Source organism: Streptomyces sp. NPDC052109, from assembly GCF_040680195.1.
Classification (GTDB): Bacteria; Actinomycetota; Actinomycetes; order Streptomycetales; family Streptomycetaceae; genus Streptomyces.
The window spans coordinates 1-54616 of sequence record NZ_JBFAWF010000034.1 but is presented as its reverse complement, the minus strand read 5'-3'; the positions used below and the strand labels follow the sequence as shown (position 1 = coordinate 54616).

Annotated in this window: 54 protein-coding genes and 2 tRNA genes (1 of these 56 cut by a window edge); 23 read left to right on the top strand and 33 right to left on the bottom strand. The window is 71.4% G+C overall.

Annotated features, from left to right (window positions below; genetic code table 11):
- Positions 1 to 381 carry the start of a 2,3-diaminopropionate biosynthesis protein SbnA gene (gene sbnA, locus AB0L59_RS39355; protein ID WP_365592165.1) on the bottom strand. The gene continues 603 nt to the left of window position 1, outside the view, so only the first 381 of its 984 coding nucleotides appear in the window; its start codon is at positions 379 to 381; its stop codon lies off the left edge, out of view.
- Between the two features lie 271 nt (positions 382 to 652).
- Between sbnA and AB0L59_RS39350 the strand changes: the two genes are divergently transcribed.
- Positions 653 to 2128, top strand: coding sequence for an amino acid adenylation domain-containing protein (locus AB0L59_RS39350; protein WP_365592162.1), 1476 nt, complete (start codon positions 653 to 655; stop codon positions 2126 to 2128).
- 239 nt (positions 2129 to 2367) lie between these two features.
- Here the strand turns inward: AB0L59_RS39350 and AB0L59_RS39345 are convergent, their stop codons facing one another.
- Positions 2368 to 4278 carry an ABC transporter ATP-binding protein gene (locus AB0L59_RS39345; RefSeq protein WP_365592160.1) on the bottom strand — a complete coding sequence of 637 codons (1911 nt, stop codon included), beginning with the start codon at positions 4276 to 4278 and terminating at the stop codon, positions 2368 to 2370.
- A 32-nt stretch (positions 4279 to 4310) separates the two neighbouring features.
- Positions 4311 to 5108: an alpha/beta fold hydrolase gene (locus AB0L59_RS39340; protein WP_365592157.1), complete on the bottom strand. Its 798-nt coding sequence runs from the start codon at positions 5106 to 5108 to the stop codon at positions 4311 to 4313.
- A 465-nt stretch (positions 5109 to 5573) separates the two neighbouring features.
- On the opposite strand from AB0L59_RS39340, the gene AB0L59_RS39335 reads away from it, so the two are divergent.
- Together AB0L59_RS39335 and AB0L59_RS39330 are read left to right on the top strand one after the other, a co-directional pair.
- Entirely contained in the window at positions 5574 to 5789 is a 216-nt protein-coding gene (locus AB0L59_RS39335; protein WP_107449246.1) for an MbtH family protein, read from the top strand.
- A 535-nt stretch (positions 5790 to 6324) separates the two neighbouring features.
- Positions 6325 to 7320, top strand: a complete 996-nt coding sequence (locus AB0L59_RS39330) for a helix-turn-helix domain-containing protein (protein ID WP_365592154.1) — start codon at positions 6325 to 6327, stop codon at positions 7318 to 7320.
- A 490-nt stretch (positions 7321 to 7810) separates the two neighbouring features.
- Here AB0L59_RS39330 and AB0L59_RS39325 read toward each other — a convergent pair whose 3' ends face one another.
- On the bottom strand, positions 7811 to 8836 hold the full coding sequence (locus AB0L59_RS39325) for an MASE1 domain-containing protein (protein WP_365592151.1): 1026 nt from the start codon (positions 8834 to 8836) through the stop codon (positions 7811 to 7813).
- A 111-nt stretch (positions 8837 to 8947) separates the two neighbouring features.
- Complete coding sequence (locus AB0L59_RS39320; RefSeq protein WP_365592196.1) at positions 8948 to 10225, bottom strand: GAF domain-containing SpoIIE family protein phosphatase; 1278 nt, start codon at positions 10223 to 10225, stop codon at positions 8948 to 8950.
- A gap of 278 nt (positions 10226 to 10503) precedes the next feature.
- Between AB0L59_RS39320 and AB0L59_RS39315 the strand changes: the two genes are divergently transcribed.
- A complete protein-coding gene (locus AB0L59_RS39315; protein ID WP_365592148.1) occupies positions 10504 to 11439 on the top strand; it encodes a sigma-70 family RNA polymerase sigma factor in 936 nt (311 codons plus the stop codon).
- 160 nt (positions 11440 to 11599) lie between these two features.
- Here the strand turns inward: AB0L59_RS39315 and AB0L59_RS39310 are convergent, their stop codons facing one another.
- The 7 genes from AB0L59_RS39310 to AB0L59_RS39280 form a co-directional block, all read right to left on the bottom strand.
- Positions 11600 to 12346, bottom strand: coding sequence for an SDR family oxidoreductase (locus AB0L59_RS39310; RefSeq protein ID WP_365592146.1), 747 nt, complete (start codon positions 12344 to 12346; stop codon positions 11600 to 11602).
- 151 nt (positions 12347 to 12497) lie between these two features.
- Positions 12498 to 13412 carry an RNA polymerase sigma-70 factor gene (locus AB0L59_RS39305; protein WP_365592144.1) on the bottom strand — a complete coding sequence of 305 codons (915 nt, stop codon included), beginning with the start codon at positions 13410 to 13412 and terminating at the stop codon, positions 12498 to 12500.
- Positions 13413 to 13634: 222 nt separating this feature from the next.
- The gene (locus AB0L59_RS39300; protein WP_365592142.1) at positions 13635 to 14432 is read right to left on the bottom strand and encodes a hypothetical protein; all 798 of its coding nucleotides are present in this window, start codon (positions 14430 to 14432) and stop codon (positions 13635 to 13637) included.
- 182 nt (positions 14433 to 14614) lie between these two features.
- Positions 14615 to 15142, bottom strand: coding sequence for an NUDIX hydrolase family protein (locus AB0L59_RS39295; RefSeq protein ID WP_365592193.1), 528 nt, complete (start codon positions 15140 to 15142; stop codon positions 14615 to 14617).
- Positions 15143 to 15158: 16 nt separating this feature from the next.
- Positions 15159 to 16334 carry an amidohydrolase family protein gene (locus AB0L59_RS39290; RefSeq protein WP_365592139.1) on the bottom strand — a complete coding sequence of 392 codons (1176 nt, stop codon included), beginning with the start codon at positions 16332 to 16334 and terminating at the stop codon, positions 15159 to 15161.
- Between the two features lie 2 nt (positions 16335 to 16336).
- Positions 16337 to 17740 carry a glutamine synthetase family protein gene (locus tag AB0L59_RS39285; RefSeq protein WP_365592136.1) on the bottom strand — a complete coding sequence of 468 codons (1404 nt, stop codon included), beginning with the start codon at positions 17738 to 17740 and terminating at the stop codon, positions 16337 to 16339.
- 75 nt (positions 17741 to 17815) lie between these two features.
- Positions 17816 to 18625, bottom strand: a complete 810-nt coding sequence (locus tag AB0L59_RS39280) for an SAM-dependent methyltransferase (RefSeq protein ID WP_365592190.1) — start codon at positions 18623 to 18625, stop codon at positions 17816 to 17818.
- 163 nt (positions 18626 to 18788) lie between these two features.
- Between AB0L59_RS39280 and AB0L59_RS39275 the strand changes: the two genes are divergently transcribed.
- Positions 18789 to 19643 carry a Cof-type HAD-IIB family hydrolase gene (locus AB0L59_RS39275; RefSeq protein WP_365592134.1) on the top strand — a complete coding sequence of 285 codons (855 nt, stop codon included), beginning with the start codon at positions 18789 to 18791 and terminating at the stop codon, positions 19641 to 19643.
- 109 nt (positions 19644 to 19752) lie between these two features.
- On the opposite strand, the gene AB0L59_RS39270 is transcribed toward AB0L59_RS39275, so the two are convergent.
- From AB0L59_RS39270 to AB0L59_RS39250, 5 genes are all read right to left on the bottom strand, one after another.
- Positions 19753 to 20550, bottom strand: coding sequence for an SAM-dependent methyltransferase (locus tag AB0L59_RS39270; protein WP_365592132.1), 798 nt, complete (start codon positions 20548 to 20550; stop codon positions 19753 to 19755).
- Between the two features lie 47 nt (positions 20551 to 20597).
- A complete protein-coding gene (locus AB0L59_RS39265) occupies positions 20598 to 21245 on the bottom strand; it encodes an endonuclease (RefSeq protein ID WP_365592129.1) in 648 nt (215 codons plus the stop codon).
- A 2-nt stretch (positions 21246 to 21247) separates the two neighbouring features.
- Positions 21248 to 21592: a DUF3140 domain-containing protein gene (locus AB0L59_RS39260; protein ID WP_365592127.1), complete on the bottom strand. Its 345-nt coding sequence runs from the start codon at positions 21590 to 21592 to the stop codon at positions 21248 to 21250.
- Between the two features lie 29 nt (positions 21593 to 21621).
- On the bottom strand, positions 21622 to 22113 hold the full coding sequence (locus AB0L59_RS39255; protein WP_365592124.1) for a DNA starvation/stationary phase protection protein: 492 nt from the start codon (positions 22111 to 22113) through the stop codon (positions 21622 to 21624).
- Positions 22114 to 22196: 83 nt separating this feature from the next.
- Positions 22197 to 23006: a lysophospholipase gene (locus AB0L59_RS39250; RefSeq protein ID WP_365592122.1), complete on the bottom strand. Its 810-nt coding sequence runs from the start codon at positions 23004 to 23006 to the stop codon at positions 22197 to 22199.
- A gap of 155 nt (positions 23007 to 23161) precedes the next feature.
- Here AB0L59_RS39250 and AB0L59_RS39245 point away from each other — a divergent pair, with 155 nt between their 5' ends.
- The 3 genes from AB0L59_RS39245 (at position 23162) to AB0L59_RS39235 (ending at position 26789) form a co-directional block, all read left to right on the top strand.
- Positions 23162 to 24349: a thiolase family protein gene (locus AB0L59_RS39245; protein ID WP_365592120.1), complete on the top strand. Its 1188-nt coding sequence runs from the start codon at positions 23162 to 23164 to the stop codon at positions 24347 to 24349.
- Between the two features lie 72 nt (positions 24350 to 24421).
- The gene (locus AB0L59_RS39240) at positions 24422 to 25936 is read left to right on the top strand and encodes a long-chain fatty acid--CoA ligase (RefSeq protein WP_365592117.1); all 1515 of its coding nucleotides are present in this window, start codon (positions 24422 to 24424) and stop codon (positions 25934 to 25936) included.
- Between the two features lie 70 nt (positions 25937 to 26006).
- On the top strand, positions 26007 to 26789 hold the full coding sequence (locus AB0L59_RS39235) for a sulfite exporter TauE/SafE family protein (protein WP_365592115.1): 783 nt from the start codon (positions 26007 to 26009) through the stop codon (positions 26787 to 26789).
- Here AB0L59_RS39235 and AB0L59_RS39230 read toward each other — a convergent pair.
- Positions 26778 to 27557: an HAD-IIA family hydrolase gene (locus AB0L59_RS39230; protein ID WP_365592187.1), complete on the bottom strand. Its 780-nt coding sequence runs from the start codon at positions 27555 to 27557 to the stop codon at positions 26778 to 26780. The genes AB0L59_RS39235 and AB0L59_RS39230 overlap by 12 nt on opposite strands.
- Positions 27558 to 27628: 71 nt before the next feature.
- On the opposite strand from AB0L59_RS39230, the gene AB0L59_RS39225 reads away from it, so the two are divergent.
- Positions 27629 to 28375: a cobalt-precorrin-6A reductase gene (locus tag AB0L59_RS39225; RefSeq protein WP_365592112.1), complete on the top strand. Its 747-nt coding sequence runs from the start codon at positions 27629 to 27631 to the stop codon at positions 28373 to 28375.
- Here the strand turns inward: AB0L59_RS39225 and AB0L59_RS39220 are convergent.
- The 3 genes from AB0L59_RS39220 to AB0L59_RS39210 form a co-directional block, all read right to left on the bottom strand.
- Positions 28362 to 28502 carry a hypothetical protein gene (locus tag AB0L59_RS39220; RefSeq protein WP_365592109.1) on the bottom strand — a complete coding sequence of 47 codons (141 nt, stop codon included), beginning with the start codon at positions 28500 to 28502 and terminating at the stop codon, positions 28362 to 28364. The two genes, AB0L59_RS39225 and AB0L59_RS39220, sit on opposite strands and share 14 nt — an antisense overlap.
- 28 nt (positions 28503 to 28530) lie before the next feature.
- Positions 28531 to 29304 carry a precorrin-6A synthase (deacetylating) gene (gene cobF / locus AB0L59_RS39215; RefSeq protein ID WP_365592106.1) on the bottom strand — a complete coding sequence of 258 codons (774 nt, stop codon included), beginning with the start codon at positions 29302 to 29304 and terminating at the stop codon, positions 28531 to 28533.
- Between the two features lie 69 nt (positions 29305 to 29373).
- Positions 29374 to 29880: a DUF309 domain-containing protein gene (locus AB0L59_RS39210; protein ID WP_365592103.1), complete on the bottom strand. Its 507-nt coding sequence runs from the start codon at positions 29878 to 29880 to the stop codon at positions 29374 to 29376.
- A gap of 106 nt (positions 29881 to 29986) precedes the next feature.
- Here AB0L59_RS39210 and AB0L59_RS39205 point away from each other — a divergent pair.
- Positions 29987 to 30060 (top strand) — tRNA-Pro (locus AB0L59_RS39205).
- Positions 30061 to 30292: 232 nt separating this feature from the next.
- Here the strand turns inward: AB0L59_RS39205 and AB0L59_RS39200 are convergent.
- The 5 genes from AB0L59_RS39200 to AB0L59_RS39180 form a co-directional block, all read right to left on the bottom strand.
- The gene (locus AB0L59_RS39200; protein ID WP_365592100.1) at positions 30293 to 32311 is read right to left on the bottom strand and encodes a beta-galactosidase; all 2019 of its coding nucleotides are present in this window, start codon (positions 32309 to 32311) and stop codon (positions 30293 to 30295) included.
- Positions 32312 to 32337: 26 nt separating this feature from the next.
- Positions 32338 to 33225 carry a carbohydrate ABC transporter permease gene (locus tag AB0L59_RS39195; RefSeq protein WP_365592097.1) on the bottom strand — a complete coding sequence of 296 codons (888 nt, stop codon included), beginning with the start codon at positions 33223 to 33225 and terminating at the stop codon, positions 32338 to 32340.
- A complete protein-coding gene (locus AB0L59_RS39190; protein ID WP_365592094.1) occupies positions 33222 to 34202 on the bottom strand; it encodes a sugar ABC transporter permease in 981 nt (326 codons plus the stop codon). The genes AB0L59_RS39195 and AB0L59_RS39190 overlap by 4 nt, the downstream gene beginning before the upstream one ends.
- Positions 34203 to 34210: 8 nt before the next feature.
- On the bottom strand, positions 34211 to 35524 hold the full coding sequence (locus AB0L59_RS39185) for an ABC transporter substrate-binding protein (protein ID WP_365592091.1): 1314 nt from the start codon (positions 35522 to 35524) through the stop codon (positions 34211 to 34213).
- Between the two features lie 289 nt (positions 35525 to 35813).
- Entirely contained in the window at positions 35814 to 36605 is a 792-nt protein-coding gene (locus tag AB0L59_RS39180; protein WP_365592088.1) for a GntR family transcriptional regulator, read from the bottom strand.
- A gap of 179 nt (positions 36606 to 36784) precedes the next feature.
- Between AB0L59_RS39180 and AB0L59_RS39175 the strand changes: the two genes are divergently transcribed.
- From AB0L59_RS39175 to AB0L59_RS39155, 5 genes are all read left to right on the top strand, one after another.
- Positions 36785 to 37804, top strand: coding sequence for a sugar ABC transporter substrate-binding protein (locus tag AB0L59_RS39175; protein ID WP_365592085.1), 1020 nt, complete (start codon positions 36785 to 36787; stop codon positions 37802 to 37804).
- Positions 37804 to 38880 (top strand): ABC transporter permease, encoded by a 1077-nt coding sequence (locus AB0L59_RS39170; RefSeq protein ID WP_365592082.1) that lies wholly within the window; start codon positions 37804 to 37806, stop codon positions 38878 to 38880. The genes AB0L59_RS39175 and AB0L59_RS39170 overlap by 1 nt, the downstream gene beginning before the upstream one ends.
- A gap of 3 nt (positions 38881 to 38883) precedes the next feature.
- Entirely contained in the window at positions 38884 to 39789 is a 906-nt protein-coding gene (locus AB0L59_RS39165) for an ATP-binding cassette domain-containing protein (RefSeq protein WP_365592080.1), read from the top strand.
- Positions 39790 to 39791: 2 nt separating this feature from the next.
- Positions 39792 to 40700, top strand: coding sequence for a sugar phosphate isomerase/epimerase (locus tag AB0L59_RS39160; RefSeq protein WP_365592078.1), 909 nt, complete (start codon positions 39792 to 39794; stop codon positions 40698 to 40700).
- A 149-nt stretch (positions 40701 to 40849) separates the two neighbouring features.
- Entirely contained in the window at positions 40850 to 41044 is a 195-nt protein-coding gene (locus AB0L59_RS39155) for a hypothetical protein (protein WP_365592075.1), read from the top strand.
- A gap of 147 nt (positions 41045 to 41191) precedes the next feature.
- On the opposite strand, the gene AB0L59_RS39150 is transcribed toward AB0L59_RS39155, so the two are convergent.
- From AB0L59_RS39150 to AB0L59_RS39140, 3 genes are read right to left on the bottom strand one after another with little or no spacing between them, the layout of a single operon-like run.
- Entirely contained in the window at positions 41192 to 42196 is a 1005-nt protein-coding gene (locus AB0L59_RS39150; RefSeq protein ID WP_365592072.1) for a Gfo/Idh/MocA family oxidoreductase, read from the bottom strand.
- Between the two features lie 43 nt (positions 42197 to 42239).
- Positions 42240 to 43016 (bottom strand): SDR family oxidoreductase, encoded by a 777-nt coding sequence (locus tag AB0L59_RS39145; protein ID WP_365592069.1) that lies wholly within the window; start codon positions 43014 to 43016, stop codon positions 42240 to 42242.
- 18 nt (positions 43017 to 43034) lie between these two features.
- Complete coding sequence (locus AB0L59_RS39140) at positions 43035 to 44201, bottom strand: phytanoyl-CoA dioxygenase family protein (protein ID WP_365592066.1); 1167 nt, start codon at positions 44199 to 44201, stop codon at positions 43035 to 43037.
- A gap of 123 nt (positions 44202 to 44324) precedes the next feature.
- Here AB0L59_RS39140 and AB0L59_RS39135 point away from each other — a divergent pair, with 123 nt between their 5' ends.
- On the top strand, positions 44325 to 45356 hold the full coding sequence (locus AB0L59_RS39135; RefSeq protein ID WP_365592063.1) for a LacI family DNA-binding transcriptional regulator: 1032 nt from the start codon (positions 44325 to 44327) through the stop codon (positions 45354 to 45356).
- Between the two features lie 9 nt (positions 45357 to 45365).
- On the top strand, positions 45366 to 45989 hold the full coding sequence (locus AB0L59_RS39130; RefSeq protein ID WP_365592060.1) for a poly-gamma-glutamate hydrolase family protein: 624 nt from the start codon (positions 45366 to 45368) through the stop codon (positions 45987 to 45989).
- Positions 45990 to 46033: 44 nt separating this feature from the next.
- Here AB0L59_RS39130 and AB0L59_RS39125 read toward each other — a convergent pair whose 3' ends face one another.
- Positions 46034 to 47194: a Gfo/Idh/MocA family oxidoreductase gene (locus AB0L59_RS39125; RefSeq protein WP_365592057.1), complete on the bottom strand. Its 1161-nt coding sequence runs from the start codon at positions 47192 to 47194 to the stop codon at positions 46034 to 46036.
- A gap of 129 nt (positions 47195 to 47323) precedes the next feature.
- Between AB0L59_RS39125 and AB0L59_RS39120 the strand changes: the two genes are divergently transcribed.
- Entirely contained in the window at positions 47324 to 48367 is a 1044-nt protein-coding gene (locus AB0L59_RS39120) for a LacI family DNA-binding transcriptional regulator (protein WP_365592054.1), read from the top strand.
- On the opposite strand, the gene AB0L59_RS39115 is transcribed toward AB0L59_RS39120, so the two are convergent.
- Positions 48357 to 48701, bottom strand: a complete 345-nt coding sequence (locus tag AB0L59_RS39115; protein WP_365592051.1) for a cupin domain-containing protein — start codon at positions 48699 to 48701, stop codon at positions 48357 to 48359. The genes AB0L59_RS39120 and AB0L59_RS39115 overlap by 11 nt on opposite strands.
- 130 nt (positions 48702 to 48831) lie before the next feature.
- On the opposite strand from AB0L59_RS39115, the gene AB0L59_RS39110 reads away from it, so the two are divergent.
- Complete coding sequence (locus tag AB0L59_RS39110) at positions 48832 to 49347, top strand: hypothetical protein (protein WP_365592048.1); 516 nt, start codon at positions 48832 to 48834, stop codon at positions 49345 to 49347.
- A 16-nt stretch (positions 49348 to 49363) separates the two neighbouring features.
- Here the strand turns inward: AB0L59_RS39110 and AB0L59_RS39105 are convergent, their stop codons facing one another.
- Positions 49364 to 49942, bottom strand: coding sequence for a helix-turn-helix domain-containing protein (locus tag AB0L59_RS39105; protein ID WP_365592045.1), 579 nt, complete (start codon positions 49940 to 49942; stop codon positions 49364 to 49366).
- Between the two features lie 238 nt (positions 49943 to 50180).
- On the opposite strand from AB0L59_RS39105, the gene AB0L59_RS39100 reads away from it, so the two are divergent.
- Positions 50181 to 51608, top strand: a complete 1428-nt coding sequence (locus AB0L59_RS39100) for an MFS transporter (protein ID WP_365592042.1) — start codon at positions 50181 to 50183, stop codon at positions 51606 to 51608.
- A 45-nt stretch (positions 51609 to 51653) separates the two neighbouring features.
- Positions 51654 to 51730 (top strand) — tRNA-Pro (locus AB0L59_RS39095).
- A gap of 98 nt (positions 51731 to 51828) precedes the next feature.
- Here AB0L59_RS39095 and AB0L59_RS39090 read toward each other — a convergent pair.
- The gene (locus AB0L59_RS39090; RefSeq protein ID WP_365592038.1) at positions 51829 to 52740 is read right to left on the bottom strand and encodes an MBL fold metallo-hydrolase; all 912 of its coding nucleotides are present in this window, start codon (positions 52738 to 52740) and stop codon (positions 51829 to 51831) included.
- Between the two features lie 292 nt (positions 52741 to 53032).
- Here AB0L59_RS39090 and AB0L59_RS39085 point away from each other — a divergent pair, with 292 nt between their 5' ends.
- Together AB0L59_RS39085 and AB0L59_RS39080 are read left to right on the top strand one after the other, a co-directional pair.
- On the top strand, positions 53033 to 53824 hold the full coding sequence (locus AB0L59_RS39085; protein WP_365592035.1) for an AfsR/SARP family transcriptional regulator: 792 nt from the start codon (positions 53033 to 53035) through the stop codon (positions 53822 to 53824).
- A gap of 153 nt (positions 53825 to 53977) precedes the next feature.
- Entirely contained in the window at positions 53978 to 54559 is a 582-nt protein-coding gene (locus AB0L59_RS39080) for an NAD(P)H-dependent oxidoreductase (protein ID WP_365592032.1), read from the top strand.
- Positions 54560 to 54616 lie beyond the last annotated feature (57 nt).

Here is a 54616-nt window from a genome sequence, read left to right as displayed (position 1 = left end):
GATCCGGCTGTGCAGATAGCCGAGGTTGGCGTCCTGAGTGGTGATCACCCGGACGTCCGCGCCCAGGGAGCGCATCAGCCGCTGGGTCGTGGCGTTGCAGCGGGGATCGGTCACACAGATGAAGCGGTAGCCCCGGTCGGCCGCGATGATGGCCAGCGCGATGCCGAGGTTGCCCGAGGACGACTCGACCAGGACCGAGGAAGGTGTGAGCAGGCCGTCGCGTTCCGCGGCATCGACCATCGCGGTGGCCGCCTTCAGCTTGATGGACCCGGCGAAATTGAATCCCTCGCATTTCAGGTACAACGGCGTGCCGTTCACCCGGCGCAGATCCAGGTAGAGATTCTCGACATTGAATTCGTGCGGGGAACTGATAATGGGCATGGTGCCGGACACCTCGGCAGGACGGTAATGGATGTGGGAAGCGGTCGACGTGGCGGAAAGCCCCTGTCAAGAAAGGGGAGTTGACCAGTGGGACGCCCAGCTTCCCTGGCCTGAGCGTGGAATTTCCATCGCCTCCGGCGGGCCAGTGAATTCGGTATCCGATCACCCCCGGCATCGATTACGGTACTTCACGGGAAGTGGCCCGGCAAGATCCGGAACTTCCCTGGACAGCTGATAGCGGATAATGCCGCCGATCAAAAGGAGCGGATTCGTGACGATCGAGGACGGCCTGCTCGGCCCCGCCGGACTCCCGGAACTGGCCATCGCCCCGCAGGAGTTGCAACGGGCCCGCGAGCTGGCGCTCACCCGCGACCACCCGGCCGACCTCGCGGACGCCGTGATCACCCGGGTGGAGCGCTTCGCCCAGGAGCGCGACCGGCCGGCCGTGCGTGACGCCCGAGGCCGCCTCGGCTACGCGGAACTGGCCCAGGAGGCCCGGCGGCTGGCCGCCCTGATGGAGCGTTCGGGGGTGGGCCCGGGCGCGGTCGTCGCGGTCGGTGGCGAGCGCGGCGCCACCGTCGTCGCCGCCTTCCTGGCCACCGAGTTGCTCGGGGCGCTCTACCTGCCGGCCGACGGCAACTGGCCGTCCCGCCGGGTCGCGGACGTCCTCGGCCAGGCCGGTGCCGTCCTGCTCCTCGACACCGACCCGGACGCCGTCTCGCCCTCGCTCGCCGAGGGTGCCGCTGAGGCCGGCGTCCCGGTCGTCCGAGCCGCCGAGGCCGGCGGCTGTGAGCCCTGGCAGGGACCGGCCCGGCTGGAGGTCCAGAGCCAGCCCAGGTACGTGCTGTTCACCTCCGGCTCCACCGGCCGACCCAAGGGCGCCGTGGTGGAGCACCAGGGCATGCTCAACCATCTCTTCGCCAAGATCGTCGACCTCGGGCTGACCGGGGACGACGTGGTCGCGCAGACGGCCCCGCTCGGCTTCGACATCTCGATCTGGCAGATGCTCTGCCCGCTCCTCGTCGGCGGCGAGGTCAGCGTGGTCGCCGACGCGACCGCCCACGACTCGGTGGCCTTCGCCCGTCTCGTCGACGAACACCGTGTCACCGTCGTGGAGCTGGTGCCGACCATGGTCCGTCTGCTGCTGGACGACCTGGCCGCCGCCCCCGCGGCCGGGCGGCTCGCCGGCCTGCGCTGGATGCTCGCCACCGGCGAGGAGCTGCCCACCGAAGTGGCCCGCCGCTGGCTCCGGGAGATGCCCCAGGCCGGACTGGTGAATGCCTACGGCCCGACCGAGTGCTCGGACGACGTCACCCACCACACGGTGCTTCCCGCCGACCTCGACCTGCTCCGCCTGCCCATCGGCACGCCGGTGATCAACACACAGCTCTACGTGCTGCGCCGCGAGGAGGACGGCTGGCAGGCCTGTGAGCCGGGCGAGACCGGCGAGTTGTTCGTCGGCGGGGTCGGTGTGGGACGCGGCTATGTCTTCGACCACGACAGGACCCGGGACGCGTTCTTCCGCGACCCGTTCCGCAAGACGCCCACCGGGCGGCTCTACCGGACCGGCGACGCGGTGAAGGTCCTTCCACAGGGGGCCCTGCAGTACCTCGGCCGGGTGGACCGCCAGGTGAAGCTCGCGGGTGTCCGGATGGAGCTCGGCGAGATCGAGGCGGTCCTGCAGCGCCACCCCGCGGTCGGCGCGGCCGCGGTCGTCGTGCACGACTTCGCCGCCGGTCGTCGCTAGGACCTCTCTTCCGGATCCTGCCGGGCCACGGGGCCCGGCGGGAAGGCGCCGTCGGCCGGCCGGCCTGATCCGGAGGAAGGGCCCTGGCCGACGCCTGTTCAACCAGCGCCGCGCCTCAGTTGACCGGTTCCGCGGAGCCGGCCGACCGGGGCGTCGTGGTCGTCGTGGGGCATGCCGAAGGCGCCGCCCGCCGGTCGTGGACCGAGGGGCGGCGCCTTCGACGCGCCGTGACGTGCGGCTCAGCGCGAGTCCGTGCCGAGGACCGCCTCCTCCAGCGGCTCGGCCTGGGTGAACTGGGTGTGGTAGAGCTCGGCGTACAGGCCGCCGGCGGCCAGGAGTTCCTCGTGCGTGCCGCGCTCGGCGACCCTTCCGGCCGCCACCACCAGGATCTGGTCGGCCTCACGGATCGTGGAGAGCCGATGAGCGATCACCAGCGAAGTCCGCCCGCTGAGCGCGGCCTTGAGGGCCTGCTGGATCGCCGCCTCCGACTCCGAGTCGAGGTGCGCGGTGGCCTCGTCCAGGATCACCACCCGGGGGGCCTTGAGCAGCAGCCGGGCCAGCGCGATCCGCTGCTTCTCACCGCCCGAGAGCCGGTAGCCGCGGTCCCCGACGACCGTGTCCAGGCCCTGCGGGAGGGCGCGGACGGTGTCCCAGATCAGCGCCGCCTCCAAGGCCTCGACCAGCTCCTGCTCACCGGCCCCCGGCCGGGCGTACTCCAGGTTGGCCCGCAGGGTGTCGTGGAAGAGGTGGGCGTCCTGGGTGACCACGCCGATCGTGTCCCGCAGTGACTGCAGCGTCAGCTCCCGGACGTCGTGGCCGTCCACTCGGACGGTGCCGACGGTGGGGTCGTAGAGCCGGGGCACCAGCTGGGTGATGGTGGTCTTCCCCGCACCCGAGGGACCGACCAGGGCGGTGAGCTGCCCGGCCGGGACGTCGAAGCTCAGATCCCGCAGCGTCCACGACTCCTCCGCAGGCTCGGCGCCCCGGGCGGCCGGGTGCCCGAGCGAGGCCAGCGAGTCCTCCTCGGCGCTCGGGTAGCGGAAGGAGACCTTCTCGAAGCTGATCCCGGGAGCGCCTTCGGAGCGCACGGCGGCGAGGTCCCGGGCGCCCGGCGCCTCGTCGATGTGGGGCTTGAGGTCCAGGATCTCGAAGACCCGGTCGAAGCTGACCAGGGCCACCATGGCGCTCGCCTGCAGGCCGGACAGCTGGTTGATCGGGCCGTACAGCCGCAGCAGCAGGGCGACCATGGCCACGAGGGTGCCGAGCTGCAGCGAACCGTGAATGGCGAGCACGCCGCCCAACCCGTAGACCAGGGCGGTGGTCAGCGCGGTCAGCACGATGGTGAGGACGCCGAGGATCCGGCCGTACAGGATCACCGAGACGGCCAGGTCCCGCACCCGGCCGGCCTTGCCGGCGAACAGGCCCGACTCGTCCTCCGCGCGTCCGTACAGCTTGGCGAGCACCGCCCCCGAGACGTTGAACCGCTCGCTCATCAGCGTGCTCAGCTCGGCGTCCAGCTCCATGCGCCGCCGGGTGAGCCGCTGCAGCCGCCGGGCGACCAGGCGCGCCGGCAGGAAGAAGAACGGGACCGTCACCAGGGCCGCGAGGGTGACCTGCCAGGACAGGTAGAACATCGAGGCCAGCACCAGCCCCAGCGACAGCACCGTGGACAGCGAGTCCGACAGCAGGCTGGTCACCGCCTGACGGGCCCCGACCACATCGGTGTTCAGACGGCTGACCAGCGCTCCGGTCTGGGTGCGGGTGAAGAAGGACAGCGACTGCGCCTGGACGTGTGCGAACACCTTGTTGCGCAGGTCGTAGACGACGCCCTCGCCGATCCGCCCGGAGAACCAGGCCACCAGGAAGACCGACCCTGCCTCGATGAGCGACAGAGCGGCGACCGCCAGGCACAGCCACACCACGACGCCGGTCCGGCCGGGCAGGATGCCCTTGTCGATGATCTCCTTCAGTACCAGCGGGCTGGCGGCGGTGGCCACCGCGTCGACCACCGTACTGGCCAGGAGCAGTACCACACTCCACCGGTAGGCCATGGCGTACGGGGCGATCCGCCGGACCGTCCCCTTGGTGATGCGTCCGCCCTTCGGTTCGTCGTTGTCCGCAGCGCCCCGTGAGTCCTTGATCCTTGCCATGCCGGCATCAGCTCCGTGTTCGTCAGGGGCCGTCAGTGCTTCTCAAGGAACTCGATGACCGCGGTGTTGACCGCGTCGGGGTCCTCCAGGTTCCCGAGATGGCCGCACCGGGGAATCTCCACGTAGTCGCACTCCGGAATGGCGTCCGCGACCTCGCTGACCAGATGGGGCGGACAGATGAGGTCGTCGGAGAAGGCGATCGCACGGCACGGCACGGCGATCCGGCGCAGGGCCTCGCGGCGGTCGCCGGTGGCGTCCACCCCCTGCTGTCCCGTGGCGCTCTGACCGGCCGTCAGCTCGAATATCTCCAGCCAGCCCGCGGCGACCTCGTCGTCGTTGAGCGTCGCCGGGGAGAGCATCTCCAGCACCGTGCGCACCGCCTCGTACGTGGGCGGCAGCGTGACACCGGATGCGGTCAGCGCGCGCTCCGCGTCCAGCATCATCCGGCGGGTGGCGTCCGAGCGGGCCCGGGTGGCCATCAGGACGGCACAGCGCACCAGGTCCGGCCGGGCGAGCGCGATCTCCTGGGCGATCATGGAGCCCATCGAGGTGCCGACGATGTGGCACGGCCCGATCTCCAGTGCCTCGATCAGGCCGAGGGTGTCGGCGGTCATCTCGGCGAGCGTGTAATCGCCGTGCGGTGCGTCGGAGGGGGCGATGCCCCGGTTGTCGAAGACGATCGTCTCGTAGCCGGCCTTGTTCAGGGCCGGGGTCTGGTGCATGGTCCAGACCCGGCCGGCGGCTCCGGAGCCCATGATGAGGAGCACCGGCTCCCCCTGGCCGGACCGTTCGTAGGAGAGCCGGATTCCGTTGGAGTTCACGAAAGGCATGACGGTGCCCCTTCGTCGGCGACGGGTGCGGGCATGACGGCCTCCTGGATGTCGAACGGGCGGTGTTTTCGGGGCCGACTGTCCGCGGCCGAAGAAGAGCTGGAACACCGGGCACTGGAGCGTTCCGGAGCGACCGATGCGGACGGGGCCGGGCCCTTCGCCGCGGCGTGGCAGCATGTCACGATGACACCGGGCGGATGTGTCGATCAAGGTCGGGCCGGTTCCGCGGAGTTCACCGCCCGCGTGCACTGTTCAACCGGGGCGAGGGACCGGTTGAACAGTCGTCAGGGCGTGGCGCGGGCCGCCGGTTGACGCGTCGGCGCAGCTTGGGGACATAGTGGGCTCGCACGGGGCCCGGCACCGCGCCGGACGGCCACCGACGGTGGGGCGAATCCCGGTGAACCATCGGGGCGAGAGCGGCCCATCGATGCGATCCACCTCATGTATCCAAGAAAGGACGGCGTGGTGACGAATCCGTTCGACGATCCCGATGCCGAGTACCTGGTTTTGGTCAACGACGAGGGCCAGCACTCGCTGTGGCCCGTCTTCGTCGACGTGCCCGAGGGCTGGAACACTGTGTTCGGTAAGGCGGGGCGCCAGGAGTGCCTCGACTACATCGAGAAGTCGTGGACCGACATGCGGCCCAAGAGCCTGATCGAGGCCATGGCGGCGCAGAACTAGTCCGGCATGCCGATGCCGCCGACCACCTCTGGTGTCGGCGGCATCGGCATGCCTGGGCCGGTGCGCCAGGTCCTCGCGCGGTGTTCAACCGACGCTGCGCCGCAGCTGAACGCCTCACTCCGCACGGGCAGTTGCCGACCCTCCGCCAGATCGACCGGATCTCGCCACTGGCTCGACACAGCTGTGCTTGAAGAGCGAATATGAGCATCGGTGATCGGAAGTTGCACAAGTGACTCGTGGGAAAGGGAAGCCTTGGCCTACCTGAATCGCTGTCGGGCACGACAGCGGTCGTCGAGTGCTGTCCGGCTTCGGGGGGACCAGCTCCTGAACCGAGAGGTGCTGCCCGCGAAGAACGGTTCTTCCGGCCTGCGGCCAGACATGGACGGTGTCTGGCGGCTTGATTCGTCCACACAATGGGGGAAACAGAATGAGTCGTGCCGACAGTGATGTCGTCGATTCGGTTGGGCCCGATCCGGTAAGCGGTTCACAGCACGATGCCAGAGACGAGGCAATCCGGGGACGCAGCGTCGTCTCGGTGCCGATCGCCTCACTCATCCCCGGGGACTCGCCCCGGCTGGACGGGCAGGACACGGAACACGTGGCCCGGCTCGCCGAACTCGACGAGCAGTTCCCCCCCATTCTCGTGGACCGCCGCACCATGCGGGTGATCGACGGAATGCACCGCCTCCTGGCAGCCTGCCTCAGGGGGCAGGACACCATCGAGGCGGAATTCTTCGACGGCACCCCTGAGGAGGCCTTCCTCCGCGCCGTCGAGGCGAACGTGACGCATGGTCTTCCGCTCTCCCAGGAGGACCGCCGCGCCGCGGCCGCGCGGATCGTCGAGGCCCACCCGCAGATGTCCGACCGGGCCATCGCCAAGGCGTCGGGCCTCGGGACGAAGTCGGTGGCCTCCATCCGGCGCAGCATGGCCCCGTTGCAGGACCAGCCGACGGCCAGAATCGGGCGGGACGGCAAGGTACGGCCCCTGAACAGCGCCGAAGGCCGCCGACGAGCCGCCGAGCTCATCGCCGAGAACCCGGGGGCCTCGCTGCGCGAGGTCGCGCGGCGCGCCGGGATCTCGCCCGCCACGGTGAGCGATGTGCGCAAGCGGCTGCTGTCCGGCGAACTTCCGATCACCGAGCGCCGGCGGGCCGCCGTGGCCGCGTCGTCCACGGACGGGGGCCTGCCGGCGGCAGCCGCGCGCATACCCGCGCAGCGGACCGTCCGGAAGGTGCGCCTGGTGGAGCCGGACCCGGTCGAACTGCTGGACAAGCTGATCAGGGACCCCTCCCTGCGGCACAAGGAGGACGGGCGCCATCTGCTGCGCCTGCTCCAGCAGAACGCGCTGGGCAACCAGATGTGGCACAAGCTTGCCGCCGTCGTGCCGACGCACTGCCGTGACCTCGTCGTGGACCTCGCACGTCAGTACGCGGAGACCTGGAACGAGTTCGCGCAGGAGCTGGACGAGAACCTTCTCGCCTCGAGGCGGGAAGCCCGGGTGCCGCCGCAGGGCGTCGGCATGGGTGCCTAGGCACACCCTCGAAGGACCGGCGTGACGGTGGGGCCCGCGCGGCGGGCCCCCGTGCCTGCTGTGCCCGGCTGACTGCCGTGGACCCTGAGGGTTCGAGGACCCGCGGTCGAACGGTGCCGGGTCCGGGCCCGCGGCTCGGTGGCCGCCGACCGCGCAGAGGGGGAGCCGAGGGCGGGACGGGCGGGTCGGTGGAAAACGGACCGCGCAGCCCAGCCGACCGGCTGCCTGTCCCGCCGCGACACCCAGGAACGCCCCGAAGCCGCTGATCGCCCCGTCCGGGACGGGGCCACCGGCCGAGGCCCCACTCCAGGCCGCCGGGCCGGCCGGTACGGCCCTCCGGTCGGCGTGGGAGGCGCCGAGGGGGCGGGTGATGACGTGGGCCGTCCGGAACGTGAGTGCACGGTGGCCACCTCCGCGACCTGCGGCCTCCGTGGAGCCGGGCCGGAGGGGCGCCGGTCACGGAAGCCGCGAGCAATTCCCCCGGCTCTCCTCATGGATGAGGAGACGGCCTTTGTCGTGTCTTCGGGCCCCCGCCCTCCTCGCCTTCCGCTTCGGGGAGCGTCGGGCGGTGGTCGCCGGCGGCGATCCTGGCCGCCATCGCGGCGAGCTGCCCGCAGGCCCGCGCGATCTCCCGCTGGGTCTGGTTGCGCTCGCTGACGACTGTCGCGAGCAGCAGTGCGGTCAGCGCGGCAGAACCGTTGAAGGCCTGCAGGGTGATCATCTCGGTGAGCATGCCGTGACCGGCGAACGGGCCCGTTCTCTCGCCACCGGCGATGACCGCGAAGATCGACACGGCCAGCGCGCAGGGAGCGGCCCCGGCCAGCTGGAAGCGGAAGGCCGCCCAGATCAGGAGCGGGAACCCGAGGAACAGCAGCGGCGTGTGACCGGTCACGAGTACCCCCACGGCGACCGTGGCCGCCAGCAGCAGCACCGCCTCCGCCCACCGGAACGGCCGCACGTGCTTCGGCGGGCGCGCCGAGCGGAGGACGAGCAGGACCGGTGTGACCACCAGGACGCCCATCGCGTCGCCGGTCCACCACACCGACCACGTCGGCCAGAAGCCGTCGGTGTGCAGCACCCCGGCGAGCACCAGGGCCCCGCTGCCCGCCGTGGCGCTGACCAGCATCCCGGTGAACGCACCGAGGAAGATCAGGGCGAGTGCGTCCCGCAGACGGTCCAGTTCCGCACGGAAGCCGGTACGGCTGAGCAGCAGATAGGAGCAGACGGGGGCGAGGGTGTTCCCCGCCGCGATGGCGAGCACGGCCGGGAGCGACGGCCCCAGCGAGATGTTGACCAGGAACGCGCCGAGAGCGACACCGGGCCAGACCCGCGGGCCGCGAAGGAGGAGGCTAGCCAGCGCGATACCGCTCGGCGGCCACAGTGGGGTGACCTGGCCCCGCACCAGCTGCTGGAGCAGCCCCAGCCGGGCCGAGCCGTAGTACAGCGCGGCGATGACACAGATCTCCAGGGCGGCCGGCCCACTGTGCCGGAGCCGTTGACGCCGCGCGAGAGCCATCCGGCGACCTCCGGGGTGACATCGCCCCGAACTCATCATCCGTCGGATCCCACGGATCCTCCACGGCAGGCCGGCCGGCCCGGGAGCGGCACCGAGCGTGGCGGTGCGGGGTCAGGCGGGCGGGACGCGCACGGCGAGGATGGCCATGTCGTCGTGGCCGTCGCTGGGATGGTGATCGGCCAGTGCCCGGACGAACTCCGGCAGGGGGAGAGCGGCATGGGCCGCGGCGAGACCGGCGAGTTCGCTCAGGCTCTCGTCGATGGGGTGGGCGGGATGCTCGATCAGTCCGTCGGTGAAGAAGACGACGGTGGCCTCCGGGGGCAGCAGGCGGGAGTGGTCCGGGCGGGGCTGCTCGGTGTCGACACCGAGCGGCAGTCCGGGCTCGGCGAGCAGAAGGACCACATGGCGCTCACGGGTGACCAGCAGGGGCGGGACATGGCCCGCGGTGCTCCAGCGCAGGCGCCAGCGCGATCCCTCCGGTTCGATGCGGGCCAGGGCCGTGGTCGTGACGCGATTGTCCGTGACCGTCTCAAGGGTCCGGTCGAGCTGGGTGAGGACCGCGCCGGGCGGACTGCTCCGGTCGAAGACGAGAGCGCGCAGCATGTTGCGGGTGGCGGCCATGGCGGCCGCGGCGTGCAGATCATGGCCGCTCACGTCGCCGATGACGACCGCCACGACGTTGTCGGGCAGGGGGATGGCGTCGTACCAGTCCCCGCCGAGCTGACTGGGTTCGGCGGCGGGCCGGTAGATGGCGGCGGCGGTGAACGGCCGCAGGTCGGGCAGCGCGGGCAGCAGAAGCCGCTGGAACTGCTCGGCTCCGACGCGAACGCGCTCGAACAGGCGGACGTTTTCGATCGCGATGCCGGCGGCGCCGGCCAGGGCGACGACGACGTTCTCGTCGTGCTCGTCGAAGGACTGTCCGTCGTGCCGCTCGGAGAGGTACAGGTCGCCGTAGATCTCGCCGCGGACGCTGATGGCGACGCCGAGCAGGGTGCGCAGGCGCGGATGGCCGGCCGGGTATCCGGCGGAGGAGGGATGGCCCTGGATGTCGTCGATCCGCAGCGGGTCCGGGTAGCGGATCAGGTGGCCGAGGACGCCCAGACCACGAGGCAGCCCGGCCTCGGCCAGCGCCTCGCGTTCCCCCTCGGACAGACCGGCCGCGATGAACTGCTCCAGGCACTCTCCGGACTCGTCGAGCACGCCCAGGGCGCCGTAGCGGGCGCCGACCAGGTCCATGGCGGTCGTCACGATACGGTGCAGCACCGCGGGAAGTTCCACCTCACGGCTGATGGCCACCACCGCGTCCAGCAGACCCTGCAGCCGGTCCATGGAGGACAGCAGGGTGCGCAACTGCTCGTCGATCCGGCCCAGCTCCGAACGCAGACGCATGTGCAGGTCGGGGAGGTACGGCTGGCCGGCCTGTCTCCTCGCCTTGTCTCCTGCCATCACCGGCGCCGATGAGTCGAGCGCTGCATTGCGGCCTCCTTCCACGACCCCGATCAGCACCAGGGCCGACGGCCAACGCCGCGTCGTCTTCGATTGTGGACCTGTGTGTTGTGTCACACACTCGGGAAGGCGCACCGGAGAAAACGTCGCTGGTGCTGTCACAGGCACGACCCGGCCTCGGTCTATGGAACAAGAGGGAGTGGAACGACGGAGGCCCCCGCGTGACGCATCACGAGACATCCCCCACCGCGAGTGATCTCGACACGGCTGTTTCTGAGTTCGTACGGCACCGCGGGCGTCTCTTCGGGATCGCCTACCGCATGCTCGGCAGCGTGGTCGAGGCCGAGGACGTGGTCCAGGAGGTGTGGCTGCGCTGGCAGAAGGCCGACCGCTCGGCGGTGGTGAGCCCCGTGGCGTTCCTCTCGAGCACGACGACACGCCTGGCCATCAACGTCGCACAGTCGGCCCGCGTGCGCCGTGAGACCTACATCGGCCCGTGGCTGCCCGAGCCCGTCGACACGAGCTCGGACCTGGAGGTGGGCGCGCAGCGCGCCGAGGCCCTGGAGCTGGCACTGCTGCTGGTGCTGGAGAAGCTGACCCCCACCGAGCGGGCCGCGTACGTCCTGCGCGAGGCGTTTGACTACGGCTACGGGGAGATCGCGGAGATCCTCGACCTCAGCATCGTCAACGTCCGGAAGATCGTGAGCCGGGCCCGTCGGCGTCTGTCGCGGGAGCGGCGGGAGAGCGTGGACGCCGGTGAGCACCGGCGCCTGCTGCACGCCTTCGTCTCAGCGGCCCGCACGGGGGATGTGGCATCCCTGGAAGCGCTCCTGACCCCCGATGCCGTCAGCCTGTCCGACGGCGACGGCATGCGGGCCTGCGCGCGGGTACCCGTGCTGGGGCGGGGCCGGGTGGCTCACCTGTCGGCCTATCGGCCGCTGTGGCGGGAAGCGGAAACCGGAACGGTCGAGGCCAACGGCCGTACGGGCGTGATGATCCACCAGGACGGCACACCCACCGCGTTCATGACGATGGCAGCCTCGAAGGAGGGCATCCACCAGCTCCTGTGGGTGTTCAGCCCCAGCAAGATCGCCGCCTTCCTGGACTCGCGCGCCCGCCGGACCACGGCCCCCGGCCCCGTGCCGGACGGTGTCTGACCGTGCGCGCGTGAAGGCGTCCGTGCCGCTACGGGCACCGGCGCGGGCCGGGGCCACCGCGCGGACCGGGCCGGTCCACGGCGGCCGGCAGGGTCGGCGGCGCCGATCCCGTACCGAGACGGGTGGCCCTCTCCGCTCGGGAAGGGCCACCCATGTGTGCCTACTTCTGCCGGGCCAGCCAGTCGCCGAACCTGGTCTCGGCGATGTGGGCGTCCGGGCCCGGCAGGAGCGTGGTCTCCCGCAGCTCGGCACCCCAGTACCGTGCCCGCGGGTCCGTGACGACCTTGCGGGGGTCGTTCTCGGCGGCGAGCCCCCGACGGATGAATTCCTCGAGCGGGAAGGCCTCGGGGCCCGCGACCTCCACCACACCGTTGACCGGTGCGCCGACCGAGGTGCGCGCGACGGCCGCGGCAACGTCGCCGGAGTGGACGGGCTGGATCCTGCCGGCGGGCAGACGCACGGTGTCGCCCTCGGTGAGCCCGTCGGCAAGCCCCTTCGCGAACTCGAAGAACTGGGTGGCGTGCACGATGGAGTACGGAACGCCGGACGCCCTGATCTGCTCCTCCTGGACCTGCTTGGCGCGGAAGTACCCGCTCTCCTGGAGGCGGTCGGTGCCGACCACGGACAGCGCCACGTGGTGCGTCACACCGGCCTCGCTCTCCGCCTCGAGGATGTTGGCCGTGCCGGTGCGGAAGAACTCCATGACGGCCTCGTCCTCGAACGAGGGGGAGTTGGACACGTCGACCACGACCGCCGCACCCCGCAGGGCGTCGGCCAGGCCCTCGCCGGTCAGCGTGTTGACGCCGGTGCCGGGCGCGGCCGCGACCGCCTCGTGCCCGTGCTCGGTGAGCCTGCTGACCACCTTGGAGCCGATGAGCCCGGTCCCACCGATCACTACGACCTTCATCACGCAATTCCTCTCGCGGTTCTCCTGGACGGATGCCTGTATTAGAGGAGACCGGACAGGGGCTCTGCGTGTGACACGCGATCCGCGGCGCCGAGGAGAATCCCGCCGGCGTCCCCGGCCCGGGCCGCCGGCGCGGGGGCTTCGGCTCGGGTCAGGAAGAGGACGCGCTTCCGCCGTCCAGCGACGCCACGTAAGGCGCCAGTTTCTCGGGGTTCATGACCCACATGAGGCGCTCGACGCCGCGCGCGGAGACGTCGAGACAGAGCAGAGCCACAGCCTCCCCGCCCGCCGTGACGAGGGCGGCCGGCCTGCCGTTGGCCTCGACCCGGCGCACGTCCTTCTCGGGCCAGAAACGCGGGGCGAAGGCGGCCAGGTACCGGGAGACGCGCAGCCGTCCGGCCACCGGAATCCTGGATGCCCCGCGGATGCCTCCGCCGTCCGAGTAACTCACCACGTCCTCGGTGAGAACTTCCTCCAGCACGGCCAGGTCGCCCGTCTGGGCCGCGGTGAGGAACACCTCCATGAGCCGTCGGTGCGCCCCGGGGGTGACGGGCTCGTGCCGGTCCGAGGCGAGGCGCTTGCGGGCGCGGCTCACCAGCTGACGCGTGTTGGCCTCACTAGTCTCCAGCATCTCCGCGATCTGCCGGTAGGGGTAGTCGAAGGCTTCCCGCAGCACGTACGCGGCCCGTTCCACCGGGTTCAGCTTCTGCAGAAGGAAGAGAACCGCCAGGTCGAGTGCCTCGGCCCGCTCCGCGCCCAACTGCGGGTCCGCGCTCGTGTCGACCGGCTCCGGGAGCCAGGGACCGAGGTACGACTCGCGCCGCACCCGGGCGGACCCGGCGAGATTGATCGCCAGACGTGCGGTGACCGCGGCCAGGAACGCCGACGGCTCACGAACGACGCCACGGTCGGTGTGCTGCCACCGCAGCCACGCCTCCTGGAGCACGTCCTCGGCCTCCGCGGCGCTGCCGAGCACGCGGTACGCGATCCCGAAGAGGTGGGGACGCGTCGCCATGAACACCGTCGTCGCCTCGGCGAGGGAGTCCGTGTCGTCCGCCGCGCCCATTTCTGCCCTCCAGTCCTCGACCCACCATGCCGCAAGCGTTTGCACAGGCCGCGGCATGCGTCGCAGTCACTCGTCAGAGCATGTCACGGCCGCCCGAGCCGTACGGCCCCGTCCGTCGCGAGCGGCGAGCGCCCGCGCGGGCGTCCCGCCGGGTACGCACTCGGAAACGCGTGAGCCGGTGCACCGTGGGTGCACCGGCTCCGTACGCGCGGATCGAGGGTGTCAGGCCGCGGGCTCCGTGTCCCGGCGGGACACCGCCAGGAACGCCACGAAGGCGACGATCGCCACCGTCCAGGACAGGGTGACCGGACCGAGGCCCAGGTCCAGGCCGCCGCGCCTGGCCGGCAGCGCCATCCAGTCGGCGAGGGACGCGCCGAGCGGGCGGGTGATGACGTACGCCGTCCAGAACGCGGTCACCGCGCCCAGCAGGCCGCCGCGGTGGGCGACGGCCGGGACGCAGATCGCCACGGCGAACAGGACGGCCGAGCCCAGGTAGCCGAGGCCGATGGTCGCGGTGAGGTCGCCCGCGGCGGTGCCCAGCGCGAACGTGGCGAGGACGGCCGCCCAGTAGAAGAGCTCCCGGCGCCGGGTGCGGATGGAGTGGATGGACAGGGTGCGCTCGGAGGCGTACCAGAGGGCGAAGACGGCCGCCAGGATGACGAGGAACAGCGGGGTGGACAGGGTGTACGGGACGCCGAGTCCCACGTGGAGCACGTCCGCGGCCATCGTGCCGAACACGCTGACCATGACGATCGCCGTCCAGTAGATCCAGGCCACGTACCGGCGGACGGCGAACTGGAGCACGAGGGACGCCGCGAACGCCAGACCGCCGAGGCCGACCGCCGGGATCGGGCCCAGCAGGTGGGCCAGGAAGTCGGAGGCGGTCTCGCCCATGCCGGTGGTGAGGACCTTGATGATCCAGAAGTAGACGGTCACCTCCGGCACCTTGTTCGCGCTCTCGCGTATGCGCGCGCGTACGTGACCGCGGGGCCGGTCGTCGAGGACGTGCTCTGTGCTCATGGCCCGCACCTTCGCACGCCCAACTGACGTTTCCCCAGATGCCTTTGCCATTGTTTTGGGGCTTCTGGTGCAGCTGTTGCCACGGGTGGCCGCGAACCTGAAAGCAACCTGAACGCGTCACGGAAACCCCTGGCCCGCCGCCTGACGGTCCTGATAGACAGGCAGGTCAGGCGGCCGCCGGATCAGTACGCGAGACCCACGTGCGCGAGCGCCTGCTTCAGCAGCACCCCGTGCCCGCCCGGCATCTCGCTCTGCACCGCCGGGGAGGCGGCCTCCTGGGGGCTGAACCACACCAGGTCCAGCGCGTCCTGCCGGGGGCGGCAGTCACCGGTGACCGGCACGATGTAGGCGAGGGAGACCGCGTGCTGGCGCGGATCGTGGTACGGCGTGATCCCGGCAGTCGGGAAGTACTCCGCGACGGTGAAGGGCTGGAGCGAGGTGGGGATACGGGGCAGCGCGACCGGGCCGAGGTCCTTCTCGAGGTGGCGCAGCAGGGCGTCGCGGACCCGCTCGTGGTGCAGGACGCGGCCGGAGACCAGGGTCCGGCTGACCGTCCCGTCCGGGCCGATGCGCAGCAGCAGTCCGATGCTGGTGACTTCGCCGCTGTCGTCCACGCGCACGGGCACGGCCTCGACGTACAGGATCGGCATCCGGGCCCTGGCCATTTCCAGCTCGTCCGTGGACAGCCAGCCGGGCGTCGTCTCGGTCATGTCAGACATTGCTTGATCATACTTTCCGGGTGGGGCGTCCGCCGGTGTCGCGGGCCGGGTCGGATACGGGAAGTCCGTAGAGGCGCAGGGCGTTGTCGCGGCCGGTCCAGGCCGCGATCCGCAGGGCGTCGGGCAGGCTCAGCTCGTCGGCGTCGACACGGGCCTGCAGCAGATCGGCGAGCCCCTGCCGGAAGCAGAGGGCGCCGAGGTGGTGGAATTCGGCCACCCCGTAGGCGTCGGAGCTGTACAGCAGTTTGCGGAACGGGGTGATCTCCAGGGCCTCCTCCAGCACCGCGCGGCAGCGGGCGGGGCCCGTGTGGTGCAGGGCGAGGCCCACGTCCAGGTACACCTGCTCGAACACCGCCGCCAGGTAGGCGGCCTGGCGGTGGTAGGGCCAGCAGTGCAGCAGCAGGACCGGGACCGCGCCAGAGGTCAGACGCAGCCAGTCGGTCAGCAGGGCCGGGTCGGCGTGGTGCAGCCGCAGGTCGGCGTCCCCGAAGCCGGTGTGCAGCTGCAGCGGCAGGCCGAGGTCCACGGCGGTCCACAGCAGGTGCCGCACCAGGACCGGGTCGGCGAGGCGGCCGCCGGCCGTGAGCCAGTGCCGGGCGGCCTCGGCCACCTCGGCTGCCGTCGGGCGCGCCGGGTCCAGGGCGAAGCCGGTGCGATAGGCGGCCACCGACTTCACCGCCACCACGCCCGGCCGCCGTACGGCCTTCTCGGCGGCCGTGCGGAAGACGGTCGCGTACTCGCCGGGCTCGACACCCCGCGCGGCCACCGCCTCCGCCACCTGCTCCAGGCGTACGACCTCGTGCGCGGCCGCGCCGGAGGCCTCCGCCAGCTCGGCGGGGGAGGTGAGCGGATGCGGGGCGTAACCGGTGTCCACGAAGAACGCCTCCGCCCGCGCGGCACGCAGGAAGCGCCGGTTGACCTCCTGCCACCCGAGCGCCGAACGGCGGGCCGCGTAGTCGGCCGGGGGCGCGTGCCGCGGCAGGTCCAGCAGGGGTGCGCAGTGGCGGCGTACGGCCACACCGGCAGGGGTGTCGAAGGGCGACACACCCGGCCAGGCCTCGCCCTCGGTCAGCAGCGAGGCGAACTCCCCGGGCGCGAGGTCGGCCGTCACCGCGCCGTGGCAGTGGTGGTCCACCAACTCCAGCTCGGCGAGGGCCTCGTGGACCGGTCCCGGCGTGGCCATGGTCAGTACACCCAGCGGTAGGCTGCCGCCACCCGCGCGTCGTCCAGGCCCTCGACGGCCGCCGCCTCACCGAGCCGTACGGCGGTCACCGCGTCGGCGAGGACCGGCCCCAGCGCCGTCCGCAGCACCTGGTCCGTGCGGAACTCCTCGACGGCCTGCGGCAGTGACTGCGGCAGCCGCCGTACCCCGAGGGCCGCCGCCTCGTCCATGCCGTACCGGGCCGGGTCGCCGGTGATCTCCTCCGGCAGGGTGCGTGAGGAGGCGAGCCCGTCGAGGCCGGCGGCGATGACGCAGCCGAGGGCGAGATACGGGTTGGCGGCCAGGTCGACCGGTTTCACCTCCAGGTTGGCGTCCTGTTCCCGGCGGCCCGTCGTGCCGGTGATCACCCGCAGCGCGGCCTCCCGGGTCTCCCGGCCCCAGGCGGTGAACACCCCGGCCCACTGGGAGGGTCTGAGCCGCAGATAGCTGGCCGGGCTCGGTGCGGTGACCGCCGTCAGCGCGGGCAGGCGGGCCAGGATCCCGGCCGCGAAGGACTCCGCCTCGGGCGTCATGCCGTACCGGCGCGCGCCGCCCGCGTGCAGGTTCCCACCGTCCCGCCAGCAGGACAGATGGACGTGGCCGCCGTTGCCGACGCCCTCGGCGGACACCGCGGGCGAGAACGAGACCCGCAGGCCGTGGCGCCCGGCGACGGCCCGGATCGTCTGCCGCACCAGCACGCTGCGGTCGGCCGCCGCCACCGGGTCCAGCGCGGCCACCGAAACCTCGAACTGCCCGGCGGCGTACTCGGGATGGAGCTGGTCGACGGGCACGTCCTGGGCGGCGAGCGCGGCCAGCAGGTCGGCGGTGAAGTCGCTCAGCCCGACCTGCCGGATCGCGCCGTACGCCGGGCCGGACACCGCCGGCACGAACTCCCCGGCGGGCGCCGAGCCGAGCCCGACCGCCCACTCGACCTCGATCGCCGCCTTGAAGGCGAGGCCGTGCCGTTCGGCGGCGTCGGCCACGATCCGGCGCAGAAAGGTCCGGGCGCAGCCGGGGTGCCTGTCTCCCTCCTGGGTGATCCGGTCCACCGGAGCCCACGCCCAGCCGGGCTGTCCGGCCAGGGCGACCAGCTGGTCGAGGTCGGGATAGAGCCTGAGGTCGCCGTCCGGGGAGCCGAGGACGTCGGTGGTGACGATCGAGTCGTCGGCGAGGAAGGTGTCGAACACCGGGGACATGCCGACCCCCCAGGCCACGGCCGCCTCCAGCCGCGCCGTGGGGATCGTCTTCACCCGGCACACACCCGCGGTGTCCACATGGGCCAGCACGATCCCGCGCACGCTCCGCGCGGCGAGGTCGGCCGTGACCGCGGCGACCCGGCGCAGATCCTCCGGGCGCCCGCCGGGCACGGGGTCGGCAAGGCTGGTCATCCGTCCTCCTCGGCCATACGTCCTCCTCCGCGTCGGTCGTCGTGTTCCCGGGCGTCGGTCCGCCCGCTGCCGGCGTCAGGGCTTCACGGCCACGGCGCCGAACTGCGGCACCGCGGCGGCGGCCGTCCCGGCGCGCCACTGCGAGCAGGGCACCAGACCCGGCGCGACCACCTCCAGGCCGTCGAGGAAGCCGGCGATCTCCTCCCGGCTGCGGGCGATGATCGGCGGAGTGGCGTTGGCGTTCCAGAACTCCATCGCGGGCACGTTCCCCTCGCCGCCCACGTCACCGTCGTAGGTCGGGTGGGTGAGGACCAGGTGGCTGCCGGGGGGCAGCGCCGCCATGAGCCGCCGCACGATGGCCCGGGCCTGGCCGGTGTCCAGTACGAAGTTCAGGATGCCCAGCATCATCAGGGCGACCGGCCGGGTCAGGTCCAGGGTCTCGGCGGCGCGCTGCAGGATGGCTTCCGGGTCGTGCACATCGGCGTCGATGTAGTCCGTGACGCCCTCCGGCGAGCTGGTGAGCAGCGAGCGGGCGTGCACCAGCACGATCGGGTCGTTGTCGACGTACACGATCCGTGACTCGGGGGCGATCCGCTGCGCGATCTCGTGGGTGTTGTCCACGGTCGGCAGGCCCGTGCCGATGTCCAGGAACTGCCGCGTCCCGCGTTCCGCGGTCAGGAACCGCACCGCCCGGGCCAGGAACTCCCGGTCCGCGCGGGCCACCGCCCGGATCACCGGGAACATCCCGGCGACGTGCTCGGCGACCCGCTGGTCGACCTCGTAGTTGTCCTTGCCGCCGATCCAGTAGTTCCACACCCGGGCGTTGTGCGCCACGGAGGTGTTCAGGTTCTCCGGTCCAGCCGTCGGGGAGTGGCCCTCGGTCACGTCGGCGCCCTTCTGACGGTTGCGGTCCTCCGTCGTCATTGTGCCGCCCCTTGATCGCGCTGTCCCGGGAAATGCACACCGTGGGCGGTTCGGGGCGGCTCCGGGACGTTTCGGCGCATGAGGAACACTGGACCGGTACGCCGTACCCGACCGGAAGCAGGACATGCCCGCCACGCCCGTGCCCCTCCTGGACCTCCCCGGCCTGCCCGCCGGCCCCGCCGACATCCGGCTGATCGTGACCGACATGGACGGCACGCTGCTGGACGACCGCAAGCGGATCCCCGACGGGCTGTGGCCGATGCTCGCCGAACTGCGTCGGCGCGGCGTGCTGTTCAGCCCGGCGAGCGGCCGCCAGTACGCCACGCTGGCCCGGCAGTTCGCCGAGGTCGCCGAGGGCATGGTGTTCATCGCGGAGAACGGCACGTACGTGGTCCGTGACGGCGTGGAGCTCAGCTCCGACATCCTCCGGCCGCCGGTGGCCGCCGGGATCGCCCGGACGGTACGGCGGCTGGTCGCGGAGGGCGTGGACGTCGGCGCCGTGGTGTGCGGCAAGCGGGCGGCGTACGTCGAGCGGACCGACGAGGCGTTCCTGGCGGAGGTGCGCAGATACTACGTCGAACGCCGGATCGTCGAGGACGTCACCGCCGTCGACGACGACGTGATCAAGGTCGCGCTGTTCGACTTCGGGCCCGCCGAGACCTCCACCGCCCCGGCCCTAGCCCCCTTCGCCGCCACCCACCAGGTCGTCGTCTCCGGCGAACACTGGGTGGACGTCATGAACCGCACCGCCAACAAGGGCACCGCGCTGCGTGGCCTGCAGCGCGCCCTCGGGATCACGCCCGCGCAGACCATGGTCTTCGGCGACTACCTCAACGACCTGGAGATGCTGGACGCCGCCGACTGGTCCTTCGCCATGGCCAACGCCCACCCGGAGGTCGTCCGCCGCGCCCGCCACCTGGCGCCGTCCAACAACGACAACGGAGTGCTGCGGACGATCTCCCGCGTCCTGGGCCTGTAGCTCCGCTGTCCGGGCGGGCGTACCCGTGCCATGGGGCCCGTGCCGGGATCTCGACCCGGTTCCGCGCCGCCGGCCTCCCCGACGCGACGCGCCGCGGCGGCGCAGGGGGTCAGGGCTTGCGGCCCACCGCGCCGTACAGCGAGACGGGTCCCGCCCCGTCCGGGGCCTGCTCGCGGCGCCACTCGTCGACCGGTACGACGCCCGGCTCCAGCGGGTCGAGTCCCTTGAAGAAGGCGGCCACCTCGTCGCGGGACCGCGCGACCAGGGTCACTCCGCCGGCCGCGTACGCGGCGATGCCCCGCTCGACGTTCTCCGGCTCGAAGTCGGCCGTCATCGTCGACAGCACCAGGCAACTGCCCGGCGCCAGCGCCTCGACCAGCTCCGACACCACGTCGTGCGCGCCGTCCTCGTCGGCGACGAAGTGCAGCAGCGCGATCAGGGACAGGGCCACCGGACGGCCGAAGTCCAGCACGCGGCCCGCCCGTTCGAGGATCGCGCCCGGATCGCGGGCGTCGGCCTGCACGTATTCCGTCACCCCCTCGGGCGTCCCCCGCAGCAGCGCGCCCGCGTGGGCCAGCACGATCGGGTCGTTGTCGACGTAGACCACCCGCGCGTCCGGCGCCACCGACTGGGCGATCTGGTGCAGGTTCGGCTCGGTCGGAATGCCGGTGCCGATGTCCAGGAACTGGCGGACGCCGTCCTCGGCGAGCGCCCGCGTCGCCCGGTGCATGAACGCCCGGTTGGCCCGGGCCGCCCGGACCGCTCCCTGGTCGATCGCCGTGATCCTGCGGGCCAGTTGCTCGTCGACGGGATAGTTGTCCTTGCCGCCGAGGAACCAGTCGTACACCCTGGCCGGATGCGGCCGTGTGGTGTCGATGTGCTGTGCGGCCGGCTCGGTCCCCGTCACGTGCTGCTCCTTCGCTCCCGTCAGTCGCGAGGAGCAGTCTGGCACGATCATGACGCGCGGCGGAGACAGTCTTCGGCCACCTCCTTGTCGAGTGCGGCGCGCACCAACGCGGCCGCCAGAACGGCCGGTTCGGCGTCCCCGGCGAGCTCGGTGAGCCGGTCGGGGTCCTTCGGCAGGCCGAGCCGCTGCGCCCCGGAGAGCGCCTTGCCGTCCAGATAGGGGGCGACCTCCGGCCACACGCGCTGGGCCTCGCGCAGGAAGATGTCGGCGCCGGCCGGCCCGACCCCCGGCTCCTCCTGGAGCAGCCGCCTGAGTGCGCCGGTGTCCCCGTCCGCCTCCTCGTGCAGCCGGCGCAGGTCACCGGCCCAGCGGTCCAGCAACAGCTCGGCGCCGTCGCCGAGCTGGGTGGCGGTGCGCTCGTCGTAGCGCCGGTAGCCGCCCCGGCCGAGGGCGTCCACCCGCTGCTGCCAGTCGGCGTCGGCCATCCGGCGCGGGCTGTCGAGGTGGTCCTCGTGCAGCTCGCGCGCGGCGGCCACCGCGACCGAGGCGCGGATCCGGGTGCTGAGCAACAGGGCCAGCACGAGCAGCCGGTACAGCGGTTGCGGGGTGTCCTTCAGACGGATGCCCGCCTCCTCGGCGTACGTCTGCCCGTACCCGGACAGCAGCTCGCGCAGGACCCGTTCGTCGCGGTTCATGGCTACGGTTTGAGCGGGTCGTGGCCCAGCGTCATCAGCCGGTGCCGGCGGCCGGTGTCCTCGGACGCCGTCTCCGGCTCCGGCTCGTCCTCCATGTCCACCAGGTCTCCGACCGTGTCGACGACCTTGTGCATCACGCGGATGTCGTCGTCGGTGAGGTCGGTACGGCGTTTCTGGAGGATGGAGAGGACATGCTGCCCGGTTGGGGAGCCCGCGTCCTCGGGCAGGGGCTCCGTCTCCTCGTGGGCGTCACGGACCCTGAGCCAGGCCGCGAGTTCCGCCGAGGTCATGTTGACCACGCGGTGGAAGTCCTCCCACAGCGCGTCGAGTTCGAGGGCGTCGGCCATGGTTTCCCCTTCCGTGCGGAGGTGTCGTGCTAGCTGGAGGCGTCGCCGCGCGGCTGGTTCTCGGCCTCGAACATCCAGCGCTGTTTCTCCAGGTCCGCGGTGATGGAGATCAGCAGGTCCTGGGTGACCGGGTCGGGCTTCTCCGTGGCCGCGATCCGCTCGCGCAGCCGGCCGATGGCCGCCTCGAGCGAGGACACCATCAGCTCCACCACCTCGGTGTCGCGCAGCCAGCCGTCCTTGGCGCCGGGCAGCGCGAAGGCCGCGGCGACCGTCTCGGGCCGGCCGTCCGGCGGCACGCCCAGCGCGGCGGCGCGCTCGGCGACCGTGTCGGAGTGGGCGCGGGCCGTCGCCACCACCTCGTCGAGCTGGAGATGGATCGACCGGAACCGCGGGCCCACGATGTTCCAGTGCGCCTGCTTGCCGACCAGCGAGAGTCCGAGCAGGTCCACCAGGGTCTCCTGCAGGGCGGTCCCGGTGACGCCGAGTGCCTCCTCGGGCAGGGTGCTCCTCACCACCGTCATGCTGCGTCCTTCCCCTTTCACCAGTTGTACGGTCGTGTCCGCAAGGGCGGGTGCCCAGTGCCCCCGGGAACAAACAGGCCTGATCAGCGGGGCAGCGACCGATCCAGGAAACGGAGGACCTCCGCGAAGGCCGCCTGCTTGTCGATCTCGTGGAAGACCTCGTGCCGCGCCCCGGCGAAGATCCGCTCGGTCAGCCGCGGGCCGGCCAGCCGCTCCACGCCCGTCCGGCTGCCGGGCAGCGGCACCAGCCGGTCGTCGCCCCCGTGCAGCCACAGCAGTGCCAGGGGGCCGATGTCCCCGCCCCGGTCGACGGTCTCCAGGGCGCGGGCGAACGCCTCCACGGTCGGCCGCTTCATCGGACCGTGCCACACCAGCGGGTCGGCCGCGTAGGCGGCACCGACGGCCGGGTCCCGGGAGAGCGCGGCCGGGCTGACCGGGGTGTCCGGGATCTCCGGGAGGGCCAGCAGCCGGCCCGGCAGCTCCCAGGCGCCGATCACCGGGCCGGACAGGATCAGCGCGCTGAGTTCGTGGCCGTACCGCTGGGCGTATCGCGAGGCGATCAGTCCGCCCATCGAGTGGCCGACCAGGACGAGCGGCAGGCCGGGGTGCGCGGACCGGGCCAGGTCCGTCACGCGGTGCACGTCGGTGACCACGTCCTCGAAGTCCTCGATCAGCACCCGTTCCCCGGCCGACCTTCCGTGACCGACGTGATCGGGGCCGTACACCGCCGCCCCGTGCCCGGTGAGGACGGCGGCGAGCTCGTCGTACCGGCCCGCGTGCTCGCCGTATCCGTGCACGATCAACGCCAGGTAGCGCGGTGCCGGATGGGGCCACTCGCGTACGGCGATCGGGCCACGGGTGCCGTCGAGGGTGTGCGCGTGGACGTGGGGCATGTCTCCTCCGGCGGGCTCGGTGAAGGTCCGGTGGGATCTTCCCAGCGGGCCGGTCGGGGGTCTATAGTCCAAAACTAGCAGTGCTAATTAAGTGTCCTCGTGTGGTCCGCTGATCGACAGTGTCGTAGATCAGTCGCAGGTCAGGAGTCGAAGCCGTGCGTCCCGTCCACTTCGCGGCCGCCCGCCGCACCCCCATCGGCAAGCTGCGTGGAGCCCTGTCCACCGTCCGGCCCGACGACCTGGCGGCGACCGTGATCCGCCATCTGGTGGCCGAGGTTCCCGGGCTCGACCCCGCCCGGATCGACGACGTCTACTGGGGCGCGGCCAACCAGGCCGGCGAGGACAACCGCAACGTCGCCCGCATGGCCGCCCTGCTCGCCGGCCTTCCCGACTCCGTGCCCGGGGCCACCGTCAACCGGCTGTGCGCCTCCGGCCTCGAGGCGGTCACCACCGCCGCCCGCACCATCGCCGCCGGCGAGGCCGACATCGTGATCGCGGGCGGCTCCGAGTCGATGAGCCGCGCCCCCTTCGTGCTGCCCCGCCCCGACGAGGCCCTGCCGCAGCGCATCGAGACGTACGACACCCGGCTCGGCTGGCGCCTGGTCAACCCGGCGATGAAGGACCTGCACGGCCTGCTGTCCATGGGCGAGACCGCCGAGGAGGTCGCCGAGCGCTACGGCGTCTCCCGGGACCGCCAGGACGCGTTCGCCCTGCGCAGCCACCGGCTCGCCGCCGCCGCACGCAAGGACGGGCACTTCGACGACGAACTCCTGGCCGTGGAGCGCCCCGACGGCGTCGTCGTCGACCAGGACGAGTGCGTCCGCGAGGACACCTCGCTGGAGAAGCTGTCGAGGCTGAAGCCGGTCTTCCGGCAGGGCGGCACGGTCACCGCGGGCAACGCCTCGCCGATGAACGACGGCGCGGCGGGCCTGCTGCTGGTCAGCGAGGAGGCCCTCAACGAGCTGGGTCTGGAGTCCCTGGGCCGCTATGTCGCCGGGGCCTCCGCCGGGGTCCACCCCGACGTGATGGGCATCGGTCCGGTGCCCGCCACCCGCAAGGCGCTGGCGCGGGCCGGCTGGGACGTCGCCGACCTCCAGGAAGCGGAGTTCAACGAGGCGTTCGCCGCGCAGGCACTCGCCTGCGTCGACCAGCTGGGCATCGACCCCGACCTGGTCAACCCGACCGGCGGCGCCATCGCGCTCGGCCATCCGCTCGGCTGCTCGGGCGCGCGCATCCTGACGACGCTGCTGCACCGGATGCGGCGCACGGGCGCCGAGCGGGGCCTGGCGACCATGTGCGTCGGCGTGGGGCAGGGGAGCGCGGTGCTGGTCGAAAGGCACTGACGCACCTCGGCATGCGTTCCCCTCCCAGGGACTCTTCGGATCAGCCGCAGCAAGGAAACGGAGCAGTACTCCATGGCAACCCTGTCCGTCGCCAGCATCCTCGCCGAGAACGCCAGGCGACGTCCCGGCAAGACCGCCCTCGTCGAAGGCGAACTGCGGCTCACCTTCGGCGACGTGTGGCGGCGGTCCCTCGCCCGGGCGGGCGCGCTCACCGGCCTCGGCGTCAGGCCGGGGGACCGGGTCGCCCTCATGGCGCCCAACACCGCCGAGTTCCCGGTCGCCTACTACGCGATCGCCGCGGCCGGCGCGGTCGTCGTACCGGTGCACCTGCTGCTGTCGGCCGGTGAGGTCGAGCACGTGCTGAAGGACAGCGGGGCGACCCTGCTGCTCGTCCACCCGGCCCAGGCGGAGACCGGACGGGCCGCCGCCGACGCCCTCGGGGTCCGGACGGTCACCCTGGGGGCGGAGTTCGACCGGCTCGCGGCCGACGCCGAGCCGCTGCCCTCGTACGTCACCCGCGCCGCCGACGACCCCGCGGTGATCTTCTACACGAGCGGGACGACCGGCGTGCCGAAGGGCGCCGTGCTCAGCCACTTCAACCTCGTGATGAACGCGACCGTCAACGCCTTCGACGCCAACGACATCCGCCCCGACGACATCGCCCTCGGCGCGCTGCCCCTGTTCCACGCCTTCGGGCAGACGGTGTCGCTCAACTCCACCTGGCGGGCGGGCGCCACGCTCGTGCTGCTGCCCCGCTTCGACGCGGCCCGCGCCATCGAGCTGATGGCCGACGAGGGGGTGAACACCTTCCACGGGGTGCCGACCATGTACGTCGCCCTCGCGGCGGCGGCGGGGCAGGCGGAGCGGCTGCCCGAGCTGCGGGTCTGTGTCTCCGGCGGGGCCTCACTGCCCGTCGCCGTACTGGAGCGGTTCGAGGACGCCTTCGGGGCGAAGGTCTACGAGGGTTACGGACTGTCGGAGACATCGCCGACCGCCACCGTCAACCAGCCCGTCTTCGGCACCAGGGCCGGCACCATCGGCCACCCGCTGTGGGGCGTCGACGTGGAGATCGCGCGTGCCGAGGTGGAGGGCCGCATCGAGCTGCTGCCGCCCGGCGAGCTGGGCGAGGTCGTCATCCGCGGCCACAACGTCTTCTCCGGCTACCTGGGCCGGCCCGAGGCCACCGCCGAGGCCCTGGTCGACGGCTGGTTCCGCACCGGCGACCTCGGCACCAAGGACGACGAGGGCTTCCTCACCATCGTGGACCGCAAGAAGGACGTCATCATCCGCGGCGGCTACAACGTGTACCCGAGGGAGGTCGAGGAGGTCCTGATGCGCCACCCGTCGATCGCCCAGGTCGCGGTCATCGGCCTGCCCGACGAGCTGCACGGCGAGGAGGTCTGCGCCGTGGTCGTACCGGCACCGGGCGCCGCCCCCGACGCCGCCGTGATCACCGAGTGGTCCAAGGAACACCTCGGCCGGCACAAGTACCCGCGGCGCCTGGAGTTCGCGCAGGCGCTGCCGCTGGGACCCAGCATGAAGGTGCTGAAGCGGGAACTCCGGGCGCGGTACGCGGGCCGGGCCTAGGGCGCCAGGGATCACCAGGCGAGACGGTCCTTACGCCGGAGGGTTGTCCGGACATAGCATCGGTCCCCGCATGAACACGATGACGCTCTGGCACATATCCGGCTGGGAGTTCGCCGCGCTCGCCTTCGCGGCCCTGCTCGTCGGCTTCTCCAAGACAGCGGTGAGCGGGGCCAACACGGTGAGCCTCGCGATCTTCGCGGCCGTCCTGCCGGCCCGCGCCTCCACCGGCGTGCTGCTCCCGGTCCTGATCGCCGGTGACGTGCTCGCCGTCCTCACCTACCGGCGGCACGCTCACTGGCCCACCCTCTGGCGGCTGTTCCCGGCCGTCGCGGCGGGCGTCGTGGTCGGCACGCTCTTCCTGATGTGGGCCGACGACGGGATCGTACGGACCTCGATCGGCGCGATCCTGCTGCTGATGGCCGGCGTCACGCTGTGGCGGCGGCGCCGGCGGGAGACGGGGGACGCGACCGGCCGGCCGGACGGGGTGACGAGCCGGGCGGGCCGGATGAAGGCACGCGCGTACGGCGTGCTGGGCGGGTTCACCACGATGGTCGCCAACGCGGGCGGCCCGGTGATGTCGCTGTATCTGCTCTCCGCCGGCTTCCGCAAGCTCGGCTTCCTCGGCACCTCCGCCTTCTTCTTCCTGATCGTGAACGTGTCCAAGGTGCCGTTCAGCGCGGGTCTCGGGCTGATCGGCGGGCGCTCGCTGCTCCTTGACGCCGCGCTCGCGGTGTTCGTCGTGCCCGGCGCGTTGTTCGGCAAGTGGGCGGTGCACAGGATCAACCAGCGGCTCTTCGAACAACTCGTGATCGCGGCGACGGTCGTGGGCGGCGTCCAGCTGCTACTGCGCTAGCCCCAGCAGCGCCGGAACGTCAGCGAAGGAGTCCAGGACATGGTCGGGGGTGCCGCCCGCCTCCTCCAGCGCCTCCTGCTGGAACTTTCCCGTCCGCACCAGCACCCCGGTGAGCCCGGCCCGTTGCGCCGCGAGCACGTCCGACTCCACGTCGTCGCCCACCATCAGCGCCTGCCCCGCGTCGGCCCCGAGCCGGGCCAGCGCCGCCTCGAAGAACGCCGCCGACGGTTTGCCCGTCACCTCCGCCTCGATGCGGGCGGCCTTCTCCAGCCCGAGCAGAAAGGCCCCCGAGTCCAGCTGCAGTCCCGCGTCGGTCCGCCAGTACAGGTTGCGGTGCATGGCGACGAGCCGCGCGCCCCGCTGGAGGTGGCCGAACACCCGGTCGAGCGCCGCGTAGTCCCACTCCGGCCCGGCACCGCCGAACACGACGACCTCGGGATCCTCGTCCACGAGGGTGACCTCACCGAAGTCCTCCGCGATGTCCCCGCTGTTGAGCAGCGCACAGCGGGCGCCCGGGAAGTGCTCGGCCAGATGGGCGGCGGTGACCGAGGGCGCGGTGAGGACGTCCTCCGCGCGCACGTCGAAACCGGCCCCGCCCAGCGTCTCGGCGATGGACGCCCGGGTCCGGGACGTCGTGTTCGTCACCAGCGCCACCCCGAGTCCGGCCGCGCGGATGCTCCGCAACGCCTCCACCGCCCCCGGCAGCGGCCGCCAGGAGACGGTGAGGACACCGTCGATGTCGACGAGGACGGCACGCACGGATCGAATGACCTCCATGACCGAAGACCGTAGCGACCCGCACGCCGGTTCGGCCCGTACCACCTCGTACGCTCACCCCTATGCCCGCGCACATCCTGATCCTCGGCGGCACCACCGAGGCCCGCCGCCTCGCCGCCGACCTCGCCGCCCGGCCCGGTATCCGGGTCACCACGTCCCTGGCCGGCCGGGTCTCGCGGCCGGGTGCGGTGGCGGGCGAGGTGCGGATCGGCGGCTTCGGCGGACCGGGGGGCCTGGCCGACTGGCTGCGCAGGCATCACGTCGACGCCCTGGTCGACGCCACCCACCCCTTCGCCGAGTCGATCACCGCCAACGCCGCCCGTGCGGCGGCGGCCACCGGAGTGCCGGCGGTGGTGCTGCGCCGCCCCGGCTGGCGGCCGGGCCCCGGCGACCGCTGGTACGACGTGCCGACCCTGGCCGCGGCCGCCGAGGCGCTGCCCGGCCTCGGCCGGCGGGTCTTCCTCAGCACCGGACGCCTGGGCCTCGCGGCCTTCGCCTCCCTGACCGACCTGCACTTCGTCGTCCGCTCGGTGGAGCCGCCCGAGCCGCCCGTACCGCCCGACACCGAACTGGTCCTCGCGCGTGGCCCGTTCACGGTGGCCGAGGAGACGGAACTGCTGCGCGTCCACCGGATCGACGTCCTCGTCACCAAGGACAGCGGCGGCGGGGCGACGGCCGCGAAACTCACCGCCGCGCGCGAACACCGGCTGCCCGTCGTGGTCGTACGCCGCCCTCCGCTCCCGCAGGGTGTGACGGCGGTGCGGGACGTGGCGGGCGTACTGGAGCGGCTCGGCCTCAGCCGCGGGTGAGGACCTTCTCCCGGATCCGGTCGACGGTGCGCAGAACCTCGTCCCGGTCCTTGGCGACCTTGATCCGGGCGGGACGGCCCGGGTACCGCCGGGAGTCCTCGGGTTCTTCCGCGCCGCAGACCGTCATGCGGCCGGGGGTTTCCGTGCGGCGGCCGTCAAACGTCCCCGGGGTTGCGGCGCAGCAGATAGGTGTCCATGATCCAGCCCTTGCGCTCGCGTGCCTCGGCCCGCACCCGCTCGATGCGCGGACCGGCCTCGGCGATCGGGCCGGAGACCAGGATCTCGTCCGCGGTGCCGATGTACGCGCCCCAGTAGATGTCGATGTCCTCCCCGGCATACCGCCGGAAGGCCTGGTGCGCGTCCAGCATCACGACCACGTCGTCCACGCCCTCGGGGAAGCCCTCGGCCAGCCGCCGGCCGGTGGTGATCTGCACCGGCCGCGCCACCCGGTTCAGGCCCGTGCGGTGGCGGGCGACCAGCGCGGAGACACTGCTGATGCCCGGTATGACGTCGTACTCGAACACGACCGCGCCGCGCGCCAGCACTTCTTCCAGAATCCCGAGCGTGCTGTCGTACAACGCGGGATCGCCCCACACCAGGAAGGCGCCGGTGCCGTCCTCGCCCAGTTCCTCGGCGATCAGCCGCTCGTAGATCCCGGCGCGGGCGGTGCGCCAGTCCTCCACCGCCGGCGAGTACGCCGCCCCGCCGGCCTTCCGGTCGCGCTCCGGGTCACGGGCCTGCACCACCCGGTAGGTCCCCTCGGGCAGATGCGCGTCCAGCATGTCCCGGCGGAGCTCGGTGAGATCGCTCTTCACCTCGCCCTTGTCGAGCAGGAAGAACACGTCCGTGCTCCGCAGCGCCCTGACGGCCTGCAGGGTGAGCTGCTCGGGGTCGCCCGCGCCGATACCGATGACATGAATCTTTCGCACGCCCCGAGTCTGCCGCATACCACTGACAGCGGGTGCACCGCGTCCACACGCACGGCGATCAGGGGCCGGTCAGGGCCCGAGCCGTGGTGCTTCCTCCCCGGCGGCCACGGGCCCGTGCCCGCTCTCCAGCCGCCCGGCCAGCTCCCGCGCCCACCGGACCAGCCCGGCGAGATCGATCCCGTACGGCCGGTACTCGCCGCGCTCCGTCTCCCATTCCCCCAGCGCCCCCGCGCCCCGCCGCAGCAGCCGGGCCCCGCCGACGGCGTTCCCGCGCGCCGCGTGCGTGAGCCCGACCGCCAGCTGGGCCAGCCCCCGCCACAGCGTGCGCTCCTCCTCGGGCCCCGACTTCCAGGCGTCCTCGAACACCTCGTGGGCGTGGAACGGCCTCCCGGCGTCCAGCAGCGTCTGCGCCTCGGCGACCGTCTGCTCCGGCGCCCGCACGACACCCTCCGGCTGCCGTGGCACGCCCTCCGTGCCATAGGGCAGCGGCCGGCCGAGCCCGTCCCGGGGCCGGGCGTTGCGCGCCCGCCCCTCCACGTCCCGGTCCCTGGCATCCGATGCGCCCGCACTCGTCATACGGCCGATTGTCCCCCGCTCGGCGGGCGGGCCCTCTTCGGCCCACCCCGGACGTGGGGTAAAGTGCTGTTCGCGCGATCACGCGGGTCACCGCGAGTGAGCGCATCGGGACGTGGCGCAGCTTGGTAGCGCACTTGACTGGGGGTCAAGGGGTCGCAGGTTCAAATCCTGTCGTCCCGACTTGCGGAAGCGCAGGTCAGGGGCTGCTTCGAAGGTATGCGAAGCAGCCCCTCGATCATGTGCGGGGACGGTCGGGGAGCCGCGCACGGGCCGGGGCCGACGGTCTGCCGCAGGCCTGCGCCGGGCCATCGCCGTCTTCGCCCGGACCGCCGGAGCGGACCGCGCACGCGTCCGCGCCGGGCTCAACCGCACGCGGGTCAGGCCGTCTTCGCAGGGTGCCGCCCGGTGAAGATCACCGGGTGCGTGGCTCCCGCACCACCGCCACATCGCCCGGTGCGACCGTGACCGTGCCCGCCGTCTCCTTGCCCGTCAGCAGCTCCGACGAGCCTGGGGCGACCGCCAGTTCGGCGCCCTGGCCGGTGTGGTCGATGACGAACAGATAGTCCGCCTCCGGACCGCGCCTGCGGACCACCTCCACGCCGGGCGGGGCCGTGCGCACCGGCTCCACGCCCGCCTCGCCCCGGATGCGGTCCAGCAGCGCGGTCAGTGTGGCCGGGTCCGGCAGCGTGGCCAGGTACCAGGCGGCGCCCGCGCCGTAGGACCGGCGGGTCAGCGCGGGAACGCCCGACAGCGGGCCGTCCGCGTACGCCGCGACCGCCTCGGCGCCCTCCAGCCGCAGCCGCTCCGACCACAGCGTGCCGGTCGCCCCGTCCGGCACCGCACCGGCCAGCGCCACCTGCTCGCCGGGCAGCAGCGGGAACGGTTCGTCCGAGCGGACGCCCAGCACCTCGCGGAAGGCGCCCGGGTAACCGCCCAGCCGTACATGGCAGTTCTCGTCCACGGCCCCGCTGTGGAAACCCACGGCGAGGGTGCCGCCGTGCTCGGCGTACGCCGTCAGGTTCGCCGCCCCGTCCTCGTCGACGAGATATAGGTTCGGGACCAGCACCAGGCGGTAGGCGGCCAGGTCCGCTCCGGGCCGTACGAAGTCCACGGCCACGCCCGACCGCCACAGCGGCTCGTACCAGGACCGGACCAGGTCCGCGTAGCGCAGCTCGCCGCTCGGCTGTGAGGGCAGTTCCAGGGCCCAGCGGGCGTCCCAGTCCCAGACGATCGCCACCTCCGCCGGACTCGTGCTGCCCCGGACCTCGGCCAGGGCCCGCAGATCCGCGCCCAGCCGCACCACGTCCCGCCAGATCCGGCTGTCGGTCCCCGCGTGCGGCACCATCGCCGAGTGCCACTGCTCGGCACCCGCCTTCGACTGCCGCCACTGGAAGTACGCGATGCCGTCGGCGCCGCGTGCCACGTGTGCGAGCGCGTTACGGCGCAACTCGCCCGGCCTCTTCGCCCGGTTGACGGGCTGCCAGTTCACCGCGCCGGTTGAGTGCTCCATCAGCAGCCAGGGGCCGCCCGCCAGGGAGCGGGTCAGGTCGCCGCTCAGCGCGATGTCGATCTCGGACTCGGGGTCCGTGGACATCAGGTAGTGGTCGTTGGAGACGATGTCCAGCTCCGGGGCCCAGCGCCAGTAGTCGAGCGCGTCGAAGCCGGACATCACCATGAAGTTGGTGGTGGCCGGGACCGAGGGGGCGCTCGCCCGCAGGACGTCCCGTTCCGCCGCGCACAGCGACAGCAGCTCGTCGGAGCAGAACCGGCGCCAGTCCAGCTGGTGCGTGGGGTTGGGCACGGCGCCGGTGGCGCGCGGCGGCAGGACCTCCTCCCAGTCGTGGTACCACTGGCTCCAGAACCGCGTGCCCCAGGCGGCGTTGAGGGCCGCCAGGTCGTCGCCGTGGCGGGCCCTCAGCCAGCGTCGGAAGGCCGCCGCGCTGGTGTCGCAGTAGCAGGCCGCGTTGTGACAGCCGTACTCGTTGTGCACGTGCCACATGCGCAGTGCCGGGTGGTCCGCGTACCGCTCGGCGAGCGCGCCCGCGATGCGCAGGGCGGCTTCGCGGTAGGCGGGGGAGGACGGGCAGAAGGTCTGCCGGCTGCCGTAGGAGAGCGCGCGGCCGTCGCGGTCGACCGGCAGCGCCTCCGGATGGGCGCGGAAGAACCACGCCGGAGGCGCCGCCGTGGGCGTGGCCAGGTCGGCGGCGATGCCGTTCTCGTGCAGCAGGCCGAGGACCTTGTCCAGGTGCGAGAAGTCGTACACACCCTCGGACGGTTCCAGCAGCGCCCAGGAGAAGATGCCGACGCTGACCAGGTTCACCCCGGCCTCGCGCATCAGGCGCATGTCCTCGGCCCACACCTCCTCGGGCCACTGCTCGGGGTTGTAGTCGCCGCCGTAGGGGAGGCCGGGGACGGCCAGGGTGCGCTTCACGTCGTTCTCTTTCACGTGCGGGCGGGTCAGCCCTTGTTGGAGCCCAGGGTCAGACCGCTGACGAACTGGCGCTGGAGCGCGAAGTAGACGACCAGGGTCGGGATCGCGGTCAGCAGGGAGCCCGCGGCGACCAGGTTGGGGTCGGTGAAGTACTGGCCGGAGAGGTTGTTCAGGGCCGAGGTGATCGGCATGTTCTCACCGGTCGAGATCAGCACCAGCGCCCAGAAGAAGTCGTTGTAGATCCAGATCGACAGCAGGGTTGCCAGCGCCGCCATCGCCGGCTTGCACAACGGCAGGGTGATCTGCCAGTACAGCCGCCACACGGAGGCGCCGTCGACCAGCGCGGCCTCCGTCAGCTCGTGCGGCAGCGAGCGCATGTAGTTGCTCAGCACGAAGGCGCAGAAACCCGACTGGAAGGCCACGTGGATGAGGACCAGGCCGAGCGCGGAGTCGTACAGCTTGCCGCTCTGGGTGATCCCCGGCAGGTTCGTCAGCAGGTACAGCCGGTAGAGCGGGGTGATGATGACCTGCTGCGGGAGCAGGTTGCCGGCCGTGAAGACCAGCAGGAGGGCGAGGTTCAGGCGGAAGTCGAACCGGCTGACGTAGAACGCCACGCAGGACGACAGGAACAGGGTCAGCAGTACGGCCGGCACCGCGATGATCAGCGTGTTGCCGAAGTAGTGCAGCATGTCGGACTGCTGGAACGCGTTCGTGAAGTTCGCGAAGGTCAGCTTGTCCGGCCAGGAGACATAGCCCTTGGCGCTGGTCTCGCTGTACGGCCGCAGCGCCGAGAAGATCGCCCACAGCAGCGGCGCCAGCCATGCCAGCGCCGTGCCGGCGAGGAAGACGTGCAGCAGGACGCGGGCCGGACGGACCGGGGCGCGCCGCTTCAGCGGCACAGTGGTGCTGCTCATGCGCGCCGCTCCTTCCGGAAGGTGGCGATCAGATACGGAATGATCACCGCGAGGGAGATCACCAGCAGGACGACGGCGATGGCGGAGCCGTAGCCGATGCGGCTGGACTCGCCGATGATGTTGTTGGTGACCAGGATCGACAGCAACTCGGTGCCCTGGGCGCCCTTGTTGAAGACGAAGACCAGGTCGAAGGCGCGTAGCGCCTCGATGATCGTGACGACCAGCACGACCGTGTTGGTCGGGCGCAGGGTCGGGAAGATGACGCTCTTGAACGTCTGCCACTCGTTCGCGCCGTCCAGCGCGGACGCCTCCCGCAGCGAGGGGTCGACGCTCTTCAGGCCGGCCAGGTACAGGATCATCATGTAGCCGGTGTGCCGCCAGGACGCGGCGATGAGGACCGCCCACAGGTTGAGGTGCGGGTCGCCGATCCAGTCGATGTAGTGGCCGGGCTTGTTGGCCCCGATGATGCTGTTGATCAGGCCGGTGTCCGGGTTGTAGACCAGCTGCCAGACGAAGCCGATGCAGGCCATCGAGATGACGACCGGCAGGAAGAACGCGGTCTGGTACACCCGGCTGAAGCGGATCCGCTTGTCCAGCTGGACGGCCAGGAACAGGCCGAACGGCGTGGGGATCAGGATCAGTACGGCGAACCAGATGACGTTGTGCTGGACGGCCGGCCAGAACTGCGGGTTGTCGCTGAAGAGTTGCTTGAAGTTCTCCAGGCCCACCCACTTGATCGAGTCGAACCCGATGCCGTCCCAGGTGGTGAAGGCGAGGAAGATCGAGGCGAGGGCGGTGACCCACACCAGGGCCACGTGCAGGATCGTCGGCACGCCCGCCATCAGGCCGAGCGTGATCCGGTCACGGCGGGTCAGCAGACGGCGGTGGCCGTGCGTGGCCCGCTTCTTCTCGAGCGCGGGCCCCGAAGGCGGCACGGCGGCCGCCTCCGGGGTCTTCGTCGTCGTATCGGTCGTCATCGGGCCGCTCACGAGGACGCGAAGATCTGCTTCTTCTGGCGATCGATGGAGGACAGCAGGCTGTCCACGCCCTTGGGGTTCTGCAGGAACTTCTGCAGACCGGGCTGCATCACCGTGGAGGTGAAGTCGGGGCGGGAGTCGCGGTCCATGAACTGCGTGAGCGTCTTGGCGTTGCCGATCATGTCGAACGCCTTCTTCTGCAGCGCCGAGTAGGCGGAGGTGTCGGCCTTGCTGGAGGCGGCGACCACGCTCGGGTCGGTCTTCAGGTACAGCTCCTCGGCGGCCGGGGTGCCCAGGTACTCCAGCAGCTTCACCACACCGTCGTGGTTCTTCGGGGACTTGCTCACCATGAAGCCGTCCGTCGGCGCCTCGACCGTGTCCTGGCCGTACGCGGAGTTGATCTCCGGGAAGGGGAAGAAGTCGAGGTCGTCCAGGTCCGCCTTGTTGGTGAACTGCTGGGCGACGAAGGAGCCGAGGAGGTACATGCCGGCCTTCTTCGACACCAGGGTCTGTGCGGCGTCCTGCCAGGTACGGCCCATGAAGCCGTCCTGGTGGTAGGGGAGGAGCTCGCTCCAGTGGTCGAAGACGGCCTTCACCTTGGCGTCGGTCCAGGAGGCCTTGCCCGCCATCAACTGGACGTGGAAGTCGTAGCCGTTGAGGCGGAAGTTGATCTGGTCGAAGGTGCCCATGGCCGGCCAGGCGTCCTTGTCGCCGAAGGCGATCGGGACCAGGCCGTCCTTCTTCATCTGCTTGCACAGGGCCACGAGTTCGTCCCAGCTGGCGGGGATCTTGTAGCCGTGCTGCTGGAAGACGCTCTTGCGGTAGAAGATCGCCCAGGGGTACGTCGTCAGCGGCACGAAGTAGTACTTGCCGTCCTCACCCTTGCTGAGCTTCTTCATCGCCTCCGGGAAGTTGTCCCCGATCTTCTGCCACACGTCGTCGATCGGCGAGGCCAGGCCCTTCGCCGCGAAGAACTGCATGCGGTACCCGGCGAACCAGTTGAACACGTCGTCCGGCGTGCCCTGCAGATACGAGTTGATCTGCTCCTGGAAGGTGTTGTGGTCCTTCGTGTTGACGGCGACCGTGATGCCGGACTGCTTCTTGAAGTCGGCGTACACGCTCGCGAACGCCTTCTTCGGCACCGCGTCCGAGGCGTTGGAGCCGAGGGTGACGGTCTTCGGGTCGGAGGAGGAACCGCTGCCTCCGCAGGCGGACAGCAGGGGTATGCCGGCACCGGCGAGCAGGGCGGCACTGCCCGCTCCGCGCAGGACCGAACGTCGGCTGGGACCCGGAACGGAGAGACCGGAGGGGGAGAGGCGCATGGCGGCTCCTGAGGAATGCAGGGCTCGGTGAAGGGGATGAGTTGATCAACGAAAGGTTTTCGAAACCGCTCAGAAACCAACTCGACCGAACATCGTGGGCGTAATAACAGCCCCATGTCCGCTCATGCGTCAATAGGTCGGCCCCCACTGGGCGGTCTCTTGCCCGAAACGTAATCGTCATCGTTACCTGCGTGTTCACCGGAGCACAGAGCCGACAGCCTCCACGGCGCGGGCGGCCGAGGGGGCTGTGCGAACACGGGTGGTTCCGCTTCGGGTGCTGACCAGCGGTTCAGGTTCTGACCAGCAGCTGGAAGTCGAAGGCGTACCTCGACGCCCGGTACACATGGCTGCCGTACTCCACCGGCCGGCCCGTGACGTCGTACGCGGTGCGCCGCATGGTGAGCAGGGCCGCGCCCTCCCTCTCCTCCAGCAGGGTGGCCTCGCCGGCCGTCGCGCTGCGGGCGCCGATGGACTGGCGGGCGCTGTGCAGGACGATCCCGGCGGACCGCATCATCCGGTACAGACCCGTCGACTCCAGCCGCTCCGTGGGAAGTTCGAGCAGGGAGGCGGGCAGGTAGTTGCACAGGAACGCCACCGGCCGGTCGTGGGTGCAGCGCAGCCGCTCCAGCACGGTGACCTCGGCGGCCTCGGCGAGGTCGAGGGCCGCGGCCACCTCCGGGGGTGCCTGGATCCGTTCGTTGCGCAGCACCCGGGTGGTCGGGACCTGCCCGGCCGAGTCCAGGTCGTCGTAGAGGCTGCTGAGTTCCAGCGGCCGCCGGACCTTGCTGTGCACGACCTGCGTGCCCACCCCGCGGCGGCGCACCAACAGCCCCTTGTCGACCAGGGATTGGATGGCCTGGCGCACGGTGGGCCGGGACAGGCCGAGCCGTACGGAGAGGTCGACCTCGTTGCCCAGCAGGTTGCCCGGCGTCAGCGTGCCGTGTTCGATGGCCGCCTCCAGCTGCCGGGCGAACTGGTAGTACAGCGGCACCGGGCTCGTACGGTCCAGGGTGAAGGTGAGGGAGTCGAGCGCGCGATCACCCGGTGCCGTTCGCTGCGGGGTGCGGTGTACTGGGCTCATGTCTCCCAGGTGTAGGGCCCGGAGGGTGAGGGTGTCAATGGTTTGTACTTACATTCGTACCTTCTTGTGAAATGATGTCTTAACAAAGTATTGACAGCAGGCTCGCCAAGGACTTGGATCGCGTCCCAACGCAACAGCGTCCCTTCCCCCGTCGCACGCACAGTGAGGTGCAAGGAAAGATGGACCGCTCTTCTCCCTCCCGCTCGCGGAGACTGGCCCCGTTCGTGGCGGTGGTCGCCGCGGCGGCCCTCACCCTCGCCGGCTGCGCCAGCAGCCACGGCGGCAAGAAGGCCGAGGAGGCGGCACAGAACGCCTCGGCGGGCAAGGCCGACACTCCTCGTATGACCGTCGCGCTGGTCACGCACCAGGCGCCGGGCGACACCTTCTGGGACACCGTCCGCAAGGGTGCCGAGGCCGCCGCGGCCAAGGACAACGTCAAGCTCGTCTACTCCTCCGACCCCAACGCCGGCAACCAGGCGAACCTGGTGCAGAACGCGATCGACCAGAAGGTCGACGGCATCGCGGTCACCCTGGCCAAGCCGGACGCGATGAAGGGCGTCATCGGCAAGGCGGAGCAGGCGGGCATCCCCGTGGTGGGCCTGAACTCGGGACTGAGCGACTGGAGGAGGCTCGGCCTGCTGGAGTTCTTCGGGCAGGACGAGAGTGTGGCGGGCGAGGCGTTCGGCGACAAGCTGAACACCACCGGCGCCAAGAAGATCGTGTGTGTGATCCAGGAGCAGGGCAATGTGGGCCTCACCCAGCGCTGCGACGGGGTGAAGAAGACGTTCAAGGGCACGACTGAGACCCTGTATGTGAACGGCACCGACATGCCGTCCGTGCGGTCGACGATCACGGCGAAGCTGAAGCAGGACAGCTCCATCGACACGGTCGTCACGCTCGGCGCCCCGTTCGCCCTGACTGCCGTGCAGTCGGTCGGCGACGCGGGCAGCAAGGCGAAAGTGGCCACGTTCGACCTGAACAAGGACCTGGTCAAGGCCGTTCAGAACGGCTCCATCGAGTTCGCGGTCGACCAGCAGCCCTATCTGCAGGGCTACCTCGCGGTCGACGCGCTGTGGCTCTACAAGTACAACGGCAACTACAGCGGCGGCGGGGTCGAGCCGGTGCTGACCGGCCCGGCCTTCGTCGACAAGTCCAACGTCGACAAGGTCGCCGAGTTCGCCGCGAAGGGGACCCGGTGATGAGCATGGCCCAGCACGCCGAACCGGCGGTGAGCACGCCGCCGGGGCGCGGCCCCAAGGAGACGGACGGCCGCACCGCCCGGCGCCCGCTGGCGCTGCGCCTGCTGGCCCGGCCCGAGGTGGGCGTCTTCCTCGGCGCGGCAGCCGTACTGGTCTTCTTCCTGATCGTCGCGCCCTCGGTCCGCCAGGGCAGCTCGATGGCCACGGTCCTGTACCAGTCCTCGACCATCGGGATCATGGCTCTGCCGGTCGCGCTGCTGATGATCGGCGGCGAGTTCGACCTGTCCTCCGGCGTCGCGGTGATCTCCTCGGCGCTGACCGCGAGCATGCTCAGCTACCAGCTGACCCTGAACGTGTGGACCGGTGTGATCGTCGCCCTGGCGGTGTCCCTGGCGATCGGTTTCCTCAACGGCTGGATGGTGGTCAGGACCGGCCTGCCCAGCTTCCTGATCACCCTGGGCACGTTCCTGATCCTGCAGGGCGTGAACCTGGCCGTGACCAAGCTGGTCACCGGCAACGTGGCCACCGACGACATCAGCGACATGGACGGGTTCGCGCAGGCGAAGAAGGTCTTCGCGTCCTCGTTCGACGTCGGCGGGGTCGAGGTGAAGATCACGGTGGTGTGGTGGCTGGTCTTCGCGGCGCTGGCCACGTGGGTGCTGCTGCGCACCAGGTACGGCAACTGGATCTTCGCGGTCGGCGGGAACAAGGAGTCCGCGCGGGCGGTGGGTGTCCCGGTGACCTTCACCAAGATCTCGCTGTTCATGCTGGTCGGGTTCGGGGCCTGGTTCGTCGGCATGCACAACCTGTTCTCCTTCAACACCGTGCAGTCCGGCGAGGGCGTCGGCCAGGAGCTGATCTACATCGCCGCGGCGGTGATCGGCGGCTGTCTGCTCACCGGGGGCTACGGCTCCGCGATCGGCCCGGTCTTCGGGGCGTTCATGTTCGGCATGGTCAACCAGGGCATCGTCTTCGCGGGCTGGAACCCCGACTGGTTCAAGGCCTTCCTGGGCGTGATGCTGCTCGGCGCCGTCCTGATCAATCTGTGGGTCCAGCGCACGGCGACCCGGAGGTAACCGATGACCGACAACACCACCCACGGCACCGTCGTCCAGGACACCCCGCCCGCCCCGGAGGGGCTGCTGGTCGAGCTGCGCGGGGCGGGCAAGTCCTACGGCAACATCCGCGCCCTGCACGGCGTGGACCTGAAGGTGCACGCCGGCCAGGTCACCTGTGTCCTCGGCGACAACGGCGCGGGCAAGTCCACCCTCATCAAGATCATCTCCGGGCTGCACCAGCACACCGAGGGCGAGTTCCTCGTCGACGGGCAGCCGGTGCGCTTCTCCACCCCGCGCGAGGCCCTGGACCGCGGCATCGCCACCGTCTACCAGGACCTGGCCACCGTCCCGCTGATGCCGGTGTGGCGGAACTTCTTCCTCGGCTCGGAGATGACCAAGGGGCCCTGGCCGGTCCGCCGCCTGGACATCGCCCGGATGAAGGTCACCGCCGACGAGGAACTGCGCAACATGGGCATCGTCCTGGACGACCTGGAGCAGCCCATCGGCACCCTGTCCGGAGGCCAGCGCCAGTGCGTGGCGATCGCCCGGGCCGTCTACTTCGGCGCGCGGGTGCTGATCCTGGACGAGCCGACCGCCGCGCTGGGCGTGAAGCAGTCCGGCGTGGTCCTGAAGTACATCGCCGCCGCCCGCGACCGCGGCCTGGGCGTCATCTTCATCACCCACAACCCCCATCACGCCTACATGGTCGGCGACCACTTCAGCGTGCTGCGCCTGGGCACACTGGAGCTGTCCGCCTCCCGCAGCGAGGTGAGCCTGGAGGAGCTGACCAACCACATGGCCGGCGGCACAGAACTCGCCGCGCTCAAGCACGAACTGGCACAGGTGCGTGGCGTCGACACCGAGGAACTGCCCGAGGAGAGCGACCTCGGCGCACCCGTGGCGCCCTCCGCGGAAGGAACCCCCTGACCATGGCCACCCCCACCCCGCTGGACCGGATCCGGGTCGGCTCGGCCCCCGACTCCTGGGGCGTCTGGTTCCCCGACGACCCGCGGCAGGTGCCCTGGGAACGCTTCCTCGACGAGGTCGCGCAGGCCGGCTACGAGTGGATCGAACTCGGCCCCTACGGCTACCTCCCCACCGACCCCGCGCGCCTGCGGGACGAGGTGGCCCGGCGGAACCTGAAGGTCTCGGCGGGCACGGTCTTCACCGGCATGCACCGCGGCCCGTCGGTCTGGGAGGAGACCTGGGCCCACGTCAGCGAGGTCGCCGCGCTGACCCGGGCCGCGGGCGCGCGGCACCTGGTGGTCATCCCCTCCTTCTGGCGGGACGACAAGACCGCCGAGGTCCTGGAACCGCCGGAGCTGACGCCCGAGCAGTGGGCGCACCTGACCAAGGGCATGGAGCGGCTCGGCCACGAGGTCAAGGAGACGTACGGACTGGACATCGTGGTCCACCCGCACGCCGACACCCACATCGACACCGAGGACCACGTCGAGCGCTTCCTGGACTCGACCGACACCGAGCTGGTCAACCTCTGCCTGGACACCGGGCACTACGCCTACTGCGGCGGGGACAGCGTCAAGCTCATCGAGACCTACGGCGAGCGCATCGGCTATCTGCACCTCAAGCAGGTCGACCCGGAGGTCCTCGCCGAGGTGGTCGCCGGCGGGGTGCCGTTCGGGCCGGCGGTGCGGCGCGGCGTGATGTGCGAACCGCCGTCCGGCGTGCCGGAGTTGGGCCCCGTCCTGGAGGCCGCCCAGAAGCTGGGCGTGGAACTGTTCGCGATCGTCGAGCAGGACATGTATCCCTGCGAGCCGGACAAGCCCCTCCCGATCGCCGTGCGCACCCGGCGTTTCCTGCGGTCCTGCGGGGCCTGAAGGAACCGCTGGTGGACCGGGTCCCGGGGACGGGGCCCGGTTCCTGCGCAAGGGCACCGGATTCAGCCAGGGCCTGGCCGGGAACCAACCGGGGGCACGCGGGCGTTGTCGGTGAGGACGGGGGACACCCGGTGAGACGGGAGGACGACATGACGCAGCGCAGCGAATCCCGGGAGAGCGCGCCGGACACGACCGACGCGGCCCTCCTGCGCCGTACCCGCTTCGGCTCCCTGCCCGAGCGGATACGCCCGGAGGACACGGTCGAGACCAAGCCGGCCACCGTGCCGGATCCGGCGCGGGACACGTACAACCCCGACGAGTGGCTGGTGCGTTACTGCCTCTGAACCGCAGCGAGCGGGACGGCGGCGTGGACGAGCAGGCTCTCGGCGCGGTCCCGCACGGTTCGGGAGCTGATCGCGGGCGGGCCGCGGGCCCGACCCGCACCAGGCCGCTGGGCAGGGGTGCGGCTGGTGGCTGCCGCACCTGCGGCGTCAGGCGCGCCGGACCTCCGCGAGCGTCACCGGCCGGTGCTCCTGCAGGGAGAGGGTGCACGCCTCGGCGATCCAGCCCGCCTCCAGGGCGTCCTCGATCGTGCAGGGGGAGGGGCGGGTGCCGGCCACGACCTCGGTGAACGCGCTGAGTTCGGCGCGGTAGGCCTCGGTGAAGCGGTCCATGAAGAACTCGTGCGGTGTCCCGGACGGGAAGGTCACGCCGGGCTCGACCGAGCGCAGCGGGAGCCTGTCGTCCAGGCCGACCGCGATCGAGTCCTGGAAGCCGTGGAGCTCCATGCGGACGTCGTGACCGCGGCCGTTGTGACGGGAGTTGGAGACCACCGCGATGGTGCCGTCGTCCAGGGTGAGGATCGCGCCGGTGGTGTCCGCGTCGCCCGCCGCCTTGATGTAGCCGGCGCCCCGGTTGCCGCCGACCGCGTACACCTCGGTGACCTCACGGCCCGTGACCCAGCGGATGATGTCGAAGTCGTGCACGGAACAGTCGCGGAAGATGCCACCGGAGGCGGCGACGTACGCGGCGGGCGGCGGCGCCGGGTCCAGGGTCGTGGAGCGGACCGTGTGCAGTTCGCCCAGCTCACCTGCCTGGACGGCGGCGCGCGCGGCGGTGAAACCCGCGTCGAAGCGGCGGTTGTAGCCGATCTGGATCGGCACGTCGCTGTCCCGGACGGCCCTGAGCACCTCGACGCCCTCCGCCATGGTGCGGGCGACCGGCTTCTCGCAGAAGACCGGGACACCGGCCTCGACACCGGCCCGGATCAGCGCCGGGTGGGCGTCGGTGGCCGCCGCGACGACCAGGCCGTCCACCCCGGCGGCCAGCAGGGCCTCCGGGGAGTCCGCGACCTCGGCGCCGAACCGCTCGGCGGCGGCCTTGGCGGCGTCCGCGAACGGGTCGGCGACGACGAGCGAACCGACGGCGTCCAGTCCGGAGAGGGTCTCGGCGTGGAAGGCGCCGATGCGGCCGAGGCCGAGGATTCCGATACGCATGGGTGGTGCAACTCCTGAGGTCCGGTGAGCGGGCAGGGGAAGGTCAGTCGAGGGCGCCGAGTACGTTCTGGTCCCAGTCGATCACCGAGCCGGTCACCACACCGGAGCGGTCGGAGAGCAGGAACACCACGAAGTCGGCGATCTCGTCCGGTTGGCCCAGCCTGCCCATCGGCAGCTTCGCCGCGGCCCGCTCCCGCCAGTCGTCGCCGGCGCCGTGGAAGGCGCGCTGGGTGGCGTCCTCCCCTTCCGTCGCGGTCCAGCCGATGTTCAGGCCGTTGATCCGGATGCGGTCCCAACGGTGGGCGTGCGCCGCGTTGCGGGTCAGACCCACCAGACCCGCCTTGGCGGCGACGTACGGCGCCAGAAACGCCTGACCGCCGTGCGCCGACGAGGTGATGATGTTGACGATCGTGCCGGGCGCCTTGCGGCCCACCATGTCGGCGACCGCCGCCTGCATCGCGAAGAACGGCGCCTTCAGGTTGATCGCGATATGCGCGTCGAACAGCTCCGGGGTCGTGTCCAGCAGGGTCCCCCGGGATGTCAGCCCCGCCGAGTTCACCAGACAGTCGATCCGTCCGTGCGCGTCCACCACCTCGGCCACCACTGCCCTGGCCCGGTCGGCGTCCGCCAGATCGGCGCGCACGAACATCGCCCTGCCCCCGCCCGCCGCCAGCTCGGCGACCAGCGCCTCGCCCGGTTCGGTGCGGCGGCCGGTGACCGCCACGACGGCGCCCTCCCGGACGGCGGCCCGCGCGATCGCGGCACCGACCCCCTGACTGCCGCCGTTGACCAGGACGACCTTGTCGTCGAGAAGTCCCATGCCCTGCTCCGACCCTTCTCAGCTTTCCCGCCGTTCGCTACCGGCCCGCAGCTCCGCACGGAGCCGCTCCGGGGTCCACTTCTCGCGCACCGCCCGCCGCAGCACGTCCGCCTGCGCCGGCGGGGCCAGACCCTCGACCGGCGGGTCGCTGTCGAGGTTGGTGGGGAAGGGGTAGCCCTCGGCGCTCGCGGCGATCACGTTGTCCAGCCACTCCTCGCCGGCGCCCTCGGCCGCGCGCCGCAGCAGCACCGGGAACACCGCGTTCGCCACGGCCTCACGGTCCACCGTCTCCATCGCGCGCCCGAAGGCGGAGGAGATCTGGAGCAGGTTGGCCGTGCGCCGCACGTCCGTCGTGCGGTTGGTGCCGGCGGCGTGGAAGAGCGCCGGGTTGAAGAAGGCCGCGTCGCCCTTGGCGAGCGGGAGCTGCACATGGTGTGCCTCGAAGTAGGCCTGGAACTCCGGGAGCCGCCAGGCCAGATAGCCCGGCTCGTACAGCTGTGAGTACGGCAGATAGAGCGTCGGGCCCGACTCCACCGGCATGTCGCAGTGGGCGACCGCGCCCTGGAGGGTGAGCGCCGGGGAGAGCCGGTGCACATGGGCCGGGTAGGCGGCCGCGGCCGCGTTGCTCAGGAAGCCCAGGTGGTAGTCCCGGTGCGCGGTCTGACCGGCACCACCCGGGTTGACCACGTTGACCTGCGAGGTCACCTGGTAGCCGGGGCCCAGCCAGGCCGAGGAGACGAGAGCGAGGACGCCGTTCGCGTAATAGTCGGCGAACGCCTGCGCGTCGTACAGGGCGGTCTTCTCCAGCGCGTTCCACACCCGGTCGTTGGCGCCGGGCTTGGCGAAGTGGTCGCCGGCGGTGGCGCCGGAGGCCCGCTGTTCGGCGATCAGCGCCTCGAACACGGCCGTGACCCGGTCGACGACGGACGGGTCCGGGTAGGCACCCTTGATCACCACGATCCCGGGTCCGTCGGCGAACGCCCGCACCAGCTCGGCCCGCAGCGCGTCGCGGTCGCCGGCCGTGCGCAGCCGCTCGGCGTCGTAGACCGGGACGTCGTCCGCCACGGAGTCGGCGTGCGGGTGGTCCGCGAGGTCCGTGGTACGCGCGACCAGGGTGCGGAAGGCGGCGAGGTCGCAGTCCTGCTCGGACAGCCAGGTGCGGCCTGGTACGGAGGCGACGGACATCGGTGTCCCTCTTTCGATCACGGGCCTGGGCCACGAGAGCGACGCAGTCCTGTCATTCTTGTCAGTACAAACCCCTCGAACAACCAGCACCGAGCCATCAAAAACCCCTCAAGGAGCCGGTCCATGGGCCATCCGTTCCCGATCCGGGAGATCGCACGTCAGGCGGGTCTCAGCGAGGCCACGGTGGACCGTGTGCTGAACGGCAGGGGAGGGGTGCGCGAGAGCACCGCCCAGGAGGTGCACCGGGCCATCGCCGACCTCGACCGGCAGCGCACCCAGGTGCGGCTGGTGGGCCGTACGTTCATGGTGGACATCGTGATGCAGGCGCCGGAGCGGTTCAGCACCGCGGTGCGGGCCGCCCTGGAGGCCGAGCTGCCGTCCCTGCATCCGGCCGTGGTCCGCTCCCGCTTCCACTTCCGTGAGACCGGCCCGGCCGCCGAGCAGGTCGGGACGCTGGACCGGATCGCCCGGCGCGGCTCCCAGGGCGTGATCCTCAAGGCGCCGGACGTCCCCGAGGTCACCGCGGCGGTGGGCCGGCTCACCGCGGCGGGCATCCCCGTCGTCACCCTGGTCACCGACCTGCCCGCCAGCGGCCGGATCGGGTATGTCGGCAGCGACAACCGGGCCGCCGGGGCCACCGCCGCATACCTGACCGGCCAGTGGCTCGGCGACCGGCCCGGCCATGTCCTCACCAGCCTGAGCAGCGGCTTCTTCCGCAACGAGGAGGAGCGTGAGATGGGCTTCAGGAGTGTGATGCGGGCCCGGCATCCGCGGCGCACCCTGGTGGAGATCGCCGAGGGGCAGGGCCTGGACGCCACCCAGTACGACCTGGTCCGCGCCGCCCTGGAACGGGACCCGGAGATCCGGGCCGTCTACTCCATCGGCGGCGGCAACAACGCCACCCTGCGGGCCTTCGCCGACCTCGGCCGCGAGTGCGCGGTGTTCGTCGCGCACGACCTCGACCACGACAACACCCGGCTGCTGCGCGAACACCGCCTGTCCGCCGTGCTCCACCACGATCTGCGGCATGATCTCCGGGAGGCCTGTCACGCGGTGATGCGCTTCCACGGCGCCCTGCCGCCCGCCGGACCACTGCTGCCGTCGGCGATCCAGGTCGTGACGCCGTACAACATGCCGGTACGGACGGACGGTTGAGGGGGAGCGATGACACGCACCGAAGAAGTGGAGGTCGAGGGCGTCCCGATGGTCGCGACCCTCGTACCCGGCGACGGGATCGGACTGCTCGCGCTGCACGGCAGCAACGAAGGGGGCACGGCCCAGCTCGCCGAGACGGTGGCCCGCCACTGCGGCGCCACGAGCCTGGTCTTCACCCAGCCGGGAGTTCACCGGCCCGTCCACATCCCGTCCCCGCGCATGGCCGCCGAGCCCTGCGGCCTGCTGCGGGAGTTCCTCGAACGTGTCTCCCTCACCGTCTCCCTGCACGGCCACAAGCGGCCCGAGGCGCCGCACGCGGTGTTCCTCGGCGGCCGCCACCGCGACGCGGCCCACGTGCTCGCCGACGCGCTCACCGTCCATGCCCCGCACTTCCCGGCGGTCACCGACCTGTCGGCGATCCCGTCCGGCCTGCGCGGGGTCCACCCCAGGAACCCGGTCAACCTGACCCGCCTCGCGGGAGTCCAGGTGGAACTCCCGCTCCTGGCCCGCACGAGAGGGGGAGCCGACATCCCGCCGCGGGAGGTGGTCGAGGCGCTGGTCACGGGGGTGCGGGAGCTGGGCAGGGGTGCGGGGAGCCGGGCGGCCGGCCACGCCGCCGCGGCAGACGCCTGACGGCAGACACGGCACATCCGGCGGCGCCTCCGGCGGAGCCGGAATCAGCCGGCCTCCACGTCCGTCCACCGTCCCTCCCGGGCGGCCCGCGTCATCGCGTCCAGCACGGCCGCACTGTGCACCGCGTCCACCAACGTGGCGCCGTACGGGGTCGCCTCGGCCACGGACCGTACGAACCGGTACGCCTCGATCACCTTCAGGTCGTCGTACCCCATCGCGTTGGCCGCCCCCGGCTGGAATGCCGCGAACTCCCCGGCCCCCGGCCCCACGTGAACCGTGCTCACCGGCTGGTCCTGATACGTGGTACCCCGGCTGACCGCCAGCTCGTTCATGCGCCGGAAGTCCCAGAAGGCGGCGCCCCTCGTGCCGTGCACCTCGAAGCCGTAGTTGTTCTGCTCGCCGACCGAGACCCGGCAGGCCTCAAGGACCCCGCGGGCGCCGGAGGCGAAGCGCAGCAGGCAGCTCACGTAGTCCTCGTTCTCCACCCGTCCGGGCTCGCCGCCGGCGGCGAGGGCGTGGCCGGCGGTGGCGCCGGACGGGCGGGCGCGCTCCGGGAGGAAGATCGCGGTGTCGGCCGTGAGCGAGGCGATGTCGCCGAGCAGGAAGCGGGCCAGGTCGGCGCCGTGCGAGGCCAGGTCGCCCAGCACCCCGCTGCCGCCGCGCGCCCGCTCGTACCGCCAGGTCAGGGCGCCGTCCGGGTGGGCGGCGTAGTCGCTGAACAGCCGGAAGCGGGCGTGGGTCACCGTGCCGATCTCGCCGGAGGCGATCAGATCGCGGGCGGCCTCGACGGCGGGCGCGTTGCGGTAGTTGAAGCCGACGGTGCCCTGCACGCCGGCCTTGGCGGCAGCGTCGGCGACCGCGCGGGCGTCCTCGGCGGTCAGCCCGACCGGTTTCTCGATCCAGATGTGCTTGCCCGCCTCCGCCATCGCCACGCCGATCTCCCGGTGCAGGAAGTTCGGGGCGGTGATGCTGACGGCCCGGACCCGGGGGTCGGCGGCCACCTCCCGCCAGTCGCGGGTCGCGGAGGCGAACCCGAACCGCTCGGCGGCCTCCTCGGCCCGCCCCGGTACCTCCTCGGCGACGGTGACCAGCCGGGGGCGCAGGGGAAGCTGCGGATAGTGGTGCGGCAGACGCGCGTACGCCTGGGTGTGCACCCGGCCCATCCAGCCGAACCCGACGACGGCGACACCCAGCTCATCCACCATGACAGCCCCTCCTGGGCTCCTTGGAACGGTCCATGCCCTGTCCATTCCCTGTCCCGGTCACCTTGTGCGGACATAGCCGGCGTGTCAACCCTTTGACAGAGCGGCACTCCGCATGGAACGGTCCATGTCATGCGCCCTCCGACGATCCGTGACGTGGCCGAACGGGCCGGAGTGTCCAAGTCACTGGTCTCGCTGGTGCTGCGCGGCTCGGGACCGGTCAGCGCCGAGAAGCGGGACGCGGTGCTGCGGGCCGCGCACGAGCTGGGCTACCGGCCCAACGCGGCCGCGCGCAGCCTGAGCGAACGGCGCACCCTCACCCGCTCTCGGCTTCGTCCGAGCGGGGGGACCCCCGTCGTCGGGGTCCTCCTGGACGATCTGCGCAACCCCTGGTTCGTCGACCTCCTGGACGGCCTCAACTCCGTGCTGCACGCCGCCGGCCTGCACACGCTGCTCGCCGATGCCCGGCTGAACCGGCGCATCGGGCACGACCTGGCCGAGCCCCTCGTGGACGTCGGCGTCGACGGGCTGGTGATCGTCGGTACGGTCCCCGGAGCGGCTGGGCTCGGGGAGCTCGCGCGGCGGATGCCGGTGGTGGTGGCGGGCGCGCGTGAGCCCGGGCCGGAGGGGGTGGACGTCGTCGCCGGGGACGATGAGCGGGGGGCCCGGCTCGCCACCGGGCATCTGCTGGGCCTCGGCCACCGCCGGATCGCCCACCTCGCCGGCCACGGCGTGGTCGGCGCGCTGCGTCGGCGCGGCTTCGAGGCGGCGATGCGGGCACAGGGCGCCGAACCGGTCGTCGAGCCGGGCGACCTGACCGAGGAGGGCGGCTACCGGGGGACCGTACGCCTGCTCAGCCGCCCCGAGCGCCCGACGGCGCTCTTCGCCGTCAACGACATGGCCTCGGTGGGGGCCCTGTCGGCGGCGGGGGAACTGGGCCTCAGGGTGCCGCACGACCTCTCGGTGGTCGGTTACGACAACACCAGCATCTCCCGGCTGCGGCACGTCTGGCTGACCACCGTCGACACCGCCCCCTACGAGATCGGCCGGCGCGCCGCCCGCTGCCTGCTCGACCGGTTCGAACGGCCGGACGGCGAGGGGAGCGTCCACCTCGCCGCACCGACGCTGGAGATCCGGGGGACGACGGCGCCGCCCGGAGACGAACTCACCGGTTGATCGCGTACGCCTTGCGCAGGGTCTCGTGCACCGTCCATGTCGTACGGTCGCCCGCGCGCAGGACCGCCATGTCGCCCGGCCCCACCGTCAGCGTCGGCCCGTCCTCGACCTCGATCGTCGCCGAACCGCTGATCACCACGAACACTTCGTCCGCCTCGGTGTCGGTGACCACGCCGGGCGTGATCTGCCAGATCCCGCGGATCTGGCGGCCGTCCGGCGACTCCCAGACCACCTTCTCGGTGACCTGTGGGTTCCCGGAGACGATCTGCTCGGGGTCGAGGGGGTCGGGTTCGAGGTCGGCGCCCGGGACATGGAGCGCGAAGCTGTGCGTCATGCGCCGAGCCTAGGCCGCCTCGCGCGTGCGCCGCGGCCGACAGTGTGTGGGGCGTCGGGGCTGGTGGGAGGACACTTCGTCGGTCCGTGCGGACTGGCGGGGAGACGGGGCACGGGTGATCGTGGAGAACATGGCTGACTCCACGGCGGTCGGCACGGCACCGCAGCGGCGGCACGACACCCGCGAGGCCGTCCTGTTCGGGGGTGTGTACGGCGCCGTCCTCGCCAGCTCGATGGTGGCGGCGCTCACCCAGTACGGGCACACCTCCGCCGAGGCCCGTGGCTACGACGCCGCCTGGGTACTGGTGACCGCGCTGGCCTCCGCCCTCGCCCACGGCTACGCCCACTACATCGCCGAGCGCGCCCCGCACCGCCGGTGGGACGTGGTGCGCGCGCTGTGGGAGGAGTGGCCGCTGGTCGTGGCCGTACTGCCCACGGTCTTCCTGCTCGCGGGCGCGTGGTGGAGATGGTGGCCGGCGAAGGGCGTCGAGTACGCGGCGTTCGCCCTCAACGTCCTGATCCTCTTCCTGCTCGGGCTGCTCACCGCCCGCTGGACGGCCCGGAGTTGGCCGACGGCCGCCCTCATGGGGGCGGGGGACGCCTTGCTCGGCCTGGTCGTGGTGGTGGCGAACGCGCTCATCAAGTAGAGGGCGTCTCCTGGTCTCAGCGGCCCGTGCGGACCCCGTCCAGCGCGATCGCGAGCACCCGGTCGCGCTGGGCGTCGTCGTCGAACGTCGTGGCCGTGATCCCCGCGACCATCCGCAGCAGATCGGTGAAGTCCATGTCCGCGCGGGCCGCACCCGCCCGCTGGGCGCGCTCCAGCAGCGGGCCTCCGGCCGCGTACATCGAGTCACGGCAGGACTGGAAGATCTCCGACTCGTCGTTCAGCGCCTCGCGCACCGCCCGCTTGGTGACCATGTAGCCGGCGAACCGGTCCAGCCAGGCCGTCAGCGCCTCCCAGGGCTCCCGGTCCGCGAGTTCCTCGGCCGCCTGGCACAGGGCGTTGACCTCGTCGGCGTAGACGCTCTCGAAAAGGTCGCGGCGCGTGGCGAAGTTGCGGTAGAGGGTGCCGATGCCGACGCCCGCGCGGCGGGCGATGTCCTCCAGGGAGGCGTCCGAGCCGTGCTCGGCGAACGCCTCACGGGCGGCGGCGAGCAGGGCGTCGTAGTTGCGGGCGGCGTCCTTGCGGTGCGGCCGGCGGGCCGCCACGAGTTCGCCGACGGGGAAAGGCGTGGCCGTCACTGCTGCCTCCCGGAGGGGTCAGAAAACGGAGGTTCACCTCCGTATCTTGAACCGGAGGTGTGCCTCCGTTAGAGTGGAGGGGTACCTCCACTTTAGCAGTGGGGGGGCGGCTCCGCCGTGTCCGGACGCGTGCACGCGCCCGCCGCCCCCTACCCCTTGTCTCCTTCGCCGCGCGGGCGTCCCGCCCGCTCCCCTCGTCACCGACCGTGCACGTCCCGGATCTCGGAGAGGCTTCTCCATGCCCCGCACGTCCACCCGCCTCACCTTCGCGGTCCTCGCGACCGGTGCGGGCGTGTTCTCCATGCTGCAGTCGCTGATCGCGCCGGCCCTGCCGACCGTCCAGCACGCCCTGCACACCTCCCAGTCGACCGCGACCTGGGTGATGACGGCGTATCTGCTGTCCGCCTCGGTCTTCACCCCGATCCTCGGCCGGGTCGGCGACCTCGCCGGCAAGAAGCGCACACTCGTCGCCGTCCTGGTCACCGTCCTGGCGGGCTGTCTCGTCGCCGCGCTCGCCCCGACCATCGGCGTCCTCATCGTCGCCCGGGTGGTCCAGGGCGTCGGCGGCGCCCTGTTCCCGCTGTCCTTCGGCATCATCCGCGACGAGTTCGCGCCCGCCGAGGTGAGCGGCAGCATCAGCACCCTCTCCGCGGTCATCGCCGCGGGCGGTGGGGTCGGCATGGTCGCCGCCGGGCCGATCGTCTCCGCGCTCGACTACCGCTGGCTCTTCTGGATCCCCGTGGCGATCGTCGCCGCGACCGTCCTGATCGCCGTGGCCTACGTCCCCGAGTCCCCCAAGAGGGCCCAGGGCAAGGTCAGTTGGTACGGCGCCGGGCTGCTCTCCGCCTGGCTGGTGGCCCTGCTGCTGCCGCTGAGCCGGGCCGGACAGTGGGGCTGGGGCTCGCCGAAGGTGCTCGGCCTGTTCGCCGCCGCCGTCGTGCTGTTCACCCTGTGGCTCACGGTCGAGGCCCGCTCCCGCACCCCGCTGATCGACCTGCGCGTGATGCGGCTGCCCGCGGTGTGGACGACCAACGCGGCCGCGCTGCTCTTCGGCGCGGGCATGTACGCGATCTGGTCCTTCCTGCCGGGCTTCGTCCAGACACCGTCCGCGGCCGGCTTCGGCTTCGGCGCGAGCGTCACCGCCTCCGGCCTCCTCATGCTGCCCATGCTGCTCGCGATGTTCCTCTCCGGCATCCTCTCCGGCCGTCTGGAGCCCCGCGTCGGCGCCAAGGCGCTCCTCACCGCCGGTGCCGCACTCGGCTCGGTGGCCTGCGGATTCCTCACCCTCTGGCATGACGCGCAGTGGGAGATAGCCGTGGTCGCCGGGCTGTTCGGCCTGGGCATCGGCCTGGCCTTCGCCTCCATGGCCAACCTGATCGTCGGCAGCGTCCCGGCCGAGCAGACCGGCGCCGCGACCGGCATGAACGCCAACATCCGCACCATCGGCGGTTCCATCGGCGCCGCGGTCACCAGCGTCCTGGTCACCGGACACCTGCAGCCCTCCGGCCTGCCCTACGCCTCCGGCTACACCCACGGCTGGGCCCTGCTCGCCGTCCTCTGCCTGGGCGCCGCCGGCGCCGCCCTCCTCGTCCCGGTCCGCCGCCCGGACGGCACGACGGCCCCCGCCGCCACGGGGGCGACACGGGCACCCGCACAGGTGCGGTAGGGTTGACCTGCGTGATCACGCGGGGCACCCCGGGTGAGACCGCATCGGGACGTGGCGCAGCTTGGTAGCGCACTTGACTGGGGGTCAAGGGGTCGCAGGTTCAAATCCTGTCGTCCCGACCAGGGCGACAGCCCATGGTCACCGGTGAAGGCCCGTATCCGGAGTGGATACGGGCCTTCCGCGTGTCCAGCGGGCTGCCCCGCCGGCGGTCCGGCGCGCGTCAGGCCTGACACTCCGGGAGACCGCCGTGCAGGTCCACCATCTCCGCGAAGAGCTGGTCCACCCCGGCCGGCGTGCGCCCGCTGTCGTCGTCGAGTTCGTCGTAGGCCCGGTGCAGGTTCGGTGCGAGCCGCTCGCTGTCGAGCAGGTCGCCGAACGGCCCGAGGTCCGCCCGCCTCGCGGCTTCCAGCGGGGGCAGGCCCTGGGCGAGGCCGGCCCGGGCGAGTTCGGTCAGCCAGTCCAGATAGCGCTCCGTCGCGTCCAGCAACTCCGGCCCGCCGACCGGGCCGTGCCCCGGTACGACGGTCACCGGATCCAGCTTCCGCAGCGCCGTCACAGCGGCCCGGAGCCCGCGCACCGACCCGGTGAGAACGAACGGTGTCACCCCCGACATCACCAGGTCGCCCGCGAACAGCACGCGTTGAGGCGGCAGCCATACGACCGTGTCGCACCCGCTGTGGGCGGGGCCGAAGGAGTGCAGTTCGGCCTCGTGGTCACCGAGGCGCAGCGTCACCGGGCCGCCGAAGGTCAGGTGCGGCAGCACCACCTCCACGTCGCCCCAGTCGACGTGCGGCCACAGCCCGGTGAGATGCAGGCCGGTACGCTCGGCCTCCTTCCTGGTCTCCTCGTGCCCCATGACGAGCGCCTCGGGAAAGACGACGTTCCCGAACGTGTGGTCGCCGTGCGCATGGGTGCTGACGATCAGCCTCGGCGGGGTGCCGGCGACCTCCAGGGTGTGTGCGCGCAGCCGCCTCGCCCGTGCCACGGTGGCCGCCGTGTCGATGAGCACGCAGCCGTGCTCGGAGACGATCAGACCCGCGTTGTTCAGACACCAGCTTCCATCGGGCTGCAGAAAGGCATGAATCCCTGCGGTAATCGCTTTCAGTTGCGGTTCACCGGTGAAAGTGCGCATGGGGGCGACCCTGGCAGCCGTCGCTCGACTATCACTCGAAGCCGCTTCTGGAATTGATCCTTCAGGTGGTTGTGTAGATATCCGCAAGAAATCTCTAAAGCACACGCAATGCATCAGCAAAATATTTTTTACCCGAGCGGGTATGGTGCGTTAGGCAAAATGGGAACGGGCAATTCCGGCACGAAGCTTGTAGTCTCGCACATGCGACGCGCCGAGCGGCGGGTTTTGAACTGGACACGTCGTCGGGTAGCGTCCCTGGCTGAGTGGGCAGTGCCGAACGGGGAGATCATAGATGATCGGCAATCGTGTACGGGTCCAATTGCTCGGACCGCTCGAGATCAACTGCCAATCGGAATCCGGACGAGAGGCGGCCGAATCACTTTTTCAGGTGACCGCGATCAAACTCCGACAAGTACTGGCGATGCTCGCCGTGAATGCGAACACCATGGTGAGCACGGAGCAACTCATAGACGAACTGTGGCCCTACGGGCCGCCGCGCACGGTGAAGACCATCGTGCAGACCTACGTCTACCAGTTACGCAAGCTCTTCTGCAGCAACTTTCCCGCCGCGCAGGAGGCGTCCGTCCTGATCACCCGGCCGGGCGGATACCTGCTGGCCGTCCCCCGCGAGAACGTCGACGTCTTCGAATTCCAGCGGCTGGTGGAAGGCGGCCGGAACGCCCTGGACCAGGGGCGGCCCGGATGTGCGGCGGAACTCCTGCGGGAAGCCCTGGCACTGTGGCGCGGGCCGCTGCCGGCCGATATCGTCCATGGCCCCTCCTTGCACGGGCTCTCCGCGTACCTGGAGGAACAGCGGCTCGAGGCGGTGTCGCTGCGCATCGAGGCGGACATGGCGAACAATCGGCACCGGGAAATCGTCGGTGAACTCCGCTCACTGGTGGCCACCCATCATCTGCACGAGCCGTTTCACGTCCGGCTGATGCAGGCATTGCACCGTTCCGGGCGGCGCGGTGAGGCGCTCAGCGTGTACCACCAATTGCGCCGCATTCTCGACGACGAGCTGGGGCTTGAGCCCTCGTCCGAGGCGAAGAAACTCCACCACGAGATCATCGCCAGTCGATAGCGCCGTTTTCCGTCGGCCGCACCACGATGGAATTCCTGGCCATATCAGGGCCTCGAGGCCCCCGATCAGCGCGTCTTGAGCGGGCTTCGAGGCCTCTGGTGACACTGGATAAGCATCACATCCGCTGTTCCACCGACGTCACGGGAAGAGAAGATGGCGAAGGAACTCCGTCTGGCGATGCTGGTGGCCTGCTCGTCATCGAGCGGTACGGGTGCCATGATCGCGGACTGGCTCTACGAGACCGCCTCCGATGTGAGCGGCTTCGATCTGGACCGGCTCGACCTCGCGGAGTGGGAGTTGCCGCCCGTTCCCACCCTCGCACCCGCCCCCGATGTCGAGGAGCGCGTGCGGCGGCTGCGGGGACGGCTCGATGACGCGGACGCGTTCGTCGTGGTCACCCCCGAGTACAACCACAGCTTCCCCGCCCTGCTGAAGATCGTTATCGACTGGAACCACAAACAGTGGCAGGCGAAGCCGGTGACGTTCGTGTCCTACGGCGGACGTTCCGGCGGGATACGCGCCGCCGAACAGCTGCGGCAGGTGTTCGCGGAGCTCCACGCGGTCTCGCTGCGGGACGGAATGAGCTTCCACGGCCCCCGGGACCGCTTCGACGCCGACGGACGCCCCGAGGACGTGGCGGGCACGCGCACCGCGGCCAAGGTGATGCTGAACCAGCTGTCGTGGTGGGCACGCGCCCTGGCGGACGCCCGCCGGAAGAGCCCCTACACGCTGTGAACACAGGAGCCGGGGGGGGGGGGGGGCGGGGGGCGCCCCCCCCCCCCCCGCCACCCC

Bases quoted from the DNA above. Each gene is read 5' to 3' on its own strand.
- AB0L59_RS39345 (WP_365592160.1), bottom strand. From the start codon at position 4,278: ATGGCAAGGATCAAGGACTCACGGGGCGCTGCGGACAACGACGAACCG.
- AB0L59_RS39340 (WP_365592157.1), bottom strand. From the start codon at position 5,108: ATGCCTTTCGTGAACTCCAACGGAATCCGGCTCTCCTACGAACGGTCC.
- AB0L59_RS39325 (WP_365592151.1), bottom strand. From the start codon at position 8,836: ATGGCTCTCGCGCGGCGTCAACGGCTCCGGCACAGTGGGCCGGCCGCC.
- AB0L59_RS39320 (WP_365592196.1), bottom strand. From the start codon at position 10,225: ATGCGTCTGCGTTCGGAGCTGGGCCGGATCGACGAGCAGTTGCGCACC.
- AB0L59_RS39310 (WP_365592146.1), bottom strand. From the start codon at position 12,346: ATGAAGGTCGTAGTGATCGGTGGGACCGGGCTCATCGGCTCCAAGGTG.
- AB0L59_RS39305 (WP_365592144.1), bottom strand. From the start codon at position 13,412: ATGGGCGCGGCGGACGACACGGACTCCCTCGCCGAGGCGACGACGGTG.
- AB0L59_RS39300 (WP_365592142.1), bottom strand. From the start codon at position 14,432: ATGAGCACAGAGCACGTCCTCGACGACCGGCCCCGCGGTCACGTACGC.
- AB0L59_RS39295 (WP_365592193.1), bottom strand. From the start codon at position 15,142: ATGACCGAGACGACGCCCGGCTGGCTGTCCACGGACGAGCTGGAAATG.
- AB0L59_RS39290 (WP_365592139.1), bottom strand. From the start codon at position 16,334: ATGGCCACGCCGGGACCGGTCCACGAGGCCCTCGCCGAGCTGGAGTTG.
- AB0L59_RS39285 (WP_365592136.1), bottom strand. From the start codon at position 17,740: ATGACCAGCCTTGCCGACCCCGTGCCCGGCGGGCGCCCGGAGGATCTG.
- AB0L59_RS39275 (WP_365592134.1), top strand. From the start codon at position 18,789: ATGCCCGCCACGCCCGTGCCCCTCCTGGACCTCCCCGGCCTGCCCGCC.
- AB0L59_RS39265 (WP_365592129.1), bottom strand. From the start codon at position 21,245: ATGAACCGCGACGAACGGGTCCTGCGCGAGCTGCTGTCCGGGTACGGG.
- AB0L59_RS39260 (WP_365592127.1), bottom strand. From the start codon at position 21,592: ATGGCCGACGCCCTCGAACTCGACGCGCTGTGGGAGGACTTCCACCGC.
- AB0L59_RS39255 (WP_365592124.1), bottom strand. From the start codon at position 22,113: ATGACGGTGGTGAGGAGCACCCTGCCCGAGGAGGCACTCGGCGTCACC.
- AB0L59_RS39250 (WP_365592122.1), bottom strand. From the start codon at position 23,006: ATGCCCCACGTCCACGCGCACACCCTCGACGGCACCCGTGGCCCGATC.
- AB0L59_RS39240 (WP_365592117.1), top strand. From the start codon at position 24,422: ATGGCAACCCTGTCCGTCGCCAGCATCCTCGCCGAGAACGCCAGGCGA.
- AB0L59_RS39235 (WP_365592115.1), top strand. From the start codon at position 26,007: ATGAACACGATGACGCTCTGGCACATATCCGGCTGGGAGTTCGCCGCG.
- AB0L59_RS39225 (WP_365592112.1), top strand. From the start codon at position 27,629: ATGCCCGCGCACATCCTGATCCTCGGCGGCACCACCGAGGCCCGCCGC.
- AB0L59_RS39220 (WP_365592109.1), bottom strand. From the start codon at position 28,502: ATGACGGTCTGCGGCGCGGAAGAACCCGAGGACTCCCGGCGGTACCCG.
- AB0L59_RS39210 (WP_365592103.1), bottom strand. From the start codon at position 29,880: ATGACGAGTGCGGGCGCATCGGATGCCAGGGACCGGGACGTGGAGGGG.
- AB0L59_RS39195 (WP_365592097.1), bottom strand. From the start codon at position 33,225: ATGAGCAGCACCACTGTGCCGCTGAAGCGGCGCGCCCCGGTCCGTCCG.
- AB0L59_RS39190 (WP_365592094.1), bottom strand. From the start codon at position 34,202: ATGACGACCGATACGACGACGAAGACCCCGGAGGCGGCCGCCGTGCCG.
- AB0L59_RS39185 (WP_365592091.1), bottom strand. From the start codon at position 35,524: ATGCGCCTCTCCCCCTCCGGTCTCTCCGTTCCGGGTCCCAGCCGACGT.
- AB0L59_RS39180 (WP_365592088.1), bottom strand. From the start codon at position 36,605: ATGAGCCCAGTACACCGCACCCCGCAGCGAACGGCACCGGGTGATCGC.
- AB0L59_RS39175 (WP_365592085.1), top strand. From the start codon at position 36,785: ATGGACCGCTCTTCTCCCTCCCGCTCGCGGAGACTGGCCCCGTTCGTG.
- AB0L59_RS39170 (WP_365592082.1), top strand. From the start codon at position 37,804: ATGAGCATGGCCCAGCACGCCGAACCGGCGGTGAGCACGCCGCCGGGG.
- AB0L59_RS39165 (WP_365592080.1), top strand. From the start codon at position 38,884: ATGACCGACAACACCACCCACGGCACCGTCGTCCAGGACACCCCGCCC.
- AB0L59_RS39160 (WP_365592078.1), top strand. From the start codon at position 39,792: ATGGCCACCCCCACCCCGCTGGACCGGATCCGGGTCGGCTCGGCCCCC.
- AB0L59_RS39155 (WP_365592075.1), top strand. From the start codon at position 40,850: ATGACGCAGCGCAGCGAATCCCGGGAGAGCGCGCCGGACACGACCGAC.
- AB0L59_RS39150 (WP_365592072.1), bottom strand. From the start codon at position 42,196: ATGCGTATCGGAATCCTCGGCCTCGGCCGCATCGGCGCCTTCCACGCC.
- AB0L59_RS39145 (WP_365592069.1), bottom strand. From the start codon at position 43,016: ATGGGACTTCTCGACGACAAGGTCGTCCTGGTCAACGGCGGCAGTCAG.
- AB0L59_RS39140 (WP_365592066.1), bottom strand. From the start codon at position 44,201: ATGTCCGTCGCCTCCGTACCAGGCCGCACCTGGCTGTCCGAGCAGGAC.
- AB0L59_RS39135 (WP_365592063.1), top strand. From the start codon at position 44,325: ATGGGCCATCCGTTCCCGATCCGGGAGATCGCACGTCAGGCGGGTCTC.
- AB0L59_RS39130 (WP_365592060.1), top strand. From the start codon at position 45,366: ATGACACGCACCGAAGAAGTGGAGGTCGAGGGCGTCCCGATGGTCGCG.
- AB0L59_RS39125 (WP_365592057.1), bottom strand. From the start codon at position 47,194: ATGGTGGATGAGCTGGGTGTCGCCGTCGTCGGGTTCGGCTGGATGGGC.
- AB0L59_RS39120 (WP_365592054.1), top strand. From the start codon at position 47,324: ATGCGCCCTCCGACGATCCGTGACGTGGCCGAACGGGCCGGAGTGTCC.
- AB0L59_RS39115 (WP_365592051.1), bottom strand. From the start codon at position 48,701: ATGACGCACAGCTTCGCGCTCCATGTCCCGGGCGCCGACCTCGAACCC.
- AB0L59_RS39110 (WP_365592048.1), top strand. From the start codon at position 48,832: ATGGCTGACTCCACGGCGGTCGGCACGGCACCGCAGCGGCGGCACGAC.
- AB0L59_RS39100 (WP_365592042.1), top strand. From the start codon at position 50,181: ATGCCCCGCACGTCCACCCGCCTCACCTTCGCGGTCCTCGCGACCGGT.
- AB0L59_RS39090 (WP_365592038.1), bottom strand. From the start codon at position 52,740: ATGCGCACTTTCACCGGTGAACCGCAACTGAAAGCGATTACCGCAGGG.
- AB0L59_RS39085 (WP_365592035.1), top strand. From the start codon at position 53,033: ATGATCGGCAATCGTGTACGGGTCCAATTGCTCGGACCGCTCGAGATC.
- AB0L59_RS39080 (WP_365592032.1), top strand. From the start codon at position 53,978: ATGGCGAAGGAACTCCGTCTGGCGATGCTGGTGGCCTGCTCGTCATCG.